The sequence below is a fragment of the Mesorhizobium sp. M0678 genome (assembly GCF_040320505.1).
In the GTDB taxonomy this organism is placed as follows: Bacteria; Pseudomonadota; Alphaproteobacteria; order Rhizobiales; family Rhizobiaceae; genus Mesorhizobium.
Genome location: NZ_JAMYPT010000002.1, coordinates 563637 through 621307, shown reverse-complemented (window position 1 = coordinate 621307; position 57671 = coordinate 563637). Strand labels below are relative to the sequence as shown.

Genomic DNA, 57671 nt, shown 5'->3' with positions numbered 1-57671 from the left:
CCTCGCCTTCACCTATCAGGGCGAGGCCTTCGGGCGCCGGGTCAAGCCGCTCGCCGAGAAATTGGGCGCATCCCTGGTGGTGCCTTGCGACGTCGAGGACAGCGTGTCGGTCGCCGCGACTTTCGAGACTTTGGGGAAGGCGTGGGGCGGGCTGGATTTCGTCGTCCATGCAATCGGCTTTTCCGACAAGAACGAGCTGAAAGGCCTCTACGCCGACACGAGCCGCGACAACTTCATCCGCACAATGGTGATCTCCTGCTACTCCTTCACCGAGATCGCCCGTCACGCCGCCACATTGATGAAGGATAGCGGTTCGATGATCACGCTGACCTATGCCGGTTCGGTCCGTGTCATGCCGAACTACAACGTTATGGGTGTCGCCAAGGCGGGGCTGGAGGCCAGCGTCCGCTATCTCGCCAACGACTACGGCCCGCGCGGCATCAGGGTGAACGGCATATCGGCGGGACCGGTACGGACGCTTGCGGGCGCCGGGATTTCCGACGCACGCCACATGTTCTCCTACCAGCAGCGCAACTCGCCGCTACGCCGTACAGTGACGATCGACGAAGTCGGCGGCTCCGCGCTCTATTTGCTGTCCGACCTGTCCTCCGGCGTCACCGGCGAAATCCACTATGTCGATTCCGGCTATCACATCGTTTCCATGCCGACGCTTGACGAATTGAAGCAGACCGACGGCGGGCGGGAATAGCGCGAGCGACGTATCGCCGGCTTGCCCCGCAGGATTTCAGCGTCGCGCCGATAAGACCTTGAACATGCCGTCGCGGGCGAGCTCCGCATGGCTGGAGAAGGCGGCCGCCAGCACCGGTTCGTAGGGAAGTTGACGGTTCGCCACCATGAACAGCCGGCCGCCCGGCTTCAGCGCCTTGCCTGCCGCGCGGATCATGCCGGCACCGATTTCCGGCTCAGTCGCCCGACTGCGATGAAAGGGCGGGTTCATGACGACGACGTCATAGCGGCGCTCGACCGGCTCGCTCAAAAGATCGATCCAGAAGAAACCTGGCTCCACGCCTGTGTTGCCGAGATTGGCCTTCGCCGCCTCCAGCGCCTCGAAATCCGCTTCGTAAAGGTCAAGCGCCGATATGCCAGGTGAGCGGGCGCCGACCTCGGCGGCGACATAGCCCCAACCGGCACAGAAATCCGCAACGCTGCCACGCAGATCGTTGGGCAGATTTTCGATCAGCAGTTTCGATCCGGCATCGATCTTGTCGAAGGAAAACATGCCTGGCGCCGTGCGGAAGCAGCCCTCGACCACCAAATCCGGATTGGCAGCGCGAAGCGTTGCCGCGGCAACGGTATCGGCCGGCCGGCGAAACCAGAAGGCAATGCCGTGATGCTTCGGCAGGTGGCCTTCGAGCGGCACAAGGGCGCCGACATGCTTGCGCAGGCTGGCGATTCCATCGTCCTTGCTGCCGGCGACGACGATCAACCCGCCTGGTGCTGCGCGTTCGACCGCTTCGGCAACGCGCAACTCGTTTTGGCCGCGATGGCGGCCAGCGAGCACAAATGCCGCGTCGAAAGCCTCGCCTTCGACCTGCGGCGTGACCGCGAAGCCGGACGCCTGCAAGGCGCGAAAGTGCGGCCTGAAGCCTTGGACAAGATGAAGCTTGGCATCAAACCCTTCCGGCAAGCGAAAGCCGGGCTCGGCACCGAGAAAGAGTATGCGTTCATCCTTTCGTGGCAGGGAAACAGCACCGGCCTCGAACGAATGGAAAAGCGTTTTCAGCGGCTCGGCGGACATTCACCACTCTTGAACTGCAAGGCTGTTGTTGAAACGCAAACGGGCGCGACCTTCCGGCGCGCCCGCTTCGATTGCATAGTTAGATCAGCTTAGGCGGCGTTTTCTTCGCCTTCGCTCTTCTTGTCGCGCACGATTTCCTTGCCGGTGGCCTGGTCGACGACCTTCATCGACAGGCGGACCTTGCCGCGCTCGTCGAAGCCCATCAGCTTGACCCAGACCTTGTCGCCTTCCTTGACCACATCGGAGGTCTTGGCAACGCGGTCATTGGCGAGTTGCGAGATGTGGACGAGGCCGTCACGCGGACCGAAGAAATTGACGAAGGCGCCGAAGTCGGCGGTCTTGACGACCGTGCCTTCGTAGATTTCACCGACTTCCGGCTCGGCGACGATGGTGTGTATCCACTTCTTCGCCGCCTCGATCTCCTTGGCATTGGCCGAGGCGATCTTGACGGTGCCGTCGTCCTCGATGTTGATTTTGGCGCCGGTCTTTTCGACGATCTCGCGGATGACCTTGCCGCCCGAGCCGATCACGTCGCGGATCTTGTCGGTCGGGATGTGCATGACCTCGATGCGCGGCGCGAACTCGCCGAGCTCGGCACGTGCGCCGGACAGCGCGTGGGCCATTTCGCCGAGAATGTGCTGACGGCCATCCTTGGCCTGGTCGAGGGCGATCTTCATGATCTCCTCGGTGATGCCCTCGATCTTGATGTCCATCTGCAGCGAGGTGATGCCGTAGGCGGTGCCGGCAACCTTGAAGTCCATGTCGCCGAGGTGGTCCTCGTCGCCAAGGATGTCGGAGAGCACGGCGAAGCGCTCGCCTTCCTTGATCAGGCCCATCGCAATGCCGGCGACCGGCTTGGCAAGCGGCACGCCCGCGTCCATCAGAGCCAGCGAGGTGCCGCAGACGGTAGCCATCGACGACGAGCCGTTGGACTCGGTGATCTCCGAAACGACGCGCAACGTATAGGGGAACTGGTCGGCGGTCGGAAGCATCGGCCGGATGGCGCGCCAGGCGAGCTTGCCATGGCCGATTTCGCGGCGGCCCGGCGAACCCATGCGGCCGGTTTCACCGACCGAATAGGGAGGGAAGTTGTAGTGCAGGAGGAACTTCTCCTTGTACATGCCGGTCAACGAATCGACATACTGCTCGTCCTCGCCGGTGCCGAGCGTGGCGACGACCAGTGCCTGGGTCTCGCCGCGAGTGAACAGCGCCGAGCCGTGCGTGCGCGGCAGGACGCCGACTTCCGAGACGATCTTGCGGACCGTCTTCAGGTCGCGGCCGTCGATGCGCGAGCCGGTGTCGAGGATGTTCCAGCGCACGACCTTGGCCTGGAGCTCCTTGAACACGGTGCCGATCTGTTCGGACGTGTATTTGGCCTCTTCGCCTTCTGCCGGCGCGAACGCGGCCTTGACCTTCGCCTTGACGGCGTCGACGGCGGCATAGCGCTTCTGCTTGTCGGTGATCTTGTAGGCGTCGCGAAGCTCGCCTTCGACGATCTTGAGCATCTCCGCTTCAAGTGCGGAATAGTCCGGCGCGGTGAAGTCGCGCGGGTCCTTTGCCGCGACTTCAGCCAGCTTGATGATCGCGTCGATCACCGGCTGGAAGCCCCTGTGGCCGAACATGACGGCGCCGAGCATAAGGTCCTCGCCGAGTTCCTTGGCTTCGGACTCGACCATCAGCACGGCGTCGGCGGTGCCGGCGACGACCAGGTCGAGCTTCGATTCCTGCATCTCGTCGACATGCGGGTTGAGCACATATTCGCCGTTGATGTAGCCGACGCGGGCGCCGCCAACCGGGCCCATGAACGGCACGCCGGACAAGGTCAGGGCGGCGGAGGTGGCGACGATCGACAGGATGTCCGGGTCATTTTCGAGATCGTGCTGGACGACGGTGACGACGATCTGGGTGTCGTTCTTGTAGCCTTCGGCGAAGAGCGGGCGGATCGGGCGGTCGATCAGGCGGGAAACCAGCGTTTCCTTCTCGCTCGGACGGCCTTCCCGCTTGAAATAGCCACCCGGGATCTTGCCGGCGGCGTAAGTCTTCTCCTGGTAGTTGACCGTCAGCGGGAAGAAATCGAGGCCGGGTTTCGGCTCCTTCATCGAGACGACGGTGGCGAGAACCTTGGTTTCGCCGTAGGTGGCCAGCACCGCGCCATCAGCCTGACGCGCGATCTTGCCGGTTTCGAGAATGAGCGGACGGCCGCCCCATTCGATTTCCACTTTGTGGTAATTGAACATGTCTTGTCCTTCATATGCGGAAAGGGCCGCGCCGTTTCAGCGTGCGCGGATGCCCCTTTCCCTTGGCTTCCTTTCTCGGGCAGCCACGGGCAAGACAACGGGAGGCTCGGTTTATTCGGCGCGGTGCCGCACGAGCGTCCTGCAATCCTGCCCCATGACCGTCCATGGGCGGTTTCGAGCGGCCCTCTGCTGTTTCGAAACCGGGTTGGCCAATCGATCCGAGTGGCCTTGCGCGTGAACCCGAAAACCAGGTTTTCGGAAAATATCCTGCGCAAATCTAAACTTCAGAGCGTCCTTTGCGCATCCAAACCGATGCGCGGCGCTCTACTTCCTTCATGGAGCCTTGGATGACCCGATGCTCCAATGCGCGACCGGCGGGCTCTCGAAAGAACCCGCCGGTCAATTCGTCAACGGCGCAGACCGAGCTTCTCGATCAGCGTCTGATAGCGCGCGTCGTCCTTGCGCTTGAGATAATCAAGCAGGCTGCGGCGCTGGGAAACGAGAGCGAGCAGACCACGGCGGGAATGGTTATCCTTCTTGTGGTCCTTGAAATGGTCGGTCAGGTTCTTGATGCGCTCCGAAAGGATGGCCACCTGGACTTCCGGAGACCCGGTATCGCCCTTGGCGGTAGCGAATTCGCCCATCAATTCCTTCTTGCGTTCGGCAGTAATCGACATCGTGTTTTTCCTTGTCTGTTTGAGGAAACGGGACGCCCTCAGCCGGGATGTCGTCCAGCAGGGGCCGGTGCAAGCAACGCGTCAAAGCGCGAGGCTGCGGCGCATATAGTGCAATTCCGACAAAAAGGCCAGCCTAATTCACAAGCCGGCTTTTTGCTGCATAAACGGGCACTTCCGCCTAGTCAGAGCCATTTCTTCCATTTGAAGTACGCAAAGAGCCCGACCGCAACAAGCGCCATGAAGACGAGCGACAGGGGATAGCCGTAATAGGCTTTCAGCTCCGGCATGTTCCAGGGCGAGGTGTCGGGGTCGAAATTCATGCCCCATACGCCGACGAGAAAGGTAAGCGGCATGAAGATCACCGAGACGATCGTCAGATAGCTGATGACGTCGTTGGTGCGCGCCTGGCTGAGCGACAAGTGCATCTCGATCAGGCCGGTCAGCATGTCGCGCTGGGTTTCGACCAGTTCGATCAATCGCAGCGAATGATCGAGCGTGTCGTTCAGAAATATCTTGGTTTCGGCCTTCACATAAGAGACGTCGTTGCGGATCATGGTCGCCAGCGCGTCGCGCATCGGCCAAAGCACGCCCTTCAGCACATTGGCATCGCGCCGCAATTCGTGAAGCTGCCGCATCTGATGCTTGTGCGCCTGGTTCAGCATCTGGTCCTCAATGCTGTCGACCAATTCGCCGGCAGCCTCGATCGGCGGGAAATAGCTGTCAACGATGGCGTCGATCAAAGCATAGGCGAGATAGTCGGCGCCGCGCGAGCGCAAGCGGTTGGGCACCGAGCTTGCGATCCGCTTGCGCACGGGATCGAACGGGTCGCCTTCGCGTTCCTGGAAGGTGACGACGAAGTTCCTGCCGAAGAAGACGGCGATCTGTTCGTAGCGATGCGCGGTGACATCGTCGATCATCCTGACGACGACAAAGGCATGGTCCTCGAAGAAATCCACCTTCGGCCGCTGGCCGGTGTTGACGACATCTTCCAGCGCCAACGGATGCAGGTTGAAGATCCGGCCGATCTCCTCGATCAGCTGGATGTTGGCGAGGCCTGTGCAATCGAGCCAGATAACCGGCCAATTGTGGCAATGGGTGTTGACGTCGTCGATGCTGGCATTGTCGATGGTCTTGAACTTTTCGGGCGAGATCAATGTCAGCCTAAGCTCGGAACGGCGTGCCGCCGGGTCGGCGATCAGCGTGCCGGGCGAAGCCCCGACGGGCGGCCGCCGTGTGTTGAGCACCGCCCGCTTCCTGCCCGTCTCAGCCTTTGCCATGTGCCCCCTCGAATGCAGCGTCGGTGCCGCGCATCCCTTCGGACGGCAAACGACGCCGTCGCCCTGTTGATTTAGCGCATGATCCTTTCCCAAAATAGAATCCGGTTGGAGATCATGCGCCGAGAGACAGCTGTTACCCGATAAAGACCCGCTTTGGCTTGAACATGCCTTGCTCGATGGCGCCGATGGCGACCAGCTTGCCGCGCGCGGTGGCGCAGGCCTCCTCCGCTTCTACCGGCGCGTCACGGCCGCGAATGATGACCGGATTGCCGAGGCGGATTTTGGTTGCCGCATCATCGCTGATCGCGACCTGCGGCAGGCATTCGAGCGCGGCGGCGGTGTCGACCAGAAGTGCATCGATGGCACCGAAGTCGATCGGGGCGTCTGCTTCTTGCGGCTCGCCCTGCTCGCCGAAGCGGGCGGCTTCCAGCTCGGCCAGGGTAACGAAATCTTCCTGCGTGAACGGCTCGACCTCGACCCGCCGCAGCTCGGCGATGTGACCAAAGCAGCCAAGGTCGCGGCCCATGTCGCGCGCCAGCGAGCGGACATAGGTGCCCTTGCCGCATTCGACCTCGAAGATGGTGCGATCGGCCATGTGCTCGACCAGATCGAGCCGGCCGATCTCGACCTCGCGTGCCGGAATGTCGATCGTCTCGCCATCGCGGGCAAGGTCGTAGGCGCGCTCGCCGGCGATCTTGATCGCCGAAAATTGCGGCGGCGTCTGCATGATGACGCCGGTATATTTCGAAAGCAGCGCCCGTACGTCGGCTTCCGCCGGACGGCGGTCCGAGCTTTTGGTCGCCGGGCCTTCGAGGTCGTCGGTCGAACGCTCCTCGCCCCAGGCAACCGTGAAGCGGTAGACCTTGGCGCCGTCCTGGACGTATGGCACGGTCTTGGTCGCTTCGCCGAGCGCGATCGGCAGCATGCCGGACGCCAGCGGGTCGAGCGTGCCGGCATGGCCGGCCTTTTCCGCCTGGAACAGCCATTTGATCTTGGAGACGGCTTCAGTCGAGCCCATGCCGACCGGCTTGTCCAGTACCAGCCAGCCCGAGATCGGCCGGCCCTTCTTCTTGCCGCGACGCGCCACTATTCGCTGTCCTTCCGGTCGTCTTTGTCTTTGTCGTCGGCGCTGAGATCGCGCGCCACTTCGGGCGAGTGCAGCAACTCGTTTATCTTCTGGAAATTGTCGTAGCTGGTGTCGAGCCGGAAGCGGAATTCCGGCATGTACTTCATCTGGCGCAGCGCGCCGGAGACGCGGCCGCGCACGAACTTCGCATGCTTGTTGAGCGCCTCGATCACCGCCCCGGCATCCTTGGCGCCGAGCGGCGAAACGAAGGCGGTGGCGATCTTGAGATCGGGCGACATGCGCACTTCCGAGACCGAAACCACCGTGTTCTCGATCAGCGGATCGAGGATCTCGCCGCGCTGCAAGGTTTCCGACAGAGCATGGCGCACCTGCTCGCCTACGCGAAGCATGCGCTGGGATGGGCCTGATGTGATTGAACGGGGCATTTTTCTCTATCCTGAAATCGTGGGGCGCGGGATAGGACCGCACCACATGTCTCATATGGTTTGGGCGGCGGTCTTTCGACCACCGCCCGGTCTCGATGGATGCCCGAACTCGAACGTTCGAGCTCAGAGCGTCCTGGTCACCATCTCGACGCGGAAGCACTCGATGACGTCACCGACGCGCATGTCCTCGTAGTTCTGGAAGGCCATGCCGCATTCCTGGCCGCCCGGAACTTCCGAAACCTCGTCCTTGAAGCGCTTCAGGGTCTTCAGCGTGCCTTCGTGGATGACGACGTTGTCGCGGATCAGGCGCACGCCCGCACCACGCTCGACCTTGCCTTCGGTGACACGGCAGCCGGCGATCTTGCCGACCTTGGTGATGTCGAAGATCTCGAGGATCTCGGCATTGCCGATGAAGGTCTCGCGACGCTCCGGCGAGAGCAGGCCGGAGAGCGCCGCCTTCACGTCATCCACGAGATTGTAGATGATGGAGTAGTAGCGGATCTCGATGCCTGCCGCGGCCGCTGCCGCACGCGCCTGCACATTGGCGCGAACGTTGAAGCCGATGATCGCGGCCCCCGAGGTCTCCGCCAGCGACACGTCGCTTTCGGTGATACCGCCGGCTCCCGCATGGACGATGCGCGCACGCACCTCGTCGGTGCCGAGATTGTCCAGCGCCGCGTTGATCGCCTCGATCGAACCCTGCACGTCGCCCTTGATAACCAGCGGGAATTCTTTCAGTCCGCTGGTCTGCAACTGCGACATCATCTGCTCCAGCGAACCGCGCTGGCCGGCATGCCTGGCAACCGCCTTCTCGCGTGCCAGACGCTGGCGGTATTCGGTGATCTCGCGGGCGCGGGCCTCGTTGTTGACCACGGCGAAGCGGTCGCCGGCCTGCGGCGTGCCTTGCAGGCCGAGCACCTCCACCGGCATTGCCGGCGGCGCTTCCTTGACCTGCTCGCCGCGATCATTGACGAGCGCGCGTACCCGGCCCCATTCGTTGCCGGCGACGAGAATGTCGCCCGGCATCAACGTGCCGGTCTGCACCAGCACGGTAGCGACTGGGCCGCGGCCCTTGTCGAGCTGGGCTTCGATGACCACGCCTTCGGCGGTGCGGTCCGGATTGGCCTTCAGGTCGAGGATTTCGGCCTGCAGCAGGATCGCTTCGAGCAACTTGTCGAGATTGATGCCCTTGGTCGCCGACACCTCGACATCCAGCACCTCACCGCCCATGGATTCGACGAACACCTCGTGGCGCAGCAGTTCCGAACGCACCTTCTGCGGGTCGGCGTCATGCTTGTCGATCTTGTTGATCGCCACAATGATCGGAACGCCGGCCGCCTTGGCGTGATTGATCGATTCGATCGTCTGCGGCATGACGCTGTCGTCAGCTGCCACCACGAGGATGGCGATATCGGTCGCCTGGGCACCGCGGGCACGCATCGCCGTGAAGGCGGCGTGGCCGGGCGTGTCGATGAAGGTAACCTTGTGACCGTTCTTCTCGACCTGATAGGCGCCGATATGCTGGGTAATGCCGCCGGCCTCGCCGGAGACGACGTTGGCATTGCGGATGGCATCGAGCAACGAGGTCTTGCCGTGATCGACATGACCCATGATCGTTACCACCGGCGGACGCGGCTGCAGGTCCTCGGGACGATCGGCGATGTTGAACAAGCCCTCTTCGATATCGGACTCGGCGACGCGGCGGACCGTGTGGCCAAATTCGGTGGCGACGAGTTCGGCCGTGTCGGCGTCGATGACGTCACCAGGCTTCAGGATCTGGCCCTGCTTCATGAAGAACTTGACCACGTCGACAGCGCGCTCGGACATGCGCTGCGCCAGCTCCTGGATGGTGATGGTTTCGGGCAGGATCACTTCACGCATGACTTTCTCGCGTGGCTCGTTATGCAACGCGCGCTTGAATTTCTCCTGACGGCGGCGCATCGACGAGAGCGAGCGGGCGCGCGCATCCTCGTCGGAAAGCGCCGAATTCAGCGTCAGCTTGCCGCGGCGGCGGTCTTCCTCGCCCTTGGTCGGTTTGGCCGGACGCGCCACTTCCGGCGTGACCAGACGGCGCACTGGTGCGCCGGCACCGGCCCGCTTCGGTTTGACCTCTTCCTCGTCATCGACTGTTGCCAGTTCGGCGGCGAGCGGCGCACGGCGGCGCGCCTCTTCCTCGGCACGGCGGCGGGATTCGGCCTCGGCTTGCAGCCGTGCCTCTTCCTCGGCCTGACGGCGAGCCGATTCCTCGCGCTCGCGGCGGCGGCGCTCTTCGTCCTCGCTGCGGCGCTTGGCTTCCTCGATGGCGCGCTGGCGATCCTCGACATCGCGGACCTTCGAGCCCTCGAGAGCCCGGCGGCGTGCTTCCATTTCCTGGCGCGACAACTCGTTCAGCACCATGCCGCCGCGTTCGACCGGCGGCGGAGGGGGAGGCGCCTTGGGAGCTTCCTGCACGGCGGGCGCTGCCGCGACCGGCTTCGGCGTGAAGACGGACACAGGCGCTGCCGCCGGCTCCGGCTTGTCGCCGGGCAGCGAGAACTTGCGCTTCTTGGTCTCGACGACCACCGACTTGGTGCGGCCGTGTGAGAAGTTCTGGCGCACCGTGCCCTGTTCCATACCGGGGCGCTTCAGCGTCAAGGTCTTCTTCGGCGTAACACTCAGCGTCTTGTCGTCGCCCGATTTCGTATCGCTCATTCCATATCCTCTGCGGCATCATCTTCGTCAGCAACGGCCGCAAGCATTGCCAGATCGTCCGGGGAACCGCCCCGATATCGGTCGAGCGCAACCATGCGCTTCTGGACCGCCCTGCCCGCGTCTCCCGCGAGAACGGCAGCATGTATCACATTTGTACCCCCCAATGCCAAGCTCAACTCGGCCTCGGAGAAAAGTTTGTAAGCGCGGATCGCAGGCCCGCCGAGGTGGACGGTTGCCCGTCGCGCCTGGCTTATCTTGCGGACGCCATCGTCGGAAGCCTCGGTCGCGTGGAGCACGAAAAGTGCAAGTCCGCCGCGCACGGCGCTCTCGACCTTGGTCGCTCCGAGCGCTATGGCGCCCGCCTTGCGGGCCAGGCCAAGCATGCCCAGAGCGGACCTGGAAAGCAGCGCGTCGACCATGCCGCCAAGATCGGCCGGCACGCTCACCTGCGCCTTAAAAGCACGGGCAAACAGGTTTTTGGCCGCTGCCTTTTCTATATGTAGGCGGTCGGCCGTCACCCAGCAACCGCGGCCGGGCAGGTTTCTCTTGATGTCCGGAACGACGGCCGAATCCGGGCCGACGACGAAACGGATCAGTTCATCCGGTTCGGCTTGCCTGCGGGTGACGATGCAGGTGCGATCGTTCATCTCGTCCAAGGGCGGGTTCGGTGCGATGCGGTTTCACCTCACGCACCGACGGTTTCGTCAGCCGGCACGCCCTCGGCGGCAAGCTCGTCTTCGGTGATCCAGCCAGCCTTCAGGCGAGCGGCCAGGACCATCTGCTCGGCATCGGCGCGTGATACGCCGTGGTTGGCGAGCACACCCGGGAATACCTTCGTCTCGCCGTCCTTGCGTTCCTTCCAACCGGTCAGGTCGTCGGCGGCGTAGCCGGCGAAATCCTCAATCGTCTTCACGCCGTCCTCGCCGAGCGTCACCATCATGGCGGTGGTGATGCCGGGAATCTCGCGCAGCTCGTCCTTGACGCCGAGCGCCTTGCGCTTCTCGTCATGCTCGGCTTCGATCTTCTCCAGATATTCGCGGGCGCGAGTCTGGATTTCCGAAGCCGTGTCCTCGTCGAAGCCGTCGATCGACGCGATTTCGCCGGAGTCGACATACGCGACCTCCTCGACGCTGGTGAAGCCTTCAGAAGCGAGCACCTGGCCGACCATCTCGTCGACGTCGAGGGCTTCCATGAACAGCGACGACCGTTCGACGAATTCCTTCTGGCGGCGTTCGCTCTCTTCCTGCTCGGTCAGGATGTCGATATCCCAGCCGGTCAGCTGCGAGGCAAGACGGACGTTCTGGCCGCGGCGGCCGATGGCCAGCGACAGCTGATCGTCGGGAACGACGACCTCGATGCGCTCGGCATCCTCGTCGAGCACGACCTTGGCGACTTCCGCCGGCTGCAATGCATTGACAATGAAGGACGCCGCCGATGGCGACCACGGAATGATGTCGATCTTCTCGCCCTGCAATTCACCGACGACCGCCTGGACGCGGCTGCCGCGCATACCGACGCAGGCACCGACCGGATCGATGGAGCTGTCGCGCGAGATGACAGCGATCTTGGCGCGCGAACCCGGATCGCGGGCGACCGACTTGATCTCGATGATGCCGTCGTAGATTTCCGGCACTTCCATGGTGAACAGCTTCGCCATGAACTGCGGATGGGTGCGCGACAGGAATATCTGCGGGCCGCGCTGTTCGCGGCGTACGTCATAGACATAGGCACGGACGCGATCGCCATACTTGTAGTTTTCGCGCGGAATCAGCTCGTCGCGGCGGATGATCGCTTCGCCGCGGCCGAGATCGACGATGACGTTGCCGTATTCGACGCGCTTGACGGTACCGTTGACGATCTCGCCGATACGGTCCTTGTATTCATCATATTGCCGGTCGCGCTCGGCCTCGCGCACCTTCTGCACGATGACCTGCTTGGCGGACTGGGCGGCGATGCGGCCAAAATCCATCGGCGGTAGCTGTTCGGCAATGAAATCGCCGAGCTGGGCGTCCGGATTGCGCTCGCGCGCCGAGGAAATGGCAATCTGCGTCGCGTAGTCATCGACCTTCTCGACCACTTCCATCAGCCGCTGCAGCTTCATCTCGCCGGTGTTGGCATTGATGTCGGCGCGGATATTGGTTTCCTGGCCGTAGCGCGAGCGCGCGGCCTTCTGGATCGCATCGGCCATGGCGGCGATGACGATCGACTTGTCGATCGACTTTTCACGCGCGACCGCATCGGCGATCTGCAGCAGTTCAAGCCTGTTGGCGCTTACAACCATCTTCTTTCTCCCGAGCTTGTTGCCGACCCTTACGGCCGGCAGCCCAATCACATTTCCTGTTCGGTTTCGTCTTCCGCACCCTCTGGTGCGTCTTCGGGTTCGCCGCGGCGTTTCCTGGCTTCCTTGCGCGCCCGATTGTCCTTCGAGAGCGCATCGCGGATAAGGTCGTCGGTCAGAATCAGCCGCGCTTCGGCAATCGCATCGTAGGGAACACGTACCGTCGGCTCCTCGCCGTAAGCGGCCTTGTCACGCTCGATCAGCACACCGTCCGCGTCGCTTTCGGCGATCTTGCCCTTGAAGCGCTTACGGTCGGCGACGAGAACCGATGTTTCCATCTTCACCAGATGGCCGGTCCAGGCTGCAAAGTCCGATTTGCGGACCAGCGGCCGGTCGATGCCCGGCGACGACACTTCGAGATGATAAGCCTTCTCGATCGGATCATCGACATCGAGCGCCGGCGACACCGCCCGGCTGACCTCTTCACAATCCTCGACCGTCATGGTGCCGTCTTCGCGCTCGGCCATGATCTGCAGCGTCAGCCCGTTCTGGCCCGACAGGTGCACACGTACCAAGCGGAAACCAATGGCGCGCAGTACCGGCTGAACGATCAGCGCGATGCGCGCATCGATGCCGCTTTCGCGGATGATGCGGTCGTCGCCTTCGCTTGCCGTCACTGTCATTCGGTCCTGTCACTCGATTTCTGTTGGTCGGCAGGTAATAAAAAAGAGCGGGACCGGGTGGACCCACTCTTCGTCACAGCGACCAAGAATTTGAAGCTGATATAGACGATCGTGGTCCTCGTTTCAAGCCCGTCCTGCATGACGGCAAGGCTCCGAGTCCGCAGCGCTGCGCCAAATGCATGGCGCCCGTGCATTGATCCCCCTTTGAGCACCGGCCACGCACGACTATCTATGTTGCATTGCACAATTGGAGCGCTCACTGCGCTCAAAAGGGTACCATCATGAACAATCGTGGATTTTTTTCAGCCATAGGCGATGTCTTTAGCGTGTTCGGCAGCGCCGTAGCCGCGTCCCGGGCTGTGGAAAGCGGTCGCAAGCCGCGTGCGCATGATCTGCGCAATCTCGGCATGGAGCCGGCAGCCTTCGACAAGATCCGTCGCTTCTGAGCCAAGTGAGCGCCGAGAGCCTTCGGCCCGCTCGCCTTGTGCTCAGCTCTACTTTCCCGCTTATTTCCGCACGAAGGTGAGATAGGCGGGCCGTCGGCCTTCGCGAATGGCCTTGGCCTCATAGCGCGTCCCCGGCCAGCCATCATAGGGCCGGTGCCAGTCGGCTGCTTCGCTTGCCTGCCACGTGAAGGCGTCGTGCGCCCGACAATGCAGGAGCGTCCAGTTCACATAGCTATCGATATCGGACGCAAAGTGGAACTTTCCGCCGTGCTTCAGGACGCGCGCGAAGCGGTCGAGATTGACCGGGCTGACGAAGCGCCGCTTCCAGTGCTTCTTCTTCGGCCACGGATCCGGATAGAGAAGGTCAATGCCGTCAAGCGAAGCCTGCGGCAGCCAGTCCAGCAGACGTGTGGCGTCGTCGTCATAGACGCGCAGATTGGCAAGCGGCCGCTCCCGGACCGCCATCATCATCTTGGCCATGCCGTTGACGAAAGGCTCGACGCCGATAAAGCCGGTCGCCTGGCTGGCCGTAGCACGGTGCAGAAGATGTTCGCCGCCGCCAAAACCGATTTCGAGCTGGACAGCCGAAACTTCGGCTTCGAAAAGGCTGCGCAAGTCGGCCGGCGGTTCAACCGTCAGATCGAGCCTGTAGGCGGCGAAGCCGCTCTCCAGCGCCGCGGCCTGTTGTGGTCGAATGGTCTTGCCTCGCCGGCGACCGAAAAAGGCCTCGGTCGCACGGCTTGGCCGGTCCTTCGGATCCATAGGCGCCGCGGTTAGGCGGCGACTGCTTCGGCGACCGGTTCGGCGAGAGCGTCCTTGAGAGCCTTGGCGAGATCGGTCTTCTCCCAGGAGAAGGATCCGTCGCGGCCGGCCTTGCGGCCAAAATGGCCGTAGGACGACGTCTTGGCATAGATCGGCTTGTTGAGATCGAGGTGGCGGCGGATGCCGGACGGCGACAGGTCCATCACGGCGCGCAGTGCACGCTCGAGTTTTGCCTCGTCGACCTTGCCGGTGCCGTGCAGGTCGACGTAGATCGACAGCGGCTGGGCGACACCGATCGCATAGGAAAGCTGGATGGTGCAGCGATCGGCGAGCTTTGCGGCAACCACGTTCTTGGCGAGATAACGCGCCGCATAGGCCGCCGAGCGGTCGACCTTGGTGGTGTCCTTGCCAGAAAAAGCGCCGCCGCCATGAGGCGCAGCCCCACCATAAGTGTCGACGATGATCTTGCGGCCGGTCAGGCCGGCGTCGCCATCAGGCCCGCCGATGACGAACTTGCCAGTCGGATTGATGTACCAATTGCAATTGTCGGCAATCTTCAGGTCGCCCAGTGCTTCGCGAATATAGGGCTCGACGACGTTGCGCACCTTCTTCGAATCCCACGTCTCATCGAGATGCTGGGTCGACAGCACGATCTGCGTCACTTCCGCCGCTTTGCCGTCGACATAGCGGACGGTGACCTGGCTCTTGGCATCCGGCCCGAGCCTGCCGGCATCACCGCTGCCTTCATGGCGCGCAGCCGCCAGCAATTCGAGGATCTTGTGGCTGTAATAGATCGGCGCCGGCATCAGGTCCGGGGTTTCGCGGCAGGCATAGCCAAACATGATGCCCTGGTCGCCGGCTCCCTCCTCGCCTTGCCGGTCGGAGGCGTTGTCGACGCCTTGGCCGATATCCGGCGACTGGCCGTGCAGCAGGACCTCGATCTTGGCTGTCTTCCAGTGGAAGCCGGCCTGCTCGTAGCCGATTTCGCGGATCGCCTTGCGAGCGACCGACTTGAACTTGGCCGGGTTGACAATCGGATGGCCGGCCGCATCCTTCAGGACGTTGCCCTCCTTGTCCTTCTTGAGCAGCGTCTCGGGGACGCGCACCTCGCCGGCGATGACAACGCGATTGGTCGTCGCAAGCGTCTCGCAGGCAACGCGGACCTTCCATGGGTCCATGCCGGTCTTTCTGGCTTCGCGATAGACGAGATCGACAATCTCGTCGGAGATGCGGTCGCAGACCTTGTCGGGATGGCCCTCGGCAACGGATTCCGAGGTGAAGAAGTAATTGTGCCGCGTCACGGGTGTCCCCTCTTGAAAAAAATATCGGCAGGCCGCCGATTTTGGCGCGCCAGTTGTTAACGGTGCCGGGCGTCGCTCGTCAAGCCATGCAGCCGTTCTGGCATGAATTTTGACGTTATTATCTTTGCATCCCGAGATGGCGGCAGGGCGCACTGCGATCAGCCCTTGCACCAACAGACTGAGGAAAACGGCTTCGAGGAAGCGTGTCGAGCGAAATCGATCTGCGCTTCAGCGCATCTGCGGAATGAACATCCCTCAATGGCGCAGCCGCGAGAAATTGCATGCCCAGCTACGACGACCCCTTCCTTGTTGAACTCTTCACGGGCCAGTCAATCGACTTCGTCGGTGGAAAGCGACTTCACCAGCTCGATGATCTTGCGGCGCACTTTCACGTCGGCGATCTTGACGAAGGCGCGATTCAGCTGGAGGCCTTCCGGGCTGCCGCAGAATTCGACGGCGGAGGTCATCGAAGCATCCTCGGCAAATCCACGGTTGCCCACGGGCTCCTGACCGGGCGCATCCTCGAAAAAGAAGGCGACGGGGACGCCGAGTATGGAGGCGATTGCCTGCAAACGGCTGGCGCCCACGCGATTGGTGCCCTTTTCGTACTTTTGGATCTGCTGGAACGTTATGCCGAGGTTTTCACCCAGTTTTTCCTGGCTCATTCCCAGCATATTGCGGCGAAGCCGGATGCGGCTTCCGACGTGGATGTCGATCGGATTCGGCTTTTTCTTGTTTTCTTCTGTCATTTTTTCCTCGCCGAATTTTTCCGGCTTTTTCTATTTTGCTGCCCAAACGACGCCGCGGCCCGTGCCCCAACAGAACGACCTTATCGACTTCGAAAATTTTCAGGCGCTTACAGTATGAGTTTCTAATGTGTCGGCTGTCAATTCGCCCGTAGCCTTTGCCTTACGTTCAAAATGCATGCCGTAACGGCAAGCAAAAACATGATCAGCATTCCGTTAATGCGTCGTTGGCCGGAGGAAACGACGGCTTGGTTGGAGATCGGCACACGCACATCGATCGCGCCGCGTGCATCGATTGCCAGCGCGTCGACGATGCGACCGCGCGGGTCGACAACGGCCGAAATGCCGTTATTAGCCGCGCGCAACAGGGGCACCCCATTCTCCACCGCCCGGATCTGCGCCTGCCTGAAGTGCTGGTACGGCCCCGGCGTGTCGCCGAACCAGGCGTCATTGGTGACGTTCACAATAAGCTCGGCTGACGTTGCGTCAACTGCGACCAGATCGGGAAAGATGACCTCATAGCAAATAAACGGCAGCGCCCGGATACCGCCGGGCAGCGCGATCGGATGCCGCTCATTGCCCGCCGCGAAGGTCATTGGACCGGCAACAAGCTGCTCAAGCCCGAAGCGGCCGAGCAGATCGGCGAAAGGCAGGTATTCGCCGAAGGGTACCAGGTGGACCTTGTCGACGGCATCGACGATTTCGCCCCTTTCGTCGATCGCCACCACAGAGTTGTAGTAACGGCTGCCGGCCGCCGAGCCGCCTTCCTCGCGAACGACGCCGGCGACCAGCATCTGGCCATCGCCAAGCATCTCTCCGATCGCAGGCAGGGCATCCGGACGTTCGGTGAACAGAAACGGCACGGACGTCTCCGGCCACAGGATCAATTGCGGCCTGTCATGGCCGGGTTCCGGCGCCTTGGCCGAAAGCCCCATCATGGTGGCGAAGATACGGTCACGCACCGAGGTATCCCATTTTTCCGTAAGGTCGACGGCAGGCTGCACGATACGGACGTCAAGGCTGCGGGCGGCCGGCTTTTCGGGGGCGGCGAGCCGGATATAGCCGAAGCCGGCATGGGCGGCGACGAGAACGACAAGCAATGCCGCGCCGAGGCGGAGATGCCGGCGGGCCGCAAGCAGCGCCGGCAGCGCAAAGACGAAGACCGCAAGCGCGTCCATGCCGACCATGCCGGTCACCGATACGCTCTGCATCAGCAAAGGCACCGGCATCGCCGCATAGCCGACGGCATTCCACGGAAAGCCGGTGAACAGGAAGCCGCGCAGCCATTCCGCCAGCGCAAAGCCGAAGGCGAGCGCGGCGATGCGCCCGATGTCGTTGCTCCACAACAGCCGGGCAACCACGGCAGCGAAACCGTAAAAGAGGGCCAGCGCGAGGGGGATGCCGACCACAGCGAACGGCAAGGCCCAGGCGAAGCTGTCGGCCTCGACCAGAAGCGCCGAGCCGACCCACCAGAGACCGGCAAGAAAGTAGCCGAAACCGAACCACCAGCCGATGGCGAAAGCCGGCAGCAAGCGCCGCAGAAAACCGTCCGAGGCTTCGCCGGTCGCGCCGTCGAGTAGCCACACCAGCAGGGGAAACGAAACGAAACAGACGGCGAAGAAATCGTACGGCGCCTGGGCAAGAACCGCCAGCGCGCCGGCAAAAAACGCAACCAGCGCGCGCCGCCAGCCCCAAAGCAGAATTATCCGGCCGGCCTGGCGCTCCATCTATGCTTCCGAGTCGTGCGAATCAGGAAGCAAGATTTATCAGGCCGCGGCCTTGGCTCCAAACCGGATAAGAGCGAACAAGTCCGCTCATAGCTATCGATGCCAGCCTTCGATCTTCAGTCCGCCCAGCCGCTCAGCCTCTTCGCGTGGGACGGAGCGGACAGTCTGGGAAAAGGTCCAGATATGGCCTTCAGGATCGCGCGCCCTGTACTGCCGTTCACCGTAGAGCTGGTCGGCAGGCCCCTCGACGATCTCGGCTCCCGCCGCCCTTGCACGATCGCAGTGGGCATCTATCCCGTCCTTGAGACGTACATAGACCGACTGCGTGTTCTTGCCTGCAATTGAAGCCGGGCTGGCTATATGGTCGGCCCATTCGGAATCGACGATGATATAGCCGTCGCCGAACCGCATCTCGGAATGGACGAGCCTGCCATTGGCATCGCTGACCACCATGCTCGGCTCGAAGCCGAAAGCCTTTTCAAGCCATGTCAATGCGGCCCGCGGATTCTGGTAGAAGACACCCGAGCCCAAGGTTGAGTGCTTGAACGGGTCCTCAACCGGCATCGGGCAAGCCGCGTCCTTCAAGCCTGCTCGGTGCGGACGGCGCGGCGGCGGCGCTCGCCCTTCAGGGTCTCGACGATGCGCACGCGCTTGACGCGGCGTGGGTCGGCGTCGAGCACATGAAACTCGAAGCCGGGTATGGCCTGCACCACTTCGCCGCGCGCCGGCACCCGGCCAAGCGTGTTGAAGATCATGCCGCCGATCGTGTCGACATATTCGCCGTGCTCGCCGGCGGCGAAATCCTCGCCGATCATCTTGGCGACGTCGTCGATCTCGGCCTTGCCGTCGACGATGAAGACGCCTTCGCCGGCCTGGGTAATCATCGGCTCGTCCTCGTCATGCTCGTCCTCGATGTCGCCGACCACCATCTCGACGATGTCCTCGAGCGAGACGAGACCGTCAGTACCGCCATATTCGTCGATGACCAAAGCCATCTGGGTCCGCGTCGTCTGCATCCGCCCCATCAGGTCGGAGGCGAGCATCGACGGCGGCACGAACAGCACCGGTCGGATCAGGTTGAGATCGCCGATGGTGCGCGCCAGATCGACCTGAGCGAGATCGAGAACCGTCGCGACCGGAGTTTTCCTTGTCGTCCTGCCCTTTCTGACGCGGGCGACCTTGGTGATGTGCGCCAGCACGTCGCGGATATGAACCATGCCGCGCGGATCGTCGAGCGTCTCCGAATAGACCGGCATGCGGGAATGGCCGGACTGCTCGAACAGCCCCAGAAGATCACCCAGCTTCGTGGTGATCTCGACCGCCTCGATGTCGGCGCGCGGCACCATGACGTCCTCGACGCGCACTTCGCGCAGGCGCAGGATGTTGTTGAGCATGGCGCGTTCGCCAGGCGAGAAGGATTCTGCATCGCTCGCCGTTTCGGCAAGCGCACCGGCAATCTCCTCGCGCAGGCTGGTGCCGTTGCGGTGCCTGAAAAGCCCGAGCACGCGATCAAACAGGGAAGGACCGGCAGGCGATGCCTCGCTGGCGAAGCTGCCGGTCGAGGTACTCGGACTCGAGCCCTCTTCCGTCGTTTCGGAAGGCTTGATCACACTGCCGGCGTCGGAGCGGGCGGCAGTCTCTGGTTTGTCGTTCATCATCGTCCGGTCAATTGGTCTTTTGTAATTACGTGTAGGGATCGGGAATGGCAAGCCTCGCAAGTGCTGCGCGCTCTGTCGCTTCCATCAGTTCCGCTTCGGCATCGGTTTCGTGATCATAGCCCAGCAAATGCAGCAGGCCATGGATGACGAGATGGGAGATATGGTCCTCGATGGGCTTGTCTTCCAGTGCCGCCTCGCGCGCGACAGTCTCGGCGGCCAGCACGATGTCGCCGAGCATCGGCGGCAGAGGCCCGCCCCTGGCAAACGGAAAAGCCGGAAAAGACAGGACGTTGGTCGGCTTGTCCTTGCCGCGCCAGCCGGCATTGAGCGTACGGATATGGGCATCGTCGGAAAAGACGATGCTGAGCTCGGAACGGCCGTCGGCACCGGTTTCGGCAAAGCCGGCCGAGACGGCGTGGTCGACCAGCTGCGTCAGCGTCGTCTCGTCGGGCCAGTCGCCCGCCTCGATCGCGATGTCGATCTCGACGGGAAGCGGCCCCCCCGCCTTTTGCTCCTCAGCCATGCGGCCGCATAATCATATCAGCTTTCGACACCCAGGCCCCTGGCCAGCTTGCCGTCGCGGTCATAGGCCTTGACGATCTCGGCGACCAGCGGATGCCTGACGACGTCGCCTTCGTTGAAGCGGACCGTCACCATGCCGGTGACGCCGTCGAGGATTCTCAGCGCCTCGACCAGGCCGGACTTGGTGTTTGGCGGCAGATCGATCTGGGTCGGATCACCGGTGACGATCATGCGCGAGTTCTCGCCGAGGCGGGTCAGGAACATCTTCATCTGCATCGGCGTAGTGTTCTGCGCCTCGTCGAGTATGACGGCAGCGTGCGCCAGCGTACGGCCGCGCATGAACGCCAGCGGCGCGATCTCGATGACCTCGGCGGCAATCGCCCGCTCGACCTTGTCGGCCGGCATCATGTCGTAGAGCGCGTCATAGAGCGGCCGCAGATAGGGATCGACCTTCTCCTTCATGTCACCCGGCAGAAAGCCAAGCCGTTCGCCCGCCTCGACCGCGGGGCGCGACAGCACGATGCGTTCGACCATGCCGCGTTCGAGCAGCATTGCCGCATGCGCCACCGCCAGATAGGTCTTTCCGGTGCCGGCCGGGCCGATGCCGAAGACGAGTTCCGACCGCTCCAGCGCGCGCATGTAGGCGTCCTGGTTGAGCGAGCGGGCATAGATGGTCTTCTTGCGCGTCGATATCTGGGCGGCGGACACCTTGCCCTTGCGCTCCAGCGTCGGCAGCGTCAGCTGGTCGTCGCTGGCGATCGCCATGCGCACGGCGCCGTCGACATCGGACTGGCCGATGTCGGTGCCTTTCTGCAGAATGCCGTAAAGATTGTCCAAGGCGCGGCGTGCCTGCTCGGCGGCCGAGGAAGAGCCCTTGATGGTCAATTGATTGCCGCGCGAGCGGATATCGACGCCGAGCTTCTGCTCGAGTCGGGCCAGATTCTCGTCGAACTGGCCGTAAAGGGCGCTGGCAAGCTTGTTGTTGTCGAAAGTCAGTACGATGTGCGCGATATCCGAGGCCCCCGAGGGTAGGTTCTGGGGCAGGTTCTTCACTTCAGCAGCGCTCAACCGTCTCTCCTCATCTGCCGAGACCTTCAGGCCAATTCGGCGAACAGGCTGTTGTAGCCCGTCTTCGTGATTCGTACCTGGATAATGTCACCGATTTCGCCGGCCTTTTCATCAACAATAACCGGCTGCAGCCAGGGCGAGCGGCCAACCTTCTGGCCGGCCTGGCGGCCCGGCTTTTCGATCAGCGTGTCGATGGTCCTGCCGACCAGGCTGGTGCCGAAATCCTGCTGCTGTTTCAGCAGCAGCGCCTGCAGCCGCTGCAGGCGCTCGTCCTTGACGGCCTCCGGCACGTGATCGCTCATCTCGGCGCCCGGCGTGCCGGGGCGCGGCGAATATTTGAACGAAAAGGCCGAGGCATAGTTGACGTCTTCGACCAACTGCATGGTCGCCTCGAAATCCGCTTCCGTCTCACCGGGAAAGCCGACAATAAAATCGCCGGACAGTGCGATGTCGTTCCGTGCGGCACGGATGCGGTCGATCAACGTCAGATAGTCCTTGGCCATATGCCTGCGGTTCATCGCCTTGAGTATGCGGTCGGAGCCGGACTGCACCGGTAAATGTAGATAGGGCATCAGCGTCGGCAAATCACGATGGGCGGCGATCAATTCATCCTCCATGTCGCGCGGATGACTGGTCGTGTAGCGCAGCCGCGCCAGGCCTGGAATCTCGGCCAGCCTGAACAGCAGTCGGCCAAGGCCCCATTCCCCGCCGTTTTCGCCTCTTCCATGCCAGGCATTGACGTTCTGGCCGAGCAGCGTCAGCTCGCGCACGCCGGCATCCGCCAGGCGCTCGGCCTCGGCGACGATCTGTGCCACCGGCCGCGAGACTTCCGAGCCGCGCGTATAGGGCACGACACAGAAGGTGCAGAACTTGTCGCAGCCTTCCTGAACGGTCAAGAACGCCGTCACGCCGCGCCTGATCAGTTCGGCGCGCTTCGGCTGCGGCAGATACTCGAACTTGTCCTCGACGGCATAGTCGGTCTCGACGATCTTTTCGCCGCCACGCGCCCTCGCCAGCACACCGGGCAGCCGGTGGTAGGTCTGCGGGCCGATGACCAGGTCGACGGCCGGCGAGCGGCGGATGATCTCGGCACCCTCGGCCTGCGCCACGCAGCCGGCGACGCCGACCAGCATTTCGCGCCCGGCCTTTGCACGCTCGGCCTTCAACTCACGGATGCGCCCAAGTTCGGAATAGACCTTTTCCGCCGCTTTCTCGCGGATGTGGCAGGTGTTGAGCAGCACCAGATCGGCCTCGCCGATAGCGTCTGTCGCGGCATAGCCGTCGGCCGCCAGCGCATCGGTCATACGCTGCGAATCGTAAACATTCATCTGGCAGCCATAGGTCTTGACGAAGACCTTTCTGGTCGCGGCAGGCGGAACGACCAGGTCTTCGGCGGCAACGCCGATGTCGTCGCGTTCTATCGTGTTCAATTCCATTTCGCGGCTTCTAGCGCCTTTCCCCGACAAAAAACAGACGAATCTGGCCGGAACCTGCGCAGCCTACCGGCTCGGACGCGGTTCGGCGAGCGCCGCTTGTACCATCTCGCGTACCTGGCGTTCCATCTGCTTTGCCGTCTCCTTGCGGCTGGAGCCCTTGGAGAAAGCAATCGCCTCGCCAAAATGCACCTCGACGTCGAGGGCGCCCTCGGCCATCAGCACCTTGAGGTGCGGCATCAGCTCCTCGTCGCCGATCCAGGCGGCAACCGGCCGATGCCGGCGGCCGAGCGGCACGCCATGCAGGCGCGTATAGACGATCGCCACCGGCTGGATGAAGACCTGTTCGGCCGCCCCTTCCGCAATCGCCATTGTAGCGGCGCCGAACAGCGTGCTCTTGAACGGCAGGATCATGTTGCCGTCGCCGGTCGAGCCTTCGGCGAACAGCACCATGGCGTCGCCCTTGGCCATGCGGCCGGCGATCTCGCTCGCCTGGTCGCCCGACGAACGCTTGCGCTCACGTTCGATGAATACCGTGCGCTGCAGCTTCGACAGCATGCCGATCAACGGCCAGCCGGCCATATCGGCCCTGGCGATGAACGTCACGTCGACCATCGACCCCAGCACCATGATGTCGGTCCAGGAGATGTGGTTGGACGCAACCAGCAATGGGCGTTGTTCGGACAGAGTCCCCTTGACATGGATGCGCAGCCCCAGCGTCCTGACGATCATCCTGTGCCAGATTTTCAGGATGAAGGTCTCGCGCCAGAGCCCGGTCCGCATCGACAATATCTGCAGCGGCACAAGCACCAGCGAGCCGACGACAACCAGCCCCAGGGCCAGGAAAATCCTGATTTTTCCGATCATCCGCACCACCCCGGCGTTTGGCTAGCGAAGATCGCGGCGCATGACAAGCGCGCCGGTCGGGCCGTGCTCCGGCGACTTGTAATAGTTGGCGCGCTTGCCGACCTCGCGGAAGCCGAACCGCCGGTAGAGCGCGATCGCGGCGACATTGGTCTCGTCGACCTCGAGGAAAAGCGCCTCGGCGCGCTGTGCGTGCAGTTCGCGCAGCACCGCATCCATCAATTGCCAGCCGAGCCCCCGGCGCCGATGCGAGCGTGCCACCGCGACCGTCAGGATCTCGCCCTCGCCGGCCGCGAGCCGCGCCAGCACGAAGCCGACCGGCGGCTTGGCACCCTGTCCGGTCTCGCGCGCGGCATAGCCGAACACCGTGTCCTGCTCGAGCAGCGCGGCGAATTCGTCGTCGGTCCACGGCCGCGCGAAATCCTCGCGATGCAGCACCGACATGGCCGCGCTATCGGCAACCGTCAACGGCTCGAGCGCATAGTCCCTGCGGCGCGACTGGAGGAAAGGAATGCGCATCAGGACTTGTTTCCGTTTGGACCATGATCTTTTCCCAAAACCGGTTTCCACTTTTTGGGATCATGGTCTTGCCTCGATAGAATAAAGCCTGCCTGAGGCTTTGCGTCGGCGCCGCGCAGATAGAGTGGTTTCGGCTTTTCGCCCTCGCCCTTTTTACCGGCACGTTGGGCGGCGGCCAGCCGGGCATAGACGGCGATGTCGGCGGTGGCCGCTGTCGCGCCGACGTCGAAGGCGCGCCCGGCCGAGGCGGCAATTTGCGTTGCCGCCGTACCGGCCAGAACCGCGGAGCTGTCAACCGCCTTGGCGGCGGCTTGCGAGAGCGTGGTCACCGAGGGACCGTAAATCAAAACGGATGCTTCATCGTAAAGTGCCGCATGGATCTCCTCGCGACCTGCATCGAGCGCGGCGAGCACGGCGCGACCGGGAAATGCCGCTCTCGCTTGCGCCGCCAGGGCCTCCAGAGTCGTCACGCCGATCGCCGGGATTTTCAGCGCCAGCGCAAGGCCGCGCGCCGCCGAGACGCCGACGCGCAGACCGGTGAAGGAGCCCGGACCCGTCGAAACGGCAATGGCGCCGAGGCCGGAATAGTCGGTTCTGCTGGTCCCCAACGCCTTTTCGATGACACCCATCAGATGCTCGGCATGACCCTTACCGAGATCGAGCACCGAACGGCCGAGTTCTTTCCCGGCCGCCGCGTCGTAGACGCAGGCGGCGCAGAGATTGGCGGCACAGTCGATGGCAAGCAATTTCATGAAGCGGCCGGTTGAGACAGTTTCGAAAACAACTTCCCTCTGCCCGCCAGGGCTGATCCCCGCAAGGGAATAATGGATAAATCGTCAGGCGACTTGGCTTCGGCGCGGGTCCAAGAATGTAAGTTCCAACGCACGCAATCGCCACAATAGGTATCGGGACTAGCCGATCTGCTCGATACGCAGCACGTGATTGTCCCAGACATAGTCCGGCTCGGAACGTATCGAGCCACCGGACTCGACGATATCGCCGGCGCCGGTCGTCGCCATGAAGCTTTCCCCATCGGCTGCAACGCCGCAAACCTCGACCAGCGCCTTGGTGGCGACGATGCGGCCGCTGGCCGCGTCGATCACGGCAAGCGAATTGCCCTCAGGCGAAGACACGGCGATGGTGCCGGCGGCAGGGTTGGCGGCGACCGAGCCGATATAATTCCTGAAGCCGGAGAGCACATCCTGCGACATATCGAGCAATTGCAAGTCCTTGCCGCGCGGCGCGCGGCCAACCAGCGGGGGACGATCGGTACCCGGCCCCCTGTACTGGCAGCCGAACCAGACGGTGCCGGACCGGTCGGCATCCATATGGCGGATCGACAATTGGTGCAGCGCCGGCGGCAATTCGTGCTTTTCGGTGAGATCTCCGGTAAGGCGGTCGACCAGAACGTAGGAAGGCTTCATCGTTGCGATGTTGAGCTCGGCGCGGCCATAATCCGGATGCGTCTCGATGCCGCCATTGGCCACAGCAATCGTCCTGCCGTCGGAAAGCAGCAACAGCTCGTGCGGGCCTGTGCCGTAGGTCGGGAACTCGCCGATGCGCTTGAATTTCGCATGCGCGTCATAGACGCCGACGACGCCGGCGGCATTGTCGAAATCGTTCTCGGTTGCGTAGAGCAGCGTGCCATCGGCCGAGAACACGCCATGGCCGAAGAAATGCCGGCCGGCAACGCTGGCAATGGTGCGCGGTTCACCGCGGCCGGTATGGTCGAAGACGACAGCAAAGGTGCCCGGCTGCCTGGCAAACACCACCGAACGCTTGGACACCGGGTCGAAGGTAACGTCGTGACCCCGATCGGGCAGATCGATCGTGTGCAACAACTTGCCGGCCTCGGACAGGACGGCCGCGCCATAGCTGCCGTCGCGCTTGACGAAAGCGGTGGCGAAGACCGCGTCGGCGTCGAGTGTCTTTGCCCAGGCCGACGGCGCCATCGCCGCTACGAAACCAGCGCCGGCGGCCCTCAGGAAATCGCGCCGATCGATCAGCGGCGTCCTCATGATCAGTCGCCATCCAATGACGAGAACCCGGCGGTCAGGCCGAATTCGGCGGTCAGCCTGGTGCCGATCAGGGTCGTCAGGCTGGATGTCACCAGCGAGAAATAGTCGAGCTTCTGGCGCAGCGCCGGATCGGCAAGTGCCTTGTCGATCGGTCCCCTGATCGCCTTGGCCGCCTCGATCCCGTTGGTGAGCTGGATGTGGACCGATTCTGCCATCCAGCGCGCATCGGGCGGCAGCGCGTCGCCAAGCTGCGAGGCCTGGAACAGCGTGTCCATGCCGGCCAGATTCCCGGTCAGCGAGCGGGCGGTGTTTTGCGAGCGCCAATAGATCGCCTGTTTCGGTTTGTCGGCCTCCGGCTTGGCGCCCAGGAAGCCTTTCAGGCGTACGTCGCGGACCATTTCCAGCTCGTTGATGAAGACGCCGACCAGTTCGGTCACCGCTTCAGTTCCGTCGTGGTAGAGCGCGTTCTGCGGACCCGGATTGGCCCAGAGCGCGGCAAAGCCGTTGGGCTCGTTCCAGTCATCGCCAACCTCGCCGGCAATCGTCTCGACATTGCCGGCAATGGCCGCACCGTAGGCGCAGCGATAGGCGTCGTCCCTGCCGACCAATTGACCGGCTCCGTCGCCGTAGAGGACGAATTCCAGTGCGCCGAGCCCTTGCATGGCGACGCTCTTTGTAGCCAGCTGGGCCGGATCGGCGGCTGTCGGATCCTTGCCGGCAAGTGCCGCCTGCACCTGCTTCAGGCCGATGCTCTTGCGGTCCGGCCAAAACAGCATGCGCTCAAGCCGGTTGTTTTCCGCGATCGGCCCGAAACGGATGATTTCCACCACCGACCAGGCATCCACGACACCCGAGAATTCGGCGCGTGCCGCATCGAGATTGTCTCGCGAGGGCGCTTGGCAAAGCGCGTGCATGGTCTTGGCCAAGCTGTCCGCATGGTCATGCAGTCTGGCATAGGCCGGGCGGACGAAGCCGTCGATCGCCCGCTGGATCACATCCGAAGCCTTCACCGCCGCGGATGCCGGCAGCGCACCGGCGAGGACCAGCATCAGAGCGAATGCAAGACGCTTCCGCATCAGAGCGACTCCAGAAACTTGATCAGCGCGGCGCGGTCGGCCGCATCGGCAGCGGCAAAGCGGTCACGCGCCTTCTGGCCCTCGCCGCCATGCCACAGAATCGCCTCGGCCAGGCTTCGTGCGCGCCCGTCATGCAGGAAGAAGGTGTTGCCGCTGACGGTCTGGGTGAGCCCGATGCCCCACAGTGGCGGCGTGCGCCATTCGCTTCCCGTGGCCTCGCCCACCGCCTGTCCGTCGGCAAGGCCGGGTCCCATGTCATGCAGCAGGAAATCGGAATAAGGCCAGATCAGCTGGAAGGCCTGCGCCTTGTTCGGGGTGCCGCGACGGGTGACGAATTTCGGCGTATGGCAAGAGATGCAGCCCATATCGTAGAACAGTTTTTTGCCGGCGAGCACGTCCGGTCTGTCGAGATCGCGCCGGGCCGGCACGGCAAGGTTTTGCGAATAGAAGGTCACGAGGTCCATGACCGGCGGCGGCGCTTCGACCGGACCGAGGCGCTCCTGTACACCGTTAGGTTGGGCAAGGCAGGTCTTTTCCGCGGCGCTGCAATCGCCCCAGTGCTTCGGCACCTCAGGCGTCGAAATGCCGATATCGCCGGCAAAAGCGTCGGCCGATTGCTGGCGGATCGATGCCGCCTGCGCCTTCCAGCCGAAACGGCCGAGCGTCAGTTCACCGCTGCTGGCGTCGCGTATTATGTTTGGCCTGCCGGAAATCCCGTCACCATCGCGGTCGGCCGCATCGGCACGCGTAAGGATGTCGGCAGGAGCGATCTGCTCGACCAGGCCAAGGCCGATCATCGGCGGCGTCATGCGCGGCGACAGCGTGGTGTGTGGATCGAGCGCCCCGTAGGCGAGACCGTCGACCGAATAGCTCGGCTTGCGCAGCGACACGACGCTGCCGTCCGCCAGTTTTACTTTTTGCTCCTGATAATCGACATGCATCCTGCCTTCGCCCTGCAGGCCGGGAACGGCTAGCTCCTGAAGTTGTGTGCCATAGACCGGGTCGGGAAAGTTGAGCACCTTGTGATCGGCGAGCGCGGCTTTCTCCTCCTCGGTACTGGCTTCCCTTGCCAGGCGCAGGAACATCGAGGTGGTGCCGCTGTCGCCTTGGGGCGGATGGCCGCGGCCGTCCTTCAGATGACAGTTCTGGCAGGCGCGCTCGTTGAACAACGGGCCGAGCCCATCCGAGGCTTGTGTCGAGGATGGCGAGGACACCCAGTTCTTGCGGAAAATGGCGTTGCCGAGCTTGAAGGTACCCTCTTCCTCGAAGCTGATGTTGGCAGAGGATTGCGAGAAGGCGTCCTTGTTGACGTCCTTCTTCGAGGTGCCGGCGCCGCCCTGCATCAGCTCGAATTGCTCGGGCTTGGAGAAATCGCTGGTCGGCCTGGTGATGGCGATGACGCGCGCCAGATCCTTCGGCGTCAGATCCGTGCGGCTGGTGGCAAGCCCCGCCGGTTGCGGCGCCCCGGCCAGCGCCGAGGCTGTGAGCGTCGCCACCACGGCAAGAAAGGCGCCGCGAAGGATACCGTATCGCGGCTTCTTCTGAGGCGGCAGGCCACAATGCTCGGCCGGCCGCAAGCGGCGCATGAAATCTAGGGGGCGCCGCATTCCGGCATGTCCTTATTCCGCCTCGTCGGCCGACGCTGCGTTGAGTTGGCCGTACTTTTCTTCGCCGATCGAGGCGAGCAGGTCGAGTTGCGTCTCGAGGAAGTCGATGTGACCTTCCTCGTCAGCCAGCAATTCCTCGAACAGCTTCATCGTCACGTAGTCGCCTGCTTCGTTACAAACCTCGCGCGAACGCTTGTAGGCGGTGCGCGCGTCATATTCGCCGGCAAGATCGGATTCGAGCACTTCCTTGACATTCTGCCCGATGCGCAGCGGCGCCACGGACTGCAGGTTCGGATGGCCCTCGAGGAAGATGATGCGCGCCACGAGCCGGTCGGCATGGTGCATTTCCTCGATCGATTCAGCGCGTTCCTTCTTCGCTAGCTTGGCGTATCCCCAGTCTTCCAGCAGCCGGAAATGCACCCAGTATTGATTGACCGCCCCAAGTTCCAGAAACAGAGCCTCGTTAAGCCGCTCTATGATCTGCTGTTCGCCTTTCATGGGTTCTGCTCCCGTATTGGACGCGTAGGCCTCTGACGCGATCCAGGTGTGAAACGATGTCCACGCCACTCGCCGCCGAGCGGGCATGGTAATTTTCGGTGACCCGAATGATCGTTTCGACCACATTTGGGAAGCAGCCGCAACAGCGACCGCGCTTGTGCATGGCGTGATAGACCTTGGCCGGCACGATCAGCTGCCAGGGGTCCTCATCCAGCAGTCCGACGATCGTCTGCTCTATCTCCTTTTCGGTGATGATGTTGCAATGGCAGATCAGCATTTGTCGCTCTGGCTAACGGCGCTTCGTTGCGGCGTGTGGCTGGTGGTTTCGATAGTTTATTGGAACACCTTGTCCGGTGAATCGAGGCTGTCCGAACCCTCGAAGGCTATCGCATTGAGCTTCAGGGTGCCGACGGCGCGTTCGATCGACTTGGTCTGATCGACCAGCGCGTCGATCGCCGCCTGCACGGTGGCATTGCCTTCCGTGTTGCCTTCTCCGATCTGCTGGTCATAGGCCTCGCCGGCAAGCGCCCGCGCCTTGATGGCCTCCATCTTGGCGACGGTGACGTCCAGTTTGTCCGACAATTCCTTGTCAACCGCCGGGTCGGCCGCCTTGACCATGTCGGCCACCGACGGCCCCTCGACGACAGTGCCGTCGAGCCGCTTGTAGCTGCCGTGATAGGCGGCACGGATGCCGATCGCATCGTAAAGATGGGAGTTGTAGGTATTGTCGGAGAAGCAATCGTGCTCCTCTTCCGGGTCGTGCAACAAGAGGCCGAGCTTCATCCGCTCTCCGGCGAGCTCACCATAGGACAACGAGCCCATGCCGGTGAAGATGGTCGAAATGGCGGCGTTCAGCTCGCCATCGACAAGGTTCTTGCGGGCGGCGCCGCCTTCCTTCCAGTCGTCGACCATATCCTTTAGATCGGAAACCAGAAGGTCGCTCGCCGATTTCAGATACTGTCCGCGACGGTCGCAATTGCCGCCGGTGCAATTGGCGAGGTCGTAGTCGGTGTAGGGCCGTTCGCCGGCGCCCGGACCGGTGCCGTGCAGGTCCTGACCCCAAAGCAGGAATTCGATAGCGTGATAGCCGGTCGCCACATTGGCCTCGATACTGCCGGCCTCCTGCAGGGTGCCGGAGAGGAACTCCGGCGTCAGGTCGGTGGCGTCGACCTTCTTGCCGTTGATCTCGATCGACTTGTTGGCGATCACATTGGCGGTGTAGAGCACGTTGGCGTCCGACTCGGTGCCGTAGCTCTTGGCGACATAGTCGATCAAGCCTTCGTCGAGCGGCCAGGAGTTCACCTCGCCTTCCCAGTCGTCGACGATGGCATTACCGAAGCGATAGACCTCGGTCTGCTGATAGGGAACGCGCGATGCCTTCCAGGCCTCGCGGGCGGCGTTCAGCGTTTCGGCAGATGGCTTGGCGAGCAGCGCATCGACAGCCTTGTCGAGCGCCTCGGCCGTGATCAGCGAATCCTCGTATTTGGCGAGCGCAATGTCGGAATAGGTCTTGATGACCGCCTTGGCATCGGTTTGCGCCTTGGCCGGCAGCACGAACACGGCCGCCGTCAGCATCGCGGTGGCGCCGATCGCCGCAAGCCTGCCGCCATACCGCGCCGTGATCATCGTTCTCATGATTGTCTCTCCTCGGGAATCAATGAAATGCCGGCGCCGCGGCGGGCAGTTGCCAGCGGGCAAAGAAGGGTCGCGCCATCGCGCGGTTCGCGGAAGAAAGACACCGAAATGCCTCCAATCGAAAGGGTTCAAGGCCCAGACATCAAAGGGATGCGCTGACGCGCGAGCTTCCATAAAACGGCGAAGACGCCGGATGTCAACTGGTGGCATAGAAAAAATTCAATTGAAACAATAGTTTAGAATTATTCTAAACTAGAACTGTCAACTTTAACACCGACGTATGAGGAATGCCGGCGCATGACGCAGTTGACAGGCGGCCGTTCCGGGTGCGACCCGGATCGGCGCTCTTGCGGCGGCGCCGGACAATCGCCACCTGGCGAGACGTCCTAGATTTGGATGAGGAATCGGGCTGTTATGAAGAACGGGGTCGTCATTGTCGGTGCGGGTCATGCGGGCGTGCAAGCGGCCGCCAGCCTGCGCGAAGAAGGCTATGACGGCCCGGTGATCCTGGTCGGCGACGAAAACGAATTGCCCTACCACAAGCCGCCGCTGTCGAAGACCTTCATCAAGGATCAGCAAGCAAAGCCGCAGCCGTTGCGCGGCGAGGCTTTTTATACCGGCAGCGCCATCGACTTCCGGCCAGGCATCCGGGTCGAGCGGATCGACGTAGGCGGCCGCAGGCTGGAGATATCGGGCGGCGGCGTGCTGCCGTTCGGCCGGCTGATCCTCGCCACCGGCGCGCGGCCGCGCCTGCTGCCGCTGCCGGGTTCGGAGCTTTCTGGCGTTGTGTCGCTGCGCTCGCTCGGCGATGCCCGCCTGATCCGCGAATTGAGCGCGCAAAGCGAGGAGGTCGTCATCCTCGGCGGCGGCTTCATCGGCCTGGAGATTGCCGCGACGCTCACCGCGGCAGGCCGCAAGGTTACGGTGGTCGAGGCGGTCGACCGGCTGCTCGGCCGCGCCGTGGCACCGGTCATCGCCGGCCATGTGCGCCAGCGGCTGGAGGCCACCGGTGTGCGCATTCTTACCGGCACCACCATCGAACGGCTGGAGGGCGAGAACGGCCGTGTTTCGGCTGCAATCACCTCATCTGGCGAGAGATTGCCGGCGCAGGTGGTCGTCATCGGTATCGGCGTCGTGCCGAATGTCGAATTGGCCGAAGCCGCCGGCATTGCCATCGCCAACGGCATCCGCGTCGACCAGCAGATGCGCACGTCGGTGCCGGAAATCCTCGCCATCGGCGATGCCGCCTCCTACCGGCACTGGTTCACCGGCGGCGATGTGCGGCTGGAATCGGTACAGAACGCCACTGACCAGGCGCGGCTCGCCGCGCGCACCATCGTCGGCCACACCGACAATTACTCGGCGGTGCCGTGGTTCTGGTCCGATATCGGCGACATGAAGCTGCAGATGGTCGGCCTGATTTCGGGCGGCGACAGCCATGTCGTGCTGGGCGACGTGGCCGAGAACAAATTCTCGATCTACCACTATGCCGCAAGCCGGCTGCTCGGCATCGAATCGGTCAACCGGCCCGGCGACCACATGCTTGGCCGCAAGATGCTCGGCGCCGGCTTTTCGCCGTCGCCGCAGACTGTCGCGACCGGGCCCGACGGGCTGAAGGCAGCGCTCGCCGCCTTCCAGCAGGCAGAGCCGGCCCGCGCGGCAGGATAATCGTATCGCTCAGGCAGCGCGGGCCTCGCGGATCGAACTTTCCAGGATGTCGAGCGCCTCGTTCATGACTCCGTCCTGGATGGTGATCGGCGCGAGGAAGCGGATGACGTTGCCGTAGACGCCGCAGGTGAGCAGGATCAGGCCCTTGTCGAGCGCCTTCAGCCGGACCGCATTGGCGAGTTCCGGCGACGGCAGCCCCTTCGCCACATCGTTGAACTCGACCGCGTTCATGAAGCCGGGGCCTCTGATATCGACGATTTCCGGGGCTTCGTCGCGGATCGCTTGCAGGCGCTGCTTCAGACGGTTGCCCAGCGTGTTGGCCCGGTCGCAGAGCTTCTCCTCGTCGATGACGTCGAGCACGGCATGCGCCGCGGCGACGCCGATCGGGCTGCCGCCATAGGTGCCGCCGAGCCCGCCGGGGTTCGGCGCATCCATGACATCGGCGCGCCCGGTGACCGCCGCCAACGGGAAGCCGCCGGCCAGGCTCTTGGCCATGGTGGTGATGTCGGCCGCCACCTCGTGGTGATCCATGGCGAACATCTTGCCGGTGCGGGCAAAGCCGGTCTGCACCTCGTCGGCGATCAGCAGCATGCCGTGCTGATCGCAGATCTTGCGCAATGCGGTCATGAAATCGCGCGGCGCCTCGTAGAAGCCGCCCTCGCCCTGCACCGGCTCGACGATGATCGCGGCGACGCGGGCCGGATCGACATCGGCCTTGAACAGCCGGTCGAGCGCAGCCAGCGAATCGGCGACCGACACGCCGTGCAGCGGAACCGGGAACGGCGCATGGAAGACATCCGCCGGCATGGCGCCGAAGCCGACCTTGTAAGGCACGACCTTGCCGGTCAGCGCCATGCCCATGAAGGTGCGTCCGTGGAAGCCGCCGGAAAAAGCGATGACCGCCGGCCGGCCGGTGGCGTTGCGCGCAATCTTGATCGCGTTCTCGACCGCTTCGGCGCCGGTGGTGACAAAAATCGTCTTCTTGTCGAACTTGCCGGGCAGCATGCCGTTCAGCCGTTCGGCCAGCCTGATATAGCTCTCATAGGGCACGACCTGATAGCAGGTGTGGGTGAAGCGGTCGAGCTGCGCCTTGACCGCTTCGATCACCCTGGGGTGACGGTGGCCGGTGTTGACGACGGCGATGCCGGACGAGAAATCGATGTAGCGGCGGCCTTCCACATCCCAGATCTCCGAGTTTTCGGCGCGATCGGCATAGATCTGAGTGGTCATGCCGACGCCGCGCGAAATCGACTGGCTCTTGCGTTCGGAAATGGCTGAATTTGTCATCGTATCCCTCACCGGGCCGGCGCCCGCTCTCGTTTGATGGCTGTTGAGACTCTTCTGGGCTTATTTCAGGTTTTCCTCAAGTTGGCACTGGCGGCGGGTGATTGGGCCTGCGGTCCGGCAGCTACGCGATGATGGCCGGCACTATCGCCGGCGCAGCGATCATGCTGCTGTTCCTGCCGGCGCGCTATTCGGCGTGGTTCAGGTCAAGGAGCCGAAAGAGGCGGAGGGCGAGGCGGGAGATAGCAGTGCCATTGTGGAGGGTAGCGGGGCCTAAGGCGGAAGTTGAGTTCCTTCGCGCCCCCCTCTGTCCTGCCGGACATCTCCCCCTCAAGGGGGAGATTGGCAGTTTCAGTTGCCTCGCCAGCCTTCCGGCGTTTGTCATTGGCGAAAGCGGTAGAGCGAATGATCTCCCCCCTTGAGGGGGAGATGTCCGGCAGGACAGAGGGGGGCGCGACAGAGCGCGACCTGGAATGTTAAACTACGTCCTCACGAACCCCTCGCTGGCCCTCAGCAAATTGCGCGTATAATCCTTGGTGACACGGCGTTCGACAAGATCGTCCGCGGTCAGATTCTCCATCGCCTCGCCGTTCTGCATCACCATCAGCCGTTCGCACATGTGGGTGATGATGGCTAGGTCGTGGCTGACCATCAGGAAGGTCAGCTTGCGGCGGCGCCTGATCTCTTCCAGCAGGTTCAGCACCTCCGCCTGCACCGAAGCGTCGAGCGCCGAGGTCGGCTCGTCGAGCAGCAGGATCGACGGTTCCAGAATCAGGGCGCGGGCGATCGCCACGCGCTGGCGCTGACCGCCGGACAACTGATGCGAATAGCGAAAACGGAACCCGGTGCCGAGGCCGACCTCGTCGAGTGCCCGCTGGATGCGCTTTTCGCCGTCGGCGAAGCCGTGAATGGCGAGCGGCTCCTGCAGCAGGCGGTCGACGGTCTGGCGCGGGTGCAGCGAACCGTACGGGTCCTGGAAGACCATCTGCACCTCGCGGTAAAACGCCTTGTCGCGACGCGCGCCGAGCGTTTTGCCGTTGACGGCGATGGTGCCAGATGCGGCCGGCGCCAGGCCGGCGATTGCCCTGAGCAACGTCGACTTGCCGGAGCCGGACTCGCCGACCAGGCCGAAGGATTCACCGGATTCGACCTCGAGGCTGACGCCTTTCAACGCGCGGAAGCGGTCGAAGACCACCTCCAGCCTGTCGACGGAAAGGGCTGCCGTCATGCCGCCCACTCCGGCTTGCGGTCGAGCACCGGCAGCGGGTGACGGTCGGCGCCGATCTTGGGCATGCAGTTGAGCAGGCCGCGCGTATAGGGATGCTGGGCGCGGCCGAGCTCCGAGGCTTTGAGCTGTTCGACCACCTTGCCGGCATACATGACGATGACACGATCACAGAAGGACGAGACCAGGCGCAGATCGTGCGAGATGAAGATCAGCCCCATGCCGCGCTCGCTGACCAGCCGGTCGAGGATGCCGAGCACGTCGAGCTGGACAGTGACGTCGAGTGCCGAGGTCGGCTCGTCGGCGATCATCATTTCCGGCCCGGCGATCAGCATCATGGCGATCATGGCGCGCTGGCCCATGCCGCCGGAAACCTCGTGCGGATGCAGGTCGAAGACACGGGCCGGATCGCGGATCTGCACAGCCTCCAGCATGGCCAGCGCGCGGTCGCGGGCTTCGGCCTTGGAGACCTTCTCATGCGTGCGCAGCGTCTCGACGATCTGGCGGCCGATGCTCATCACCGGGTCGAGCGAATATTTCGGATCCTGCAGGATCATGGCGATACGCTTGCCGCGCAGCGCGCGGCGCTCGCGCGGCGAGGCGGCCAGCAGGTCGATGCCGTCAAAAGCGAGCGTCTTCGCGGTCACCTCGGCCTGCGGCGGGGTGACGCCCATGATGGCGCGGCCGGTCTGCGACTTGCCCGAACCGCTCTCGCCAACAATGCCGAGCCGCTCGCGGCCGAGCGAGAAGGAGACGCCGCGCACCGCCTCGATCAGGCCGGTGCGCGTCGGGAAGGTAACGCGCAGGTCGTTGATTTCGAGAAGCGTGCTCATTGGTCGCCACTCATTGGTCACCGCTTCGGGGATCGAGCGCGTCGCGCAGGCCGTCGCCGAGCAGGTTGAAGCCGAGGCTGACGATGAGGATGGCAAAGCCCGGCGCGCCCGCAACCCACCACTGGTCGAGCACGAAGCGGCGGCCCGACGCGATCATCGCGCCCCATTCGGGCAGCGGCGGCTGCGCGCCGAGGCCGAGGAAGCCGAGGCCGGCCGCGGTCAGGATGATGCCGGCCATGTCGAGCGTCACCCTGATGATCAGCGAGGAGATGCAGAGCGGCATGATGTGGCGAAGCACGATGCGAAACGGCGAGGCGCCCATCAATTGCACCGCCTTGATATAATCGGAATTGCGCACCGTCAGCGTTTCGGCGCGGGCAATGCGCGCATAGGGCGGCCACGAGGTGATGGCGATGGCAAGCACGGCATTTTCGATGCCGGGGCCGAGCGCCGCGACAAAGGCCAGCGCCAGGATCAGCTTCGGAAAGGCGAGGAAGATGTCGGTGATGCGCATCAGGATCGCATCGGTCCAGCCGCCGGCGTAACCGGCGACGGTGCCGACCAGCAAGCCGATCGGCGCGGCGATAATGGCAACCAGAATGACGACGTAGAGTGTCCAGCGCGAGCCGAAGATGATGCGCGAATAGATATCGCGGCCGAGATCGTCGGTGCCGAACCAGTGCGCCGCACTCGGCGCCAGCAGCCGCGAGCCCTTGAGGTCGCCGAATGTCGGCGAATAGGGCGCCAGCACATCGGCGAATGCCGCGACCACCAGCAGGGCGACGATGATGAGCAGGCCGGCAAACGCCAGCCGGTTGGCGGAAAAGCGCCGCCACGCCACATAGGCGCGGCCGAGCCTCGCCTGCACGCGCGACGCCGGCCGCTCGCTGAGCAGCCAGTCGCGGCGGGTTTGAATCGCTTCCGTGCTCATCCTGCCTTGGTCCTCATCCTGCCTTGGTCCTTGGATCGAGCAGCCGGTAGAGCAGGTCGGAGAATAGATTGATGGCGATGAAGACCGAGCCGATGATGATCGTGCCGCCAAGCACGGCATTCATGTCGGCGTTCTGCAGCGAGTTGGTGATGTAGAGGCCGATGCCCGGCCACGAAAACACTGTCTCGGTCAGCACCGAGCCTTCGAGCAGCCCGGCATAGGACAGAGCGATCACCGTGACCATCGGCACCGCGGCGTTGCGCAGCGCGTGACCCCAGATGATGCGCGTTTCCGACAGGCCCTTGGCGCGCGCTGCGACGATGTATTCCTGGGTGAGTTCGTTCAGCATGAACGAGCGCGTCATGCGGCTGATGTAGGCGAGCGAGAAATAGCCGAGTAGCGAAGCCGGCAGGATGATGTGGCGGAAGGCATCGGCAAATACATCCCACTGCCGCTGCCAGAGCGCATCCAGCAGGTAAAAGCCGGTAATCGGCGTGAAGGTGTATTCGTAGACGACGTCGAGCCGGCCGGGAAAGGCGACCCATTGCAGCTTGGCGTAGAACAGCACCAGCGCCAGCAGCCCCAGCCAGAAGATCGGCACGGAATAGCCGACAAGGCCGATGATGCGCACGATCTGGTCGATGACGCTGCCGCGCCGCACGGCGGCTAGCACGCCAAGCGGCACGCCGATCACCGAACCGATCAATGTTCCCAACGTCGCCAGTTCGAGCGTCGCCGGAAAGGCGCGGCGGATATCGGTCATCACCGGATTGGTGGTCAGCACCGAGGTGCCGAAATCACCGTTCAGGGCATGTTTGACATAGATGTAGAACTGCTCGACCAGCGGCAGGTCGAGGCCCATCTCGCGGCGCGTTCGTTCGACGACGTTGGCCGGCGCCCGGTCGCCGAGCACCGCCAACACCGGGTCGATCGGGATCACGCGGCCGATGAAGAAGGTCACCGCGAGCAGACCGAGATAGGTCGTTATCGCGATGACCAGGAACCGGGCGATAGATGAGGCCACGGCAACGGCGCGGGCGCCGCCGCGCCCTGCCGTCACCTCGCTTTCAGCCACACTCATACGGCGCGTCCGCCGGCGTCACTCCCCGGCATCACTCTTTCGAGACGGGGCCGACGAAGTTGGTGTCGAAGCTCGGGCCGAGCGCAAAACCCTTGAGGTTCTTGCGCAGGCCGGCCACTTCCAGCTGCTGGTGGATGATGACGAAGGGGCTGGTATCGAGGATCTTCTTCTCGAGATCCTGGTACATTGCGGCGCGCTTGGCCGCGTCCTTCTCGAGCAGGGCGGCTTCGGTCTGCTTGGTCAAGTCCGGGATGTCCCAGGCGTTGCGCCAGGCCAGCGTCTTGGTCTTGCCTTCATCCGAATTGTCGGGGTTGCTGGCGAAGGTCTGGGCGTTGGAGTTCGGATCGAAATAATCCTGGCCCCACTGGCCGATATAGATGTCGTGGTTGCGGGCGCGGTATTTGGTCAGCGTCTGCTTGCCGTCGCCGGGGATGATCTCCAGCTTGATGCCGGCCTGTCCCAGCGTCTGCTGGATCGATTCCGCCATGCCCGTCGTCGGCTGCCCGGTACGCACGTCCATGGTGACGCTGAAGCCGTCGGCGAGGCCGGCCTTGGCGAGCAGTTCCTTGGCCTTGGCGACGTCGAACTTGAACGGGTTCTCGTCCAGTTCGCCGAGCACGCCCTTGGGCAGGAAGGTCTGGTGGATCTCGCCGATGCCCTTGAGGATGGTCGTGCTCAAGGCGTCGTAGTCGACCAGATATTTGAAAGCCTGGCGAACCTCGGGCTTGGCGAGGTTCGGGTTCTTCTGGTTGAGGCTGATGTAATAGACCGTGCCCTTCGGCGCGCTGGTGGTGGTGAGGTCGGCATTCTTGGCGATGGCATCGAGGTCGTTCGGCTCGAGATTGCGGGCGACGTCGATATCGCCGGCTTCGAGCGCCAGGCGCTGGCCCGAGCTTTCCTTCATGTTGCGATAGATAACGCGGGCAAGCTTGGCTTTTTCGCCGTAGTAATTGTCGTTGCGCTCAAGGACGACGGCCTCGTTGGCCCGCCATTCGCGCATTTTGAAGGCACCGGAGCCGGCATAGCCGGTCTTCAGCCAGGCGTTGCCGAAATCATTGTCCCATTTGTAGTCGGCGCTCGGGGTGACCGCAGCGACATGCTCCTTGACCAGCTTGGCGTCGACGACCGAAGCGACGGTCGCCGAAAGGCAGTTCAAGACGAAGCTCGGCGCATAGGCCTTGTCGACGGTGAACTGGAACGTCGTGTCATCAACGGCCTTGGCCTTCTCGGTGACGTTGCCGCCATCGATACCGAACTGGCCGATAATAAAGGCCGGGCTCTTGTCGAGCTTGATGGCGCGCTCGAACGAATAGGCGACGTCGGCCGCCGTGATCGGATTGCCGGAGGCGAATTTGAGGCCGGGCTTGAGCTTGAATGTGTAGGTCAGGCCGTCGTCGGAGACGCTCCAGCTTTCGGCGAGATCGCCCTTGACCTTGGATGTGTCGCTGAGGTCGAGGCGTACCAGAAGATCATAGGTGTTGCCGGTGACCTCTGCGGTCGACAATTCGAATGCTTCGCCCGGATCCATGGTGATGATGTCGTCGATGGCGAAACCCTCGACCAGCGTGTCGGCGGGCGTGACCGCGAAGGCAGGCGCAACGGCCAGAAGCAGCGCGGACATGGCCGCGCCCGCGAGCAAGAAGCGGGAGCGTAGAGCAAACTTTTCCATCATCATTTTAACTGTTCCCTGTTTTTGTTGACCTGAGTTCCCGGCTCAGGGTTGTGGCATTTCTTGCCGCGTCGAACGGTGATCCCCGGACCGTTGTCTTGGCAATTTTTTGTGCGGTTCCGGTTCACCATATCCGGCGGTTTCGAGCGCGGCAACGAGCATTTGCAGAACGGTCGATTGGGCCAGACCGGCGGTGCGAAAATCCGGCTATTTCAGCGCGGTAACCAGGTCGGCGTCGGGAAAGCAGGTAGCGGAACGGCCGTTGCTGGCCTGCCATTTGCCGATCGAGCGGCGCGTCTTGAAGCCAGGCAGGCCGTCGGCGCTGCCGACATCGTAGCCCTTAGCTTCCAGCGCCCGCTGCAGGGCGGCGATGTCGGAGCGGTAGAGCCCGCCGACCGCGCCCCAATTGCCCGAGAAATTGCTGTCGCCATGGGCGATGCGATCGGCGCCATGGCCGATGAACAGGGCATAGAGATCGCTGGTGTTATACTGCTTCAGCACATAGAAATTGGGGGTGACGATGAAGGCCGGGCCGCTACGCCCGGCCGGCATCAAAAGAAAGCCCTCGGCTTTCAGTTCGCTCGCCGGGAACGGTTTACCCGACACACGCCTGATGCCCATATCAGCCCACTGGGAAATCTTCTTGCCCTGGTCCGGACCTTCGAGCGAGCACGAGACGCTGTCCGGCACAGTCACCTCGAAGCCCCAGCCGCGGCCCCTGACCCAGCCATAATGGACGAGATAATTGGCGATCGATGCCAGTATATCGGGCGTCGAATTCCAGATGTCGGTGCGGCCGTCGCCGTCGAAATCGACGGCATGCTTGAGGAACGATGTCGGCATGAACTGCGGCTGGCCAAGCGCGCCTGCCCAAGACGATTTCATCGCGCCGACCGGGGCAAGCCCGCGCTCGACGATCGCGAGCGCAGCCAAGAGCTCGGTGCGGAAGAATTCCTTCTTGGTCGACATGAACGCCTTGGTGCCCAGCACCTCGAAGGCGTCATAAGGCATCTTCGCCGCGCCGAAGCCGCTCTCGCGGCCCCAGATCGCCAGCAGCACTTCGCCAGGCGCGCCGTAGCGTTTCTCGATCGCGGCAAGAGTCCTAGCGTTGGTCGCCTCGCGGGTGCGGCCGCCGGCGGTCACCGTTCGGATTATCTTTTCAGCGAAATAGGCGCCCGGCGAACCGAACTCGGCCTGATGCTGCTTCTGCGGCGTCGTCGCCTTCTCGCCCGGCTTCACCAGGTCGGGCAGCTTCAGGTTCGGCTTGACGCCTTCGAAGGCGGCATCGAAGGTTTTCCTGGAGATGCCTTTGGCCTTGGCTTCGGGCCAGAGGTCGTTGCCAAGCCAGGCGCGGAACTGGTCGTCGATCTTTGCCGCCGAGGCGGGGGTGGCGAGGAGGAAGGCAAAGAGGACTGCAAGAAAGATCGCCAATCCACAAAGCCGACGTTCTGTCGCGCCCCCCTCTGTCCTGCCGGACATCTCCCCCTCCAGGGGGGAGATTGGCTGTCGCGTCTGTTTTCGCCAATCTTCAACGTCGCAAGCTTGGCGGGGATGTCGAGGCTGCCGATCTCCCCCCTGGAGGGGGAGATGTCCGGCAGGACAGAGGGGGGCGCGACGGAACGCAATCATCTCGGAAGCACTCTCCCCGCAACTCGCCTCAAAACACCGTCCGCGAGCGCAGTGCGGCGGCCAGCGTGCCTTCGTCGAGATAATCGAGTTCGCCGCCGACCGGAACACCGTGCGCCAGGCGCGTCACCTTGATGTCGAAGCCGGAAAGCTGGTCGGTGAGGTAGTGCGCGGTGGTTTGGCCCTCGACCGTGGCGTTGACGGCGAGGATCACTTCCTTGACTTCGCCGCCGGCGACGCGATCGACCAGCGAACGGATGTTTAGCTCATCAGGACCAATGCCGTCGAGCGGCGACAGCGTACCGCCGAGCACATGGTAGCGCACGTTCATGGCTGTCGCCCGCTCCAGCGCCCAAAGGTCGGCCACGTCCTCGACGACGATGAGCGTAGTGGGGTCGCGGCGGGGGTCGGTGCAGATCATGCATGGATCCGAGGTATCGACATTGCCGCAGGTCGAGCAGATGCGCACCTTGTCGACCGCCTCGCCCATGGCGGCGGCGAGCGGCGCCAGCAGCTGTTCCTTCTTCTTGATGAGGTGGAGCGCGGCGCGGCGTGCCGAACGCGGACCGAGCCCCGGCACCTTGGCCAGCAGCTGGATCAGGCGTTCGATCTCGGGACCGGCGATTCGCTTCGACATCGCACCGGTTTAGGATTTTTCCGCACGCTTTGGAACTCTGCTGAGGCGGGCGACCGGGCAATCGCTTCAGGCTTGAATTCGCCCGTCACCCTTTTCCGGGCGTTGGCGCTGCCCCTCACCCGCCTGCCGGCGACCTCTCCCCGTATAGTGACGGGGAGAGGAACGCTCTTATCGACGGTTTCGCCAATCATCATCGTTGCAGAATGTACGCCAGGATTGCGGCCGTCCCCCTTCTCCCCGTCACTATACGGGGAGAAGTGCCCGGCAGGGCGATGAGGGGCGGCGCCGACTCCACGTATTTGTCTGTCCGAAGCGACTGCAAGCCACTAGGGCCGTCAGTTTTCTTCCAGTGGCCGGGTCTGGCCGGCGATCATCGCGCCGATGGCGTCGGTGTTCTCGGGCGTCGCCTCGAACGACATTGTCGGCTCTGCCGGCGCGGCCTGGAAGGAGGTGACAGGCCGCTCGCTCACGGTTCCGCCAAAACGGGCCGCATCCGGCTCCTGCATTGGTTCCTGCAGCGCCACAAGCATCGGCTTCTCCGGTGTCGCCCTCGCCGCGGTTGCCATCCCGGCAGTCACCCTTGTCTGCTTTGCCGGCAGCGATGCCGCGGCGGTCACATAGGTCGCTTTGGCGAATGTCGGCTTGGCGCTGCGTGCCGGCTCCGCCGAGGCGACAAGTATGGCCTGAGCGGCAGGCGCTTGCGGCTTGGCCTGGGCCATGGCGACCACCGGTTCGTCCGGCAGCGGCTGCCAGTTGCGGCCGCGCTTTTCATAGAAGGCATTGCCGCCGGCGACCATGGTGTAGTGCATGTTCTTGTAGGGGAAGCGCAGGCCGGCGGTGTGGAAGAACATGGTGTTCTTCAGCTTGGCTTTGCGCTCGCCCTTGAGCACCGCCTCGGCGGCTTCCTCGACGTCGGGCATCGCCTTCGAATTCATCGGCCGTGTCATGACGCCCGGCGCGAACTGCCCGCGCTCGCCGACGACCTGGCAGATGGTGTTGCCGTGATTGCCGGACCGCAGCCGGTTCATCACCACCGTGCCGACCGCAATCATGCCGTCACGGCTCGACCGGTTGGACTCGAAGAACATTGCCCGCTCCAGGCACTCCTTTTCCTTCGGCGTGGAATTGTAGGAGCGCGAGCTCAGGAAACTCGGCGTAATAGCATCGGTCAGGCTGGACATGCCGTGCGAGGCGGTCTGACTGCAAGCGGCCAAAAACAGCGGCGAGATAACGACGCCGAGCCGCAACGGCGTCTTCCATCGGGTAGAGATCAACAGGTGTCCCCTCAATTCTGCTGCCAGCCCGCCTCTGGTTGCGGCAAGAATGAGACACTTTCAGGCAAAAAGATGGCTAAAGCGTTATTAAGTGTGGGGAGTTGCCTAATAGACACAGCTGGCGGTAGAGCGAGCACTGGGCCGCTGCACTCTTCGGCCACTGTAACGGCATACCGATTGACTAGCGCGTCGCGTTCGACCGGCCTCATGCGACGCGCTTTAGGTTCTTGTTTTGATGCATGTCGTTATCGCAAAACCGCTGCACACTTTTGCGCGACATGCACTAGCCTTAGAACGGCAGTTTCATTCCCGGCGGGATCGGTAGGCCCGCGGTCAGCGCCCTGGTCTTCTCCTGCATGATCTGCTCGACCTTGGTCCTGGCGTCGTTGTGGGCAGCGAGAAGCAGGTCCTCGAGAATCTCGACCTCGTCTTCCTTGAACAGCGACGGGTCGATCTTCAGCGACTTCATCTCGAATTTGCCGGTCAGCGTGACGCTGACCAGGCCGCCGCCGGCCTGCCCGGTGGCTTCCAGCGTGGCGATCTCATCCTGCATGGCCTGGAACTTGGCCTGCATTTCCTTTGCCTTGCCCATCATGCCGAGAAGGTCTTTCATCGCACGGTCCTTTGCAGCTGGTGCTGGTTGTTTCAGGTTTCGTCGTCGTCGGCCGGCGGCTCGACCGGCACGTCGGCCTCGTCGGCTTCCGGCGCGTCGGGAATGCGCACGTCGATGATCTTGGCGCCGGGAAAGCGCGCCAGGATGGCGGCGACCGTCGGGTCGCTCTTGGCATCGAGGAAGGCGTTTTCGCGCTTTGTCGATTCCAGCTCGGCCAAGGTCTGGCCGCCCTCTTCCTTCGACAGCGACACCAGCCAGTTGCGGCCGGTCCAGGCGCGCAGCTTGGCGGTCAAATCGTTGAGCAACATCTTCGGCGCATCGTCGGTCAGGCTGACGTCGATACGACCGGGCTCGACGCGCACCAGGCGCACGCAACGCTTCACCAACACCTTGAAGGCCATGTCGCGCTGGGCGTCGGCAAGGGCGACAATGTCGGCCAGCGATTTCACCGGCACCGGCGGCGCCTCGACCGCCGGCTCCGGCGGAGTAACGAAGTTGGTCGGCACCGGCTCGGCCTCGACCAGACGCATTGTCTGGGCGCCGCCATTGGCCATCGGCATCCGCGCCTGCGCCACGGCGCCGGCACCACCGCTTGCAGGCGCATGGTTTGCGGGGCCGGGGCTTGCCGGCGTGCCATTCACGCGCGGCGCAGTGCCCGGCAGGGTACCGCCGTTCTCCAGCGATTTCAGCGCCTCGTCCAGCGTCGGCAGGTCGGCGGCATGGGCCAGCCGGATCAGCACCATCTCGGCGGCGCTGACCGGGCGGTTGGAGGTCTGCACCTCGGGAATACCTTTCAAGAGCATCTGCCACGTCCGCGACAGCACCTTGACCGACAGCATGCTGGCGAAATCGGCGCCGCGCCGGCGCTCGTCCTCGGACAGCGAGGCGTCGTCGATGGCAGCCGGCACGAAACGCAGACGGGTGACCAGATGGTTGAACTCGGCAAGGTCGGTCAGCACCGCGGCAGGATCGGCGCCGGTATCGTACTGGGCACGGAATTCGGCAAGTGCGGCGGCGACGTCGCCCTTCATGACATGTTCGAACAGGTCGACGATGCGGGCACGGTCGGCAAGGCCGAGCATAGCACGCACCGCTTCGGCGCTGACCGCGCCGCCGCCATGGGCGATCGCCTGGTCGAGGATCGACTGCGCATCGCGCATCGAGCCTTCGGCCGCGCGCGCGATCATCGCCAGCGCATCGTCTTCGACTTCGATGCCCTCCAGACCGGCTATCCTGGCAAGGTCGGCCTTGATCATTGCCGCATCGATGCGCCTGAGGTCGAAACGCTGGCAGCGCGACAGGACGGTGATCGGCACCTTGCGGATTTCGGTGGTGGCGAAGATGAACTTGACGTGCGGCGGCGGCTCTTCCAGCGTCTTCAGCAGGCCGTTGAAGGCCTGGTTGGAAAGCATGTGCACTTCGTCGATGATGTAGACCTTGTAGCGCGCCGACACCGGGGCGTAGCGCACACGCTCGATGATGTCCCTGATGTCGTCGATGCCGGTATGCGAGGCGGCGTCCATCTCGATGACGTCGACATGCCGGCCTTCCATGATCGCCTGGCAATGCTCGCCGAGCACGGCAAGGTCGACGGACGGCTGGTCGACGGTCGATGTTTTGTAGTTCAGGGCCCGCGCGAGTATGCGCGCGGTCGTCGTCTTGCCGACGCCACGCACGCCGGTCAGCATCCAGGCCTGGGCGATGCGGCCGGTGGCAAAGGCATTGGTCAACGTGCGGACCATCGGCTCCTGGCCGATCAGTTCGGAGAAATTCGACGGTCGGTATTTGCGCGCCAGCACGCGGTAGGCGGCAGGCTTGTCCAATTTCCCGGCCTCGTTTCCGGCTTCGCTCATTCGCCCGTTAAGCTCCAAGGGCTGCCACTGGAGGCGGCCGATTCCTGCGCATAGTTTCGCCCGCTCGGCTTGGCGCCGTCAATGTCAGGGCAAAAGGCGAAGAGGCGGGAGGCTGGAACAATGACCCGTTCCGGGCTCGTTAGGGCTGCTTCCTTCCGGACCTGACCCGGTTGGCGAGTGGACCGTCCACCACCAACCTCCCAGCCTCCATATCGGCAATCCGGCGATGAAATGCAAGTGCGGATGATAGGGGCCTTGAGCGACGGCGAAAGCTGAAACCAAAAACCCGCCTCGGCGGGCGGGTCGTTGGTGCGAATAATCACCATAGCGAAATTAGTAGCATAGCTGCCGGCACAAAGCAAGAACAAAATGTGGCCGCGATCAAAATCGTCGACCTCGGCGGGGCAGCGCCAACCTGATGCAATTTGCCCGGGCCCTCACTTCTTCGCGCACAATCAGCGCCGCGACGGCCAATGTTGGTTGCTGCCCCTTGCGGCCCTTCGGAAGCCGCTCTAGCGTCGATGGAGTTCAAAAAACGTCAAAAAGTGAGGGAAACGCCGATGCTGCCGGGCCTCAAGGCCGGATTCACGCTTGACGCCCAGCTGGAAGCCGACAGCGAACAGTTGATGTGGCTCGGCCTGTGCGAATTGCGCGTCATGAACGACCGCCGCTGGCCATGGCTGCTGCTGGTGCCGCAGCGGCCGGGCATCGAGGAAATCCACGACATGACGCCGCTGGACCAGGCGATGCTGACCTTCGAGACCAACATGGTGGCGCTGGCGCTGAAGCGGGTGACCGGCTGCACCAAGATCAACACCGGCGCACTCGGCAACATCGTGCGCCAGTTGCATGTACACGTCATTGCGCGCTCGGAAGGCGATCCCGGCTGGCCCGGCCCGGTGTGGGGGCACGGCCTGCGCGAGCCCTATCAGCGCTCCGACCTTCGCAAGTTTGCGGAAAAGATCAAGGCAGCGCTATAAGCCTCTCCCGTGTCCACCTTGAACCTTCCCGAGTCTGCATGAGCTTTCGCCTGTTTGACGCGCCCTTGCGCGAGCCGAGCCAGTTCGTCGGCTTCGCCGGCAACATTATCGACCGGCAGTCCGAAAACCGCGCCGACGATTCCGTCGAAAAGGCACTCGCCGATCCCTCGGCGCGGCTTTTGCTGATGCGTGGCGGCCGGCTCTATTTGAAGCTTGCGCAAGGCGCATTCGACCCCTGGTTCGGCGTGGCCGAATGCCGACCGCTCGAAGCGTCGCTCGAAAACGGCGTCCTGCTCGGTTTTTCCGAAAGCGGCCCGGTGCTGGCGGTGCCGGCCGGGGTCGAGCCCGAGCAGCTTCCCGAGACGATCAAGGCGATCGACTATCGCTCGGTCTATATGCAGGGGCTGATCGACGAAGCGGCGGCCGGCGCGCTGGCGCAAGGGGCGGCGCTGCTCGCCTGGCATGCCAGCCATCGCTTCTGCAGCAAATGCGGCACCGAAGCCGAGATGCGGGCGGGCGGTTACAAGCGGCATTGCCCGGCCTGCGGTACGGAGCACTTTCCGCGCACCGACCCGGTGGCGATCATGCTGACGGCAACACGCGAAAAATGCCTGCTCGGCCGCGGCCGGCATTTCGGGCCCGGCATGTATTCGGCGCTCGCCGGTTTCATCGAGCCGGGCGAGACGATCGAGGCGGCGGTGCGCCGCGAAACGCTGGAGGAAGCCGGCATCCGGCTAGGCCGTGTCGTCTACCACGCCAGCCAGCCCTGGCCGTTTCCCTATTCGCTGATGATCGGCTGCTTCGGCGAACCGCTCAACGACGATATCCAGCCCGACCTCAACGAGCTGGAAGATTGCCGCTGGTTCTTTCGCGACGAGGTGCTCTTGATGCTGGCCCGCGAGCATCCGGGCGGCCTGATGACACCGCCGAAGGGGGCGATCGCCTATAACCTCATCCGCGCCTGGGCTGACAGCGCGTGACACGAAGATATCGCAGGAGCAAAAAATGATCCGTCACACCGTCGTGTTCACGCTGAAACACCCGCCGCATTCGCTCGAGGAAAAACGGTTCCTCGCCGACGCCAAGAGGATTCTCACGGCGATAAAGGGCGTCACGCATTTCGAGCAGTTGCGGCAGGTCAGTCCCAAGAACGACTACCGCTTCGGCTTCTCGATGGAGTTCGCCGATCAGCGGGCCTATTCCGGCTACAACGACCATCCCGACCACGTCGCCTTCGTCCGCGACCGCTGGATCCCGGAAGTCGAGGCGTTTATGGAGATCGACTACGTGCCGCTCGGCTGGGGCTGAGACTGGAAAGCGGCGCTCTAAAAATTAATACCCGGCGTCGCGATCCACCACATTTTCCAGCGGTTCGCCGCTCTCGAAAGCATCCATCTGGCGCAGCATGATCGGCGCCAGGTGGACCGGATCGGAAGTTGCCGCCGCATGCGGCGTCACGAACACTTTGGGGTGGCTCCATAGCGGGCTGGTCTTCGGCAGCGGCTCGACCTCGAAAACGTCGAGGCTGGCTTCCTTCAGCGTGCCGTCGTCCAGCGCGCGCAAAATGTCGGCGTCCTTCTGCAGCCTGCCGCGCCCGGCATTGATCAGCACTGAGCCGCCGAGGCCGTTGCGCTTCCGCAGCTCCTTCAGCACGCCGTGGTTGATGATACCGTGCGTCTGCGGCGTCAGCGGCAGCAGCACCACCAGGATGTCGGTGGCGTTTAGGAATGGGATCAGGCCGGCCTCGCCCGCGTAAGTCGAGACACCTTGCATCGGCCGATCGCTGCGCGACCAGCCATTGACGGGAAAGCCGAGCGACAACAGCACCGATGCCGCCGCGCGGCCAAGCGTGCCGAGCCCCATAATGCCGACCGAGATGTCGCTGGCCGGCCGCTGCTGCGGTTCATGCCAGATCTTCTTCTGCTGCTGGGCGCGGTAGAGCATGCCTTGGCGATGGTGGTCGAGCACCCGCCAGACGACGTATTCGGTCATGTACTGGGTCAGGTTGTCGGCCACCACCTTGACGACCGGTACGTCGGGCAAGGTGGGATCGGCGAAGATGTGGTCGACGCCGGCGCCGATCGAGAAGATGGCGCGCAGATTGGGCAGCGACGACAACAGGTTCGGCCGCTGTTTCCACACCACAGCATAGGTAATCGAGGGATCGCCGGCGCCATTCGGCTCGAGCACCACCTCGCGCTCCGCCGACAGCAGTTCGCGCCAGCGCAGCGGATGAATACCGGTGAGGGCAAGCAGGATGCGGCCTTTTTCCATTGTGGATTGTTTTTCCCTTTTTACCAACAGCGTTCGCGTTCCGACGCGCAAGGCGCGGCAGTGTTTTGATTTTGTGCATGATCTCTGGCGAAAATCTACTCGCTGACGATGCCGACCGGCGCCGTTTCGATCTTGAAGGCGGCCGAGATCAACGCCTTTGTGTAGTCGGTCCGCGGGTTGCCGAAAATCTGTTCGGAAGGACCGGCCTCGACGATCCTGCCGTTACGCATGACGATGACTTCGTTGGCGAGCGCGCGGATGACCCTCAGATCGTGGCTGATGAAGAGGTAGGCGAGGTCGTGCTTGGCTTGCAGGCTGCGTAAGAGGTCGACGACCTGCGCCTGCACGCTCATGTCGAGCGCCGAGGTCGGCTCGTCCAGCATGACGAAACGCGGGTTGAGCACCATGGCGCGCGCGATGGCGACGCGCTGGCGCTGGCCGCCGGAGAATTCGTGCGGATAGCGGTTGCGCGTCGCCGGATCGAGGCCGACTTCCCCGAGCACGTCGACGACACGCTCGTCGCGCCCATCAGGAGACAGCTTCGGCTCGTGGATCTTCAACCCTTCCTCGATGATCTCGGCGACCGACATGCGCGGACTGAGCGAACCGAACGGATCCTGGAAGACGATCTGCAACTCGCGCCGCAGCGGCCGCATTTCGTTGAAGGACAGCTGATTGATGCCGCGTCCGTTGAACTGGATGGTCCCGGTCGACGAGATCATCCTGGCCAGCGCCAGGCCGAGCGTCGTCTTGCCTGAGCCGGATTCGCCGACGACGCCAAGCGTCTGGCCGGCCCGCACGGTGACGTCGATGCCGTCGACCGCCTTCACATTGTCGACGGTGCGCCGGAAGAAGCCCTTCTTGATCGGAAACCAGACCTTGACGTCCTTGCCGACCATCACCGGCTTGGCGGCCTGGTTGGCCGCCGGCGGCTTGCCTTTCGGCTCGGCGGCAAGCAGATGCCGCGTGTAGGCGTGCTGCGGATTGGCGAATATCTCCTTGGTCGGGCCGGTCTCGACGATCTTGCCCTTGGTCATCACGCAGACCCGGTCGGCGATCTTCCTGACGATGCCGAGATCGTGGGTGATGAACAGCATCGACATGTTCTTGCGGCTTTTCAGGCCGGCGAGCAGCTCGAGGATCTGCGCCTGGACGGTGACGTCGAGCGCCGTCGTCGGCTCGTCGGCGATCAAAAGTTCAGGCTCGTTGGCCAGCGACATGGCGATCATGACGCGCTGGCGCTGGCCGCCGGAAAGCTGGTGCGGATAGGCGTCGAGCCGCTTCTCCGGCTCGCGGATGCCGACCTCGTGCAGAAGTTCCAGCGTGCGCGCCTTGGCTTTGCGATCCCCCAGGCCCTGATGCAGCTTCAATACCTCGACGATCTGCTGCTCGATCGTATGCAGCGGGTTGAGCGAGGTCATCGGCTCCTGGAAGATCATGGTGATCTTGTTGCCGCGCACGCGGCGCAGGTCTCTCTCGTCGGCGGCAAGCAGGTCGGCGCCGAGGAACAGGATCTTTCCCGACGGGTGGCTGGCGGTCGGATAGGGCAGCAGCTTCAGAACCGACAGCGCGGTGACCGACTTGCCGGAGCCGGATTCGCCGACCAGCGCCACCGTCTCGCCCCTGGCGAGGTCGAAGGAAATATGGTCGACGGCGATCGACTGGTCGCCGCCTTGCGTGAAGGCGACGCTGAGGTCCTGGACCGAGAGCAGCGGGGTGTCGCTCATCTGAACGTCTTGCGCGGATCGAAGGCGTCGCGGGTGGCCTCGCCGACGAAGACCAGCAGCGACAGCATCAGCGAGATGACGACGAAGCCGGAAATGCCGAGCCAGGGCGCGTTGAGATTGCGCTGTGCCTGCTTCAGCAACTCACCCAGCGAGGCGGCGCCGGGCGGCAGGCCGAAGCCGAGATAGTCGAGCGAGGTCAGCGTCGAAATCGAGCCGCTGAGCAGGAAGGGCAGGAAGGTCAGCGTCGCCACCATGGCGTTGGGCAGCAGATGCCGGAACATAATGGTGACATTGGATACGCCGAGCGCGCGCGCCGCGTTGACATATTCGAAATTGCGGGCGCGCAGGAACTCGGCCCGCACCACGCCGACCAGTGCCACCCAGGAGAACAGCAGCATCAATCCGAGCAGGATGAAGAAGCCGGGCGGCAGGATGGCGGCGACGATCAAGAGCAGATACAGCACCGGGATCGCCGACCAGATCTCGATGAAACGCTGGAACAGGAGGTCGGTCCAGCCGCCGAAATAGCCCTGCAGAGCGCCGGCCGCCACGCCGATCAGCGCCGAGCCGGCGGTCAGGATCAGGCCGAACAGCACCGATATCCTGAAGCCGTAGATGACGCGCGCCAGCACGTCGCGGGCCTGGTCGTCGGTGCCCAGCCAGTTCCAGTTGCCGACGTTGCAATTGGGGTCTGCCTCGCCTTTCGGATACTGGTTGCAGCGCGTCTTCTTGTCGTAGAGCCAGGACGGCTTGGTCGGTGCTGCTTCGGGAATAGCGTTGTTGACGGTCTGGTAGGAGTAGCGCACCGGCGGCCAGACCATCCAGCCATTGGCGTTGATCTCGTCCTGGATCACCGGGTCGCGGTAGTCGGTGACCGCATAGAAGCCGCCGAACTTCTCCTCGGGATAAGCGACCAGGACCGGAAACAGGATCTCGCCCTTGTAGGAGGCGATGATCGGCTTGTCGTTGGCGACCAATTCCGAAACCAGCGACAGCACGAACAGGAACAGGAATATCCACAACGACCAGTAGCCGCGCCGGTTGGACTTGAAGTTCTGCAGGCGCCGCTGGTTGAGCGGCGACAGAAAGGGCCGCGCGATCCGTGCCGGCGCCGTTTCGGCTGTGGCCTGCGCCATCAGACGTCTCTCCGCTCGAAATCGATGCGTGGATCGACCCAGGTATAGATCAGATCGGACAAAAGCCCGACGAACAGGCCAAGCAGCGAGAAGATGAAGAGATTGGCGAACACCACCGGATAGTCGCGCTGCACCACCGAGTTGAAGCCGAGCAGGCCGAGGCCGTCGAGCGAAAATATGTTCTCGATCAGCAGCGAGCCGGTGAAGAAGGCCGAGATGAAAGCACCGGGAAAACCGGCGATGACGATCAGCATGGCGTTGCGGAAGACGTGGCCATAAAGCACCTGCCGCTCCGACAGGCCCTTGGCGCGGGCTGTGACCACATATTGCTTGCGGATTTCCTCGAGGAAGGAATTCTTGGTCAAAAGCGTCGTCGTGGCGAAGGCCGACAATACCAGCGCGGTCAGCGGCAAGGTCATATGCCAGAAATAGTCGACGATCCGCGCCGGCCACGACAGCTGGTCCCAATTGTCGGAGGTGATGCCGCGCAGCGGAAACCAGTCCCAGAACGAGCCGCCGGCAAACAGCACCATCAGCAATATGCCGAACAGAAACCCGGGAATGGCGTAGCCGACGATGACGACGCCGCTGGTCCAGACGTCGAAGGTGGAGCCGTCCTTGACCGCCTTGCGGATGCCGAGCGGGATCGAGATCAGATAGGACAAAAGCGTGATCCACAGCCCGATCGAGATCGACACCGGCATCTTTTCCAGGATCAGGTCGAGCACCGATATGTCGCGGAAATAGCTGTCGCCGAAATCGAAGCGGAGATAGTTCCACAGCATCATGCCGAAGCGCTCGAGCGGCGGCTTGTCGAAACCGAACTGCTTCTCCAGCTTCTTGATGAATTCCGGGTCGAGCCCTTGCGCGCCGCGGTATTTCGAGCCGACGTCGCCGGCGACGTCGAAATTGGCGCCGCCGGCATCACCGCCGCCGCCGCCGAGGCGATCGCTGCCGCCCTGGTTGGTCAGCCTGGCGATGACCTGCTCGACCGGCCCGCCCGGCGCGAACTGGATGACGGCGAACGACACCGCCATGATGCCGAACAGGGTCGGGATCATCAGCAGGATACGGCGCAGTATATAGGCGCCCATCAGGCTCTCTGCCTCGCTTGTGCGAAAATCTCAGGCTTTGCCAATTTTTGCCGCCTTGTCTTTGTCGAACCACCACAGCGTCTCGACCGGAAAGTCGTAATCCGGCTTTTGAGCGGGAAAGCCGAACATATCCCAGAAGGCAGCCCGGTGATTCGCCAGATGATATGTTGGAATCCAGTCTAGCCGCGCGCGCAAGACCCGATCGAGCGCGTTGAGCGCTGTGACGAGTTCGATCCGGCTCTGCGCCTTGCCGGCTGCCTCGATCAGCGCGTCGATGGCTTTGCTTTCCGTACCCGGATAGTTGCGCATCCCCGGCGTTTTCGCCATCCGGGAATTGTAGAGGATTTCCAGGCCGTCGGCAGTAGGCGTCGCCCCGATCAACCAATGTAGCATGTTGAAATCGAAATCGTAGTTGCTTTGCCGCGCTTCAAATTGCGTCGAATCGACCTGCCGGATCGAAGCGTCGATGCCAATCGCCTTCATATTCTCGGACCACGGCGCGAAAATGCGAACGAGACCCTCGTCCTCGGCCAGCATTTCCACCCGCAGTCGCTCGCCCTTCTCATTGACGACGAAATTGCCCGCTCGCTTCCAGCCGGCTTCGGCAAGCAGTCTCGAAGCTTCGCGCAGCAGCTTACGGTCGTGACCGGAACGGTCCGAGACGGGTTGCACCACCGGTTCGCCGAAGGTTTCCGGCGGCAACTCGGCTCGAAACGGCTCCAGCAGTTTCAATTCCTGGGGCGAGGGCGGGCCCTCGGCCTTGTAGTCCGATCGTTCGAAGTTCGATTGCGAGCGCTCGTAGGAGCCGAAAAACAGTACCCGCTTGGTCCATTCGAAATCGAAGCAATAGGCGATCGCCTGTCTCACGCGCACATCGCGGAATTGCGGCCGGCGCTGGTTCAGCGCGACAGCCTGCATGTCGGGCGATTTCTCGCCGGGAAATTCGCGTTTGACGACCCTGCCATCCTTCAGCGCTGGAAAGTCGTAGCCGGTCGCCCATACGCGCGCGGTGAACTCCTCGCGAAAATGCGTATCGCCTTTCTTGAACGCTTCAAACGCTGCCTGGCGATCAAGGTAGAAATCGATACGGATACGGTCGAAATTATTAAGCCCGCGGTTCACGGCGAGATCGCGCCCCCAATAATCGGCGACGCGTTCATATTCGATAGTCTGCCCGGCCACGACCCGTCCCATCTTGTACGGCCCGGAGCTGAGCGGCGGGGTCATCGTCGAGGCGTCGAAATCATTGGCCGTATAGAAGGCTTTGGACACGATCGGCATTACGGCGATCGCGAGGATATTCTGCGCCGACTGTTTGCCGTTGAAGGTAAGGCTGACAGTAAGCGGATCGATTGCGACCGCATCCGTCATATGCCGCAGCGCTTGGGAAAGGTTCGGGTGTCCCCGGTCTTTGTAGAGGTTCAAGGCGAAGGCAACGTCCTCAGCCGTCAGCGGCGAGCCGTCATGGAAGCGCGCTTGTGGCCGCAGGCTGAAGCGGAAGCCGTTGCGGTCCTGCGACAAGGTAACGAATTCGGCAAGCACGCCGTAGACCGCATCCGGCTCATCGAGCGCCCTTGCCATCAGCGAATCGAAACAGAGCTCGGTGCGCGGCGGCGAATCCCCCTTCAACACCAGCGAGTTCAACGTGTTGAAAGTCAGAAAGCTCTGATTGAGGGTGGAGTTCGGCGGGCCGAAATTCATCCGGCCGCCCTTGGGAGCGTCTGGATTGACATAGTCGAAATGCGTGAAATCCGGAGGATATTTGAGATCGCCGAAGGCAGACAGCCCGTGCAGTTTCACGCCGGTCGGGATGGCGGCGAAAGCCCGGCCGGGCAGCAGCGCTGCAGCGGCGGCCGCACCGCCAAGGGCCAGGAAATCGCGACGGGGCAGCGCCGCCATCAATTGCCACTCTTATATTTGGCGGCCAGCGCTTTTTCCTTGTCCGGGTCGATCCACCAGGAATTCTGGTCGACGCCGCTATAGGCGGGCTGTTTCTCCGGCATACCGAACTTGTTCCAGTAGGCCAGCCAAACCACGGCGCGGTAATATTGCGGCACGACATAGTAGTTCCACAGCAGCACCCGGTCGAGCGCATGGGTGGCGGCAACCAGATCGTCGCGGTCGGTGGCAAAGATGATGCGGTCGACCAGCGCATCGACGACCGGATTCTTGATGCCGGCGTAATTGCGCGATCCCGGCGAATCGGCGGCCTTGGAACTCCAGAAATCGCGCTGTTCATTGCCGGGAGAGTCCGACTGCCCGAGTATCGAAGTGACCACGTCAAAGTCGAAGTGGGTGACTCGGTTGATATACTGGGTTTGGTCGATCAGGCGCAGCGTTGCGTCGACGCCGATTTTGCGCAGATTGGCGATATACGGGCTGGCGATGACCTGGTCGGTGTCGTTCCAACCGAGGATCTCGAATTTGAACGGTTCGCCGGTCTTGGCGTTGACCATCTTGCCGCCCTTGATGATCCAGCCTGCCTTGGCGAACAGATCGACCGCGGTCTTCAGGTATTTGCGCTCAGCCTGCGGGTTGTCGTAGACCGGCAGCTTGAATTCCTGGGTAAAGACTTCAGGCGGCAGCTTGTCACGGTACTGCTCGAGGATTTCGAGTTCCTTGCCCTGCGGCAGGCCACTCGACGCCAGTTCGGTGCCCTGGAAATAGCTGCTGGTGCGGGTGTTGGAACCGAAGAACAGGGTCCGGTTCATCGTCTCGAAATCGAACGGATACATCAACGCGGCGCGCACCAGGCGATCCTGGAACAGCGGGCGCCTGGTGTTGAGCATGAAGGCCTGCATCGGTTCGGGCGACGCGGTCTTGAATTCCTTCTTGATGACGTCGCCGGCCTGAACTGCCGGGAAATTATAGGCCGTGTTCCAGCGCCTCGAACTGTTCTCCGGCTTGATGTCGTCCAGCCCGCCCTTGGTAAAGGCCTGCCAGGCGGCATTGTCGTCGAGAAAATAGGTGAAACGCTGCCTGTCGAAATTCTCGCGGCCGATTTTTACGGGCAGCTTGGCCGCCCAGTAATCGGGCACGCGCTGCCAGATGATTTCGGAGCCAGGCTTGAAGCTGGCGATCTTGTAGGCGGCGGAGCCGAGCGGCGGCTCCTGCGTCGGCTTTGTGACGTCGCGCTTCTTGCCGTTGGCGTCGGTGCCTTCCCACCAGTGCTTGGGCAGCACAACGAGATCGCCGATGATCTTCGGTAGCTCCCGGTTGCCCTTCTGGCTGAAGTGGAATTCGACCTCGCGGTCGGACACCGCGACGGAGTCGGTGACGTTTTCGAAATAGCGGCTGTACATCGGGCTGTTGGCCTTCAGCACCTGGAACGACCAGATCACGTCCTCGGTGGTGATCGGCTGGCCGTCATGCCATTTCGCCCGCGGATCGAGCCGGTAGGTCGCCGAGGAATAGTCGGCCGGATATTTGTAGGCGTCGGCGATCAGCGGATGGCTGGTGCTGCCCTCGTCGGTCGCCTGCTCCATCAACGTGTCGTAGAGCAGGCCGCCGCCGAACTGCGCGAAGCCGGCGGCCGGCGAACCCTGCACGATATAGGGGTTGAAGCTGTCGAACGTGCCGAGCACCACTGAGTTCACTGTGCCGCCCTTCGGCGCATCCGGATTGACGTAGTCGTAGTGCTGGAAGTTGTCGCCGTATTTGGATTCGCCGATCAGCGAGGAGGTCGTACGCCATTCGTCCGCGAAGGCCGCCTGCAATCCGCCGGCAAAAGCGGCCAGCATCAGCACTGATTTCAGAAGCGTCCGCGCTCGGCCAACCGTCATGCGTTCTCCTCTTCGCGATATAGCGCCGTCACCATAGCGTCTGGGCCCAATCTAGATCATTTGGCGGCGCTGAAAACCGCAACCGAGCGGCTTTGTCGTCGCATATGCATTTTTCCTAACGAAAAAGCCGGGCTGAACCCGGCTTTTTCAAGGATTATGCCATTACAGTTTTGTTATTTTGCGGGCGCAGCCGGCGCCGGAGCGGCTGGCGCCGCGCCTTCTGCCGGCTTGGCAGGGGCCGCACCTTCGGGCGGCTTGGCGGCCTCATTTTCGGCCGAGGCGCCGGGCGCCGGCAGCGGCTTCGGATTGTCCGACAGCGTGCGCAGATAGGCGATGACGTTGGCGCGGTCCTCATCCTTCGGCAGACCGGCGAAGCCCATCGCGGTGCCCTTTACGAACTTCTTCGGCGAGGTGATGAAGTGGTTTAGATTGTCGTAGGTCCACTTCTCGCTGCCGCCCTTGGAGAACTCCTTCATGCCGGCCGAATAGGCAAAGCCCTCATGCTCGGCGACCGGACGGTCGATGATGTCCCAGAGATCGGGGCCGACCTTGTTGGGGCCACCCTTTTCGCCGGAGTGGCAAGCCTGGCATTTCTTGAAGATGGCGGCGCCCGCTTCGGCGTTGGCAGTGGTCAGCAGCTCGGCAATCGGCTTCACGGCCGCGGCGGGAGCGGCCGGGCCGCCTTCGGCGGGCTCGGTCGCCTCGATGGCGAAGCCGGGCTTTTCCGGCGCCGGCGAGGCAAACAGCGCGTCGGACACGATGCCAACGGAAAAGACGATGAACACGGTGCCGAGGAGACCGGCGAGCAGCTTGTTGACTTCGTTGGAATCCATACGCCCCAGGCTCCCTTTTCCGGCGGACCGATCCGTCCACTCCGTCCGTCGGTATCGTGAACCACCCTGCGAGGCGGTCAAATCGCGCGGAAACTAGGTCTTTTGCTCCGGCGTTGCAACACCTATAAGGGCGCTGCCAGTGAGACCTTTTGCCACT

The 57671-nt window shown here is 63.1% G+C and carries 52 protein-coding genes and 1 other RNA gene (1 of these 53 only partly in view); 6 read left to right on the top strand and 47 right to left on the bottom strand.

Going from position 1 to position 57671, the window contains the following annotated elements:
- Nucleotides 1–709: the 3' portion of an enoyl-ACP reductase FabI gene (gene fabI / locus NKI29_RS06335; RefSeq protein WP_023676910.1), read on the top strand. The gene continues 104 nt to the left of window position 1, outside the view; the window shows 709 of its 813 coding nt (coding positions 105–813); the start codon falls outside the window, past its left edge; its stop codon occupies nt 707–709.
- A gap of 36 nt (nt 710–745) precedes the next feature.
- Here fabI and NKI29_RS06330 read toward each other — a convergent pair whose 3' ends face one another.
- The 10 genes from NKI29_RS06330 to rimP form a co-directional block, all read right to left on the bottom strand.
- A complete protein-coding gene (locus tag NKI29_RS06330; RefSeq protein WP_352570340.1) occupies nt 746–1759 on the bottom strand; it encodes a class I SAM-dependent methyltransferase in 1014 nt (337 codons plus the stop codon).
- Between the two features lie 89 nt (nt 1760–1848).
- Nucleotides 1849–3996: a polyribonucleotide nucleotidyltransferase gene (pnp, locus tag NKI29_RS06325; RefSeq protein WP_292654001.1), complete on the bottom strand. Its 2148-nt coding sequence runs from the start codon at nt 3994–3996 to the stop codon at nt 1849–1851.
- Nucleotides 3997–4403: 407 nt separating this feature from the next.
- Complete coding sequence (gene rpsO, locus NKI29_RS06320; RefSeq protein ID WP_280940423.1) at nt 4404–4715, bottom strand: 30S ribosomal protein S15; 312 nt, start codon at nt 4713–4715, stop codon at nt 4404–4406.
- 140 nt (nt 4716–4855) lie between these two features.
- Nucleotides 4856–5950: a magnesium/cobalt transporter CorA gene (gene corA, locus NKI29_RS06315; protein WP_023676906.1), complete on the bottom strand. Its 1095-nt coding sequence runs from the start codon at nt 5948–5950 to the stop codon at nt 4856–4858.
- Between the two features lie 133 nt (nt 5951–6083).
- The gene (gene truB / locus NKI29_RS06310) at nt 6084–7037 is read right to left on the bottom strand and encodes a tRNA pseudouridine(55) synthase TruB (protein ID WP_352455118.1); all 954 of its coding nucleotides are present in this window, start codon (nt 7035–7037) and stop codon (nt 6084–6086) included.
- Entirely contained in the window at nt 7037–7462 is a 426-nt protein-coding gene (gene rbfA / locus NKI29_RS06305) for a 30S ribosome-binding factor RbfA (protein WP_023676904.1), read from the bottom strand. The genes truB and rbfA overlap by 1 nt, the downstream gene beginning before the upstream one ends.
- A gap of 123 nt (nt 7463–7585) precedes the next feature.
- Entirely contained in the window at nt 7586–10153 is a 2568-nt protein-coding gene (gene infB / locus NKI29_RS06300; protein ID WP_352570339.1) for a translation initiation factor IF-2, read from the bottom strand.
- A complete protein-coding gene (locus tag NKI29_RS06295) occupies nt 10150–10800 on the bottom strand; it encodes an RNA-binding protein (protein ID WP_352455116.1) in 651 nt (216 codons plus the stop codon). The genes infB and NKI29_RS06295 overlap by 4 nt, the downstream gene beginning before the upstream one ends.
- A gap of 38 nt (nt 10801–10838) precedes the next feature.
- A complete protein-coding gene (nusA, locus tag NKI29_RS06290) occupies nt 10839–12434 on the bottom strand; it encodes a transcription termination factor NusA (protein WP_023676901.1) in 1596 nt (531 codons plus the stop codon).
- A 47-nt stretch (nt 12435–12481) separates the two neighbouring features.
- A complete protein-coding gene (rimP, locus tag NKI29_RS06285) occupies nt 12482–13114 on the bottom strand; it encodes a ribosome maturation factor RimP (RefSeq protein WP_023676900.1) in 633 nt (210 codons plus the stop codon).
- 281 nt (nt 13115–13395) lie between these two features.
- On the opposite strand from rimP, the gene NKI29_RS06280 reads away from it, so the two are divergent.
- Nucleotides 13396–13560: a hypothetical protein gene (locus NKI29_RS06280; RefSeq protein WP_352448601.1), complete on the top strand. Its 165-nt coding sequence runs from the start codon at nt 13396–13398 to the stop codon at nt 13558–13560.
- Between the two features lie 60 nt (nt 13561–13620).
- On the opposite strand, the gene trmB is transcribed toward NKI29_RS06280, so the two are convergent.
- From trmB to NKI29_RS06190, 18 genes are all read right to left on the bottom strand, one after another.
- Nucleotides 13621–14322 carry a tRNA (guanine(46)-N(7))-methyltransferase TrmB gene (gene trmB / locus NKI29_RS06275; RefSeq protein ID WP_352614602.1) on the bottom strand — a complete coding sequence of 234 codons (702 nt, stop codon included), beginning with the start codon at nt 14320–14322 and terminating at the stop codon, nt 13621–13623.
- A gap of 11 nt (nt 14323–14333) precedes the next feature.
- Nucleotides 14334–15623, bottom strand: a complete 1290-nt coding sequence (gene metK, locus NKI29_RS06270; protein WP_023676896.1) for a methionine adenosyltransferase — start codon at nt 15621–15623, stop codon at nt 14334–14336.
- A 329-nt stretch (nt 15624–15952) separates the two neighbouring features.
- On the bottom strand, nt 15953–16372 hold the full coding sequence (locus NKI29_RS06265; RefSeq protein ID WP_023676895.1) for a helix-turn-helix domain-containing protein: 420 nt from the start codon (nt 16370–16372) through the stop codon (nt 15953–15955).
- Nucleotides 16373–16509: 137 nt separating this feature from the next.
- Nucleotides 16510–18096: an apolipoprotein N-acyltransferase gene (gene lnt / locus NKI29_RS06260; protein ID WP_352570336.1), complete on the bottom strand. Its 1587-nt coding sequence runs from the start codon at nt 18094–18096 to the stop codon at nt 16510–16512.
- Nucleotides 18097–18189: 93 nt separating this feature from the next.
- Nucleotides 18190–18660, bottom strand: a complete 471-nt coding sequence (locus NKI29_RS06255) for a VOC family protein (RefSeq protein ID WP_352570334.1) — start codon at nt 18658–18660, stop codon at nt 18190–18192.
- Between the two features lie 17 nt (nt 18661–18677).
- Nucleotides 18678–19751, bottom strand: coding sequence for a hemolysin family protein (locus tag NKI29_RS06250; RefSeq protein WP_023676893.1), 1074 nt, complete (start codon nt 19749–19751; stop codon nt 18678–18680).
- A 28-nt stretch (nt 19752–19779) separates the two neighbouring features.
- On the bottom strand, nt 19780–20277 hold the full coding sequence (ybeY, locus tag NKI29_RS06245) for an rRNA maturation RNase YbeY (protein ID WP_352795693.1): 498 nt from the start codon (nt 20275–20277) through the stop codon (nt 19780–19782).
- Nucleotides 20278–20294: 17 nt separating this feature from the next.
- Nucleotides 20295–21344 (bottom strand): PhoH family protein, encoded by a 1050-nt coding sequence (locus tag NKI29_RS06240; RefSeq protein ID WP_023676891.1) that lies wholly within the window; start codon nt 21342–21344, stop codon nt 20295–20297.
- A gap of 26 nt (nt 21345–21370) precedes the next feature.
- Nucleotides 21371–22780: a tRNA (N6-isopentenyl adenosine(37)-C2)-methylthiotransferase MiaB gene (gene miaB, locus NKI29_RS06235; RefSeq protein ID WP_352795692.1), complete on the bottom strand. Its 1410-nt coding sequence runs from the start codon at nt 22778–22780 to the stop codon at nt 21371–21373.
- A gap of 63 nt (nt 22781–22843) precedes the next feature.
- Complete coding sequence (olsA, locus tag NKI29_RS06230) at nt 22844–23644, bottom strand: lyso-ornithine lipid O-acyltransferase (protein WP_023676889.1); 801 nt, start codon at nt 23642–23644, stop codon at nt 22844–22846.
- Between the two features lie 21 nt (nt 23645–23665).
- Complete coding sequence (gene rimI / locus NKI29_RS06225) at nt 23666–24160, bottom strand: ribosomal protein S18-alanine N-acetyltransferase (RefSeq protein WP_023676888.1); 495 nt, start codon at nt 24158–24160, stop codon at nt 23666–23668.
- Complete coding sequence (tsaB, locus tag NKI29_RS06220) at nt 24160–24912, bottom strand: tRNA (adenosine(37)-N6)-threonylcarbamoyltransferase complex dimerization subunit type 1 TsaB (RefSeq protein ID WP_023676887.1); 753 nt, start codon at nt 24910–24912, stop codon at nt 24160–24162. Before tsaB ends, rimI begins: the two co-directional genes overlap by 1 nt.
- A 159-nt stretch (nt 24913–25071) precedes the next feature.
- Nucleotides 25072–26178: a DUF1513 domain-containing protein gene (locus tag NKI29_RS06215; protein ID WP_352795691.1), complete on the bottom strand. Its 1107-nt coding sequence runs from the start codon at nt 26176–26178 to the stop codon at nt 25072–25074.
- 2 nt (nt 26179–26180) lie between these two features.
- Complete coding sequence (locus tag NKI29_RS06210; RefSeq protein ID WP_352795689.1) at nt 26181–27254, bottom strand: imelysin family protein; 1074 nt, start codon at nt 27252–27254, stop codon at nt 26181–26183.
- Entirely contained in the window at nt 27254–28861 is a 1608-nt protein-coding gene (locus NKI29_RS06205; RefSeq protein WP_352646426.1) for a di-heme oxidoreductase family protein, read from the bottom strand. Before NKI29_RS06205 ends, NKI29_RS06210 begins: the two co-directional genes overlap by 1 nt.
- A 12-nt stretch (nt 28862–28873) precedes the next feature.
- On the bottom strand, nt 28874–29359 hold the full coding sequence (bfr, locus tag NKI29_RS06200) for a bacterioferritin (RefSeq protein ID WP_023676883.1): 486 nt from the start codon (nt 29357–29359) through the stop codon (nt 28874–28876).
- Complete coding sequence (locus tag NKI29_RS06195) at nt 29325–29636, bottom strand: (2Fe-2S)-binding protein (RefSeq protein ID WP_023676882.1); 312 nt, start codon at nt 29634–29636, stop codon at nt 29325–29327. Before NKI29_RS06195 ends, bfr begins: the two co-directional genes overlap by 35 nt.
- A 56-nt stretch (nt 29637–29692) precedes the next feature.
- Nucleotides 29693–30985, bottom strand: coding sequence for an imelysin family protein (locus NKI29_RS06190; RefSeq protein WP_031211806.1), 1293 nt, complete (start codon nt 30983–30985; stop codon nt 29693–29695).
- A 423-nt stretch (nt 30986–31408) separates the two neighbouring features.
- Here NKI29_RS06190 and NKI29_RS06185 point away from each other — a divergent pair, with 423 nt between their 5' ends.
- A complete protein-coding gene (locus NKI29_RS06185) occupies nt 31409–32662 on the top strand; it encodes an NAD(P)/FAD-dependent oxidoreductase (protein WP_352698164.1) in 1254 nt (417 codons plus the stop codon).
- Between the two features lie 9 nt (nt 32663–32671).
- Here NKI29_RS06185 and NKI29_RS06180 read toward each other — a convergent pair whose 3' ends face one another.
- The 12 genes from NKI29_RS06180 to ffs form a co-directional block, all read right to left on the bottom strand.
- Nucleotides 32672–33949: a 4-aminobutyrate--2-oxoglutarate transaminase gene (locus NKI29_RS06180; protein WP_352576922.1), complete on the bottom strand. Its 1278-nt coding sequence runs from the start codon at nt 33947–33949 to the stop codon at nt 32672–32674.
- 478 nt (nt 33950–34427) lie between these two features.
- On the bottom strand, nt 34428–35174 hold the full coding sequence (locus NKI29_RS06175; protein ID WP_352455098.1) for an ABC transporter ATP-binding protein: 747 nt from the start codon (nt 35172–35174) through the stop codon (nt 34428–34430).
- The gene (locus NKI29_RS06170; protein WP_352455097.1) at nt 35171–36004 is read right to left on the bottom strand and encodes an ABC transporter ATP-binding protein; all 834 of its coding nucleotides are present in this window, start codon (nt 36002–36004) and stop codon (nt 35171–35173) included. The genes NKI29_RS06175 and NKI29_RS06170 overlap by 4 nt, the downstream gene beginning before the upstream one ends.
- Before the next feature lie 10 nt (nt 36005–36014).
- On the bottom strand, nt 36015–36935 hold the full coding sequence (gene nikC / locus NKI29_RS06165; RefSeq protein WP_352448584.1) for a nickel transporter permease: 921 nt from the start codon (nt 36933–36935) through the stop codon (nt 36015–36017).
- 13 nt (nt 36936–36948) lie between these two features.
- A complete protein-coding gene (locus NKI29_RS06160) occupies nt 36949–38016 on the bottom strand; it encodes an ABC transporter permease (protein ID WP_023676874.1) in 1068 nt (355 codons plus the stop codon).
- A gap of 31 nt (nt 38017–38047) precedes the next feature.
- Entirely contained in the window at nt 38048–39691 is a 1644-nt protein-coding gene (locus NKI29_RS06155) for an ABC transporter substrate-binding protein (RefSeq protein WP_352570314.1), read from the bottom strand.
- Nucleotides 39692–39892: 201 nt separating this feature from the next.
- Nucleotides 39893–41164, bottom strand: a complete 1272-nt coding sequence (locus tag NKI29_RS06150) for a lytic murein transglycosylase (RefSeq protein ID WP_352570312.1) — start codon at nt 41162–41164, stop codon at nt 39893–39895.
- 178 nt (nt 41165–41342) lie between these two features.
- A complete protein-coding gene (gene recR, locus NKI29_RS06145; RefSeq protein WP_352448580.1) occupies nt 41343–41948 on the bottom strand; it encodes a recombination mediator RecR in 606 nt (201 codons plus the stop codon).
- Between the two features lie 335 nt (nt 41949–42283).
- Nucleotides 42284–43222 (bottom strand): cell wall hydrolase, encoded by a 939-nt coding sequence (locus tag NKI29_RS06140; protein WP_352570310.1) that lies wholly within the window; start codon nt 43220–43222, stop codon nt 42284–42286.
- A gap of 289 nt (nt 43223–43511) precedes the next feature.
- Entirely contained in the window at nt 43512–43835 is a 324-nt protein-coding gene (locus NKI29_RS06135; RefSeq protein ID WP_023676870.1) for a YbaB/EbfC family nucleoid-associated protein, read from the bottom strand.
- A gap of 32 nt (nt 43836–43867) precedes the next feature.
- Nucleotides 43868–45688 carry a DNA polymerase III subunit gamma/tau gene (locus NKI29_RS06130; protein ID WP_352570308.1) on the bottom strand — a complete coding sequence of 607 codons (1821 nt, stop codon included), beginning with the start codon at nt 45686–45688 and terminating at the stop codon, nt 43868–43870.
- 104 nt (nt 45689–45792) lie between these two features.
- An RNA gene (gene ffs, locus NKI29_RS06125) (signal recognition particle sRNA small type) lies at nt 45793–45889 on the bottom strand.
- A gap of 359 nt (nt 45890–46248) precedes the next feature.
- On the opposite strand from ffs, the gene NKI29_RS06120 reads away from it, so the two are divergent.
- Genes NKI29_RS06120 through NKI29_RS06110 form a run of 3 tightly spaced genes read left to right on the top strand, consistent with a single transcriptional unit; the run spans nt 46249 to nt 47976 of the window.
- Nucleotides 46249–46668, top strand: coding sequence for an HIT family protein (locus NKI29_RS06120; protein WP_023676868.1), 420 nt, complete (start codon nt 46249–46251; stop codon nt 46666–46668).
- 38 nt (nt 46669–46706) lie between these two features.
- On the top strand, nt 46707–47648 hold the full coding sequence (gene nudC, locus NKI29_RS06115; protein ID WP_352570306.1) for an NAD(+) diphosphatase: 942 nt from the start codon (nt 46707–46709) through the stop codon (nt 47646–47648).
- 25 nt (nt 47649–47673) lie between these two features.
- Nucleotides 47674–47976 (top strand): Dabb family protein, encoded by a 303-nt coding sequence (locus NKI29_RS06110; RefSeq protein WP_023676866.1) that lies wholly within the window; start codon nt 47674–47676, stop codon nt 47974–47976.
- A gap of 24 nt (nt 47977–48000) precedes the next feature.
- Here NKI29_RS06110 and NKI29_RS06105 read toward each other — a convergent pair whose 3' ends face one another.
- The 7 genes from NKI29_RS06105 to NKI29_RS06075 all read right to left on the bottom strand — a co-directional run bounded on the left by NKI29_RS06105 (nt 48001) and on the right by NKI29_RS06075 (nt 57514).
- Nucleotides 48001–48942, bottom strand: a complete 942-nt coding sequence (locus NKI29_RS06105) for a 2-hydroxyacid dehydrogenase (protein WP_023676865.1) — start codon at nt 48940–48942, stop codon at nt 48001–48003.
- A 95-nt stretch (nt 48943–49037) separates the two neighbouring features.
- A complete protein-coding gene (locus NKI29_RS06100; RefSeq protein WP_352795687.1) occupies nt 49038–50669 on the bottom strand; it encodes an ABC transporter ATP-binding protein in 1632 nt (543 codons plus the stop codon).
- Nucleotides 50666–51805, bottom strand: coding sequence for an ABC transporter permease (locus tag NKI29_RS06095; protein WP_352570302.1), 1140 nt, complete (start codon nt 51803–51805; stop codon nt 50666–50668). The genes NKI29_RS06100 and NKI29_RS06095 overlap by 4 nt, the downstream gene beginning before the upstream one ends.
- Nucleotides 51805–52899, bottom strand: coding sequence for a microcin C ABC transporter permease YejB (locus NKI29_RS06090; protein ID WP_352570300.1), 1095 nt, complete (start codon nt 52897–52899; stop codon nt 51805–51807). Before NKI29_RS06090 ends, NKI29_RS06095 begins: the two co-directional genes overlap by 1 nt.
- A 30-nt stretch (nt 52900–52929) precedes the next feature.
- Nucleotides 52930–54798: an extracellular solute-binding protein gene (locus NKI29_RS06085; RefSeq protein ID WP_352570298.1), complete on the bottom strand. Its 1869-nt coding sequence runs from the start codon at nt 54796–54798 to the stop codon at nt 52930–52932.
- Nucleotides 54798–56681 (bottom strand): extracellular solute-binding protein, encoded by a 1884-nt coding sequence (locus NKI29_RS06080; RefSeq protein ID WP_352570296.1) that lies wholly within the window; start codon nt 56679–56681, stop codon nt 54798–54800. The genes NKI29_RS06085 and NKI29_RS06080 overlap by 1 nt, the downstream gene beginning before the upstream one ends.
- A 173-nt stretch (nt 56682–56854) precedes the next feature.
- Nucleotides 56855–57514 carry a c-type cytochrome gene (locus NKI29_RS06075; RefSeq protein WP_352570294.1) on the bottom strand — a complete coding sequence of 220 codons (660 nt, stop codon included), beginning with the start codon at nt 57512–57514 and terminating at the stop codon, nt 56855–56857.
- Between the last annotated feature and the right edge of the window lie 157 nt (nt 57515–57671).

Coding starts and splice junctions, on each gene's coding strand:
- recR (WP_352448580.1), bottom strand. CDS start 41,948: ATGTCGAAGCGAATCGCCGGTCCCGAGATCGAACGCCTGATCCAGCTG.
- ybeY (WP_352795693.1), bottom strand. CDS start 20,277: ATGGCTGAGGAGCAAAAGGCGGGGGGGCCGCTTCCCGTCGAGATCGAC.
- NKI29_RS06100 (WP_352795687.1), bottom strand. CDS start 50,669: ATGAGCGACACCCCGCTGCTCTCGGTCCAGGACCTCAGCGTCGCCTTC.
- olsA (WP_023676889.1), bottom strand. CDS start 23,644: ATGATCGGAAAAATCAGGATTTTCCTGGCCCTGGGGCTGGTTGTCGTC.
- nikC (WP_352448584.1), bottom strand. CDS start 36,935: ATGAGCACGGAAGCGATTCAAACCCGCCGCGACTGGCTGCTCAGCGAG.
- trmB (WP_352614602.1), bottom strand. CDS start 14,322: ATGGATCCGAAGGACCGGCCAAGCCGTGCGACCGAGGCCTTTTTCGGT.
- NKI29_RS06160 (WP_023676874.1), bottom strand. CDS start 38,016: ATGAGTGTGGCTGAAAGCGAGGTGACGGCAGGGCGCGGCGGCGCCCGC.
- NKI29_RS06210 (WP_352795689.1), bottom strand. CDS start 27,254: ATGCGGAAGCGTCTTGCATTCGCTCTGATGCTGGTCCTCGCCGGTGCG.
- infB (WP_352570339.1), bottom strand. CDS start 10,153: ATGAGCGATACGAAATCGGGCGACGACAAGACGCTGAGTGTTACGCCG.
- NKI29_RS06280 (WP_352448601.1), top strand. CDS start 13,396: ATGAACAATCGTGGATTTTTTTCAGCCATAGGCGATGTCTTTAGCGTG.
- tsaB (WP_023676887.1), bottom strand. CDS start 24,912: ATGAAATTGCTTGCCATCGACTGTGCCGCCAATCTCTGCGCCGCCTGC.
- NKI29_RS06080 (WP_352570296.1), bottom strand. CDS start 56,681: ATGACGGTTGGCCGAGCGCGGACGCTTCTGAAATCAGTGCTGATGCTG.
- NKI29_RS06135 (WP_023676870.1), bottom strand. CDS start 43,835: ATGAAAGACCTTCTCGGCATGATGGGCAAGGCAAAGGAAATGCAGGCC.
- NKI29_RS06105 (WP_023676865.1), bottom strand. CDS start 48,942: ATGGAAAAAGGCCGCATCCTGCTTGCCCTCACCGGTATTCATCCGCTG.
- NKI29_RS06085 (WP_352570298.1), bottom strand. CDS start 54,798: ATGGCGGCGCTGCCCCGTCGCGATTTCCTGGCCCTTGGCGGTGCGGCC.
- NKI29_RS06130 (WP_352570308.1), bottom strand. CDS start 45,688: ATGAGCGAAGCCGGAAACGAGGCCGGGAAATTGGACAAGCCTGCCGCC.
- NKI29_RS06120 (WP_023676868.1), top strand. CDS start 46,249: ATGCTGCCGGGCCTCAAGGCCGGATTCACGCTTGACGCCCAGCTGGAA.
- rbfA (WP_023676904.1), bottom strand. CDS start 7,462: ATGCCCCGTTCAATCACATCAGGCCCATCCCAGCGCATGCTTCGCGTA.
- bfr (WP_023676883.1), bottom strand. CDS start 29,359: ATGAAAGGCGAACAGCAGATCATAGAGCGGCTTAACGAGGCTCTGTTT.
- NKI29_RS06195 (WP_023676882.1), bottom strand. CDS start 29,636: ATGCTGATCTGCCATTGCAACATCATCACCGAAAAGGAGATAGAGCAG.
- nusA (WP_023676901.1), bottom strand. CDS start 12,434: ATGGTTGTAAGCGCCAACAGGCTTGAACTGCTGCAGATCGCCGATGCG.
- NKI29_RS06185 (WP_352698164.1), top strand. CDS start 31,409: ATGAAGAACGGGGTCGTCATTGTCGGTGCGGGTCATGCGGGCGTGCAA.
- NKI29_RS06250 (WP_023676893.1), bottom strand. CDS start 19,751: ATGAACGACAAACCAGAGACTGCCGCCCGCTCCGACGCCGGCAGTGTG.
- NKI29_RS06255 (WP_352570334.1), bottom strand. CDS start 18,660: ATGCCGGTTGAGGACCCGTTCAAGCACTCAACCTTGGGCTCGGGTGTC.
- NKI29_RS06180 (WP_352576922.1), bottom strand. CDS start 33,949: ATGACAAATTCAGCCATTTCCGAACGCAAGAGCCAGTCGATTTCGCGC.
- NKI29_RS06215 (WP_352795691.1), bottom strand. CDS start 26,178: ATGAGGACGCCGCTGATCGATCGGCGCGATTTCCTGAGGGCCGCCGGC.
- NKI29_RS06170 (WP_352455097.1), bottom strand. CDS start 36,004: ATGAGCACGCTTCTCGAAATCAACGACCTGCGCGTTACCTTCCCGACG.
- NKI29_RS06110 (WP_023676866.1), top strand. CDS start 47,674: ATGATCCGTCACACCGTCGTGTTCACGCTGAAACACCCGCCGCATTCG.
- NKI29_RS06150 (WP_352570312.1), bottom strand. CDS start 41,164: ATGTCCGGCAGGACAGAGGGGGGCGCGACAGAACGTCGGCTTTGTGGA.
- NKI29_RS06095 (WP_352570302.1), bottom strand. CDS start 51,805: ATGGCGCAGGCCACAGCCGAAACGGCGCCGGCACGGATCGCGCGGCCC.
- NKI29_RS06330 (WP_352570340.1), bottom strand. CDS start 1,759: ATGTCCGCCGAGCCGCTGAAAACGCTTTTCCATTCGTTCGAGGCCGGT.
- NKI29_RS06265 (WP_023676895.1), bottom strand. CDS start 16,372: ATGACAGAAGAAAACAAGAAAAAGCCGAATCCGATCGACATCCACGTC.
- NKI29_RS06175 (WP_352455098.1), bottom strand. CDS start 35,174: ATGACGGCAGCCCTTTCCGTCGACAGGCTGGAGGTGGTCTTCGACCGC.
- lnt (WP_352570336.1), bottom strand. CDS start 18,096: ATGGAGCGCCAGGCCGGCCGGATAATTCTGCTTTGGGGCTGGCGGCGC.
- miaB (WP_352795692.1), bottom strand. CDS start 22,780: ATGGAATTGAACACGATAGAACGCGACGACATCGGCGTTGCCGCCGAA.
- NKI29_RS06295 (WP_352455116.1), bottom strand. CDS start 10,800: ATGAACGATCGCACCTGCATCGTCACCCGCAGGCAAGCCGAACCGGAT.
- corA (WP_023676906.1), bottom strand. CDS start 5,950: ATGGCAAAGGCTGAGACGGGCAGGAAGCGGGCGGTGCTCAACACACGG.
- rimI (WP_023676888.1), bottom strand. CDS start 24,160: ATGCGCATTCCTTTCCTCCAGTCGCGCCGCAGGGACTATGCGCTCGAG.
- rimP (WP_023676900.1), bottom strand. CDS start 13,114: ATGACAGTGACGGCAAGCGAAGGCGACGACCGCATCATCCGCGAAAGC.
- NKI29_RS06090 (WP_352570300.1), bottom strand. CDS start 52,899: ATGGGCGCCTATATACTGCGCCGTATCCTGCTGATGATCCCGACCCTG.
- NKI29_RS06075 (WP_352570294.1), bottom strand. CDS start 57,514: ATGGATTCCAACGAAGTCAACAAGCTGCTCGCCGGTCTCCTCGGCACC.
- NKI29_RS06155 (WP_352570314.1), bottom strand. CDS start 39,691: ATGATGATGGAAAAGTTTGCTCTACGCTCCCGCTTCTTGCTCGCGGGC.
- nudC (WP_352570306.1), top strand. CDS start 46,707: ATGAGCTTTCGCCTGTTTGACGCGCCCTTGCGCGAGCCGAGCCAGTTC.
- NKI29_RS06205 (WP_352646426.1), bottom strand. CDS start 28,861: ATGCGGCGCCCCCTAGATTTCATGCGCCGCTTGCGGCCGGCCGAGCAT.
- pnp (WP_292654001.1), bottom strand. CDS start 3,996: ATGTTCAATTACCACAAAGTGGAAATCGAATGGGGCGGCCGTCCGCTC.
- NKI29_RS06190 (WP_031211806.1), bottom strand. CDS start 30,985: ATGATCACGGCGCGGTATGGCGGCAGGCTTGCGGCGATCGGCGCCACC.